The sequence below is a fragment of the Spirosoma flavum genome, from assembly GCF_042686045.1.
In the GTDB taxonomy this organism is placed as follows: Bacteria; Bacteroidota; Bacteroidia; order Cytophagales; family Spirosomataceae; genus Spirosoma; species Spirosoma flavum.
This window is the reverse complement of sequence record NZ_JBHUOM010000004.1, coordinates 1-57,671: the sequence shown is the minus strand read 5'-3', so window position 1 is coordinate 57,671 and position 57,671 is coordinate 1. Positions and strand designations below refer to the sequence as shown.

Annotated in this window: 45 protein-coding genes (1 of these 45 running past the window's edge); 20 read left to right on the top strand and 25 right to left on the bottom strand. The window is 48.6% G+C overall.

Features of this window, described 5'->3' with window-relative positions:
* Positions 1-1,241, top strand: the end of a protein-coding gene (locus ACFS25_RS12915) for a sensor histidine kinase (RefSeq protein ID WP_381501173.1). Its footprint begins 2,497 nt before the window's first position; the window shows 1,241 of its 3,738 coding nt (coding positions 2,498-3,738); the start codon falls outside the window, past its left edge; its stop codon occupies positions 1,239-1,241.
* A 219-nt stretch (positions 1,242-1,460) separates the two neighbouring features.
* On the opposite strand, the gene ACFS25_RS12910 is transcribed toward ACFS25_RS12915, so the two are convergent.
* The 5 genes from ACFS25_RS12910 to ACFS25_RS12890 form a co-directional block, all read right to left on the bottom strand.
* Positions 1,461-2,297: a DUF4198 domain-containing protein gene (locus ACFS25_RS12910; RefSeq protein ID WP_381501170.1), complete on the bottom strand. Its 837-nt coding sequence runs from the start codon at positions 2,295-2,297 to the stop codon at positions 1,461-1,463.
* A gap of 1,001 nt (positions 2,298-3,298) precedes the next feature.
* Complete coding sequence (locus ACFS25_RS12905; protein ID WP_381501167.1) at positions 3,299-5,833, bottom strand: TonB-dependent receptor domain-containing protein; 2,535 nt, start codon at positions 5,831-5,833, stop codon at positions 3,299-3,301.
* A 190-nt stretch (positions 5,834-6,023) separates the two neighbouring features.
* Positions 6,024-6,482: a PepSY-like domain-containing protein gene (locus ACFS25_RS12900; protein ID WP_381501162.1), complete on the bottom strand. Its 459-nt coding sequence runs from the start codon at positions 6,480-6,482 to the stop codon at positions 6,024-6,026.
* Between the two features lie 80 nt (positions 6,483-6,562).
* Complete coding sequence (locus tag ACFS25_RS12895; protein WP_381501160.1) at positions 6,563-7,828, bottom strand: sensor histidine kinase; 1,266 nt, start codon at positions 7,826-7,828, stop codon at positions 6,563-6,565.
* Positions 7,825-8,505 carry a response regulator transcription factor gene (locus ACFS25_RS12890; protein WP_381501158.1) on the bottom strand — a complete coding sequence of 227 codons (681 nt, stop codon included), beginning with the start codon at positions 8,503-8,505 and terminating at the stop codon, positions 7,825-7,827. The genes ACFS25_RS12895 and ACFS25_RS12890 overlap by 4 nt, the downstream gene beginning before the upstream one ends.
* A gap of 237 nt (positions 8,506-8,742) precedes the next feature.
* Between ACFS25_RS12890 and ACFS25_RS12885 the strand changes: the two genes are divergently transcribed.
* The 6 genes from ACFS25_RS12885 to ACFS25_RS12860 are packed head-to-tail and all read left to right on the top strand — an operon-like array spanning position 8,743 to position 17,050.
* Positions 8,743-9,474, top strand: coding sequence for a phosphatase PAP2 family protein (locus tag ACFS25_RS12885; RefSeq protein WP_381501156.1), 732 nt, complete (start codon positions 8,743-8,745; stop codon positions 9,472-9,474).
* A gap of 45 nt (positions 9,475-9,519) precedes the next feature.
* On the top strand, positions 9,520-10,683 hold the full coding sequence (locus tag ACFS25_RS12880; protein ID WP_381501154.1) for a tetratricopeptide repeat protein: 1,164 nt from the start codon (positions 9,520-9,522) through the stop codon (positions 10,681-10,683).
* 9 nt (positions 10,684-10,692) lie between these two features.
* On the top strand, positions 10,693-11,952 hold the full coding sequence (locus tag ACFS25_RS12875) for a TolC family protein (RefSeq protein WP_381501152.1): 1,260 nt from the start codon (positions 10,693-10,695) through the stop codon (positions 11,950-11,952).
* Positions 11,953-11,980: 28 nt separating this feature from the next.
* Positions 11,981-12,937: an efflux RND transporter periplasmic adaptor subunit gene (locus ACFS25_RS12870; RefSeq protein WP_381501150.1), complete on the top strand. Its 957-nt coding sequence runs from the start codon at positions 11,981-11,983 to the stop codon at positions 12,935-12,937.
* Positions 12,927-16,022 (top strand): efflux RND transporter permease subunit, encoded by a 3,096-nt coding sequence (locus tag ACFS25_RS12865; RefSeq protein ID WP_381501146.1) that lies wholly within the window; start codon positions 12,927-12,929, stop codon positions 16,020-16,022. The genes ACFS25_RS12870 and ACFS25_RS12865 overlap by 11 nt, the downstream gene beginning before the upstream one ends.
* A gap of 11 nt (positions 16,023-16,033) precedes the next feature.
* Positions 16,034-17,050 carry a YncE family protein gene (locus ACFS25_RS12860; protein WP_381501145.1) on the top strand — a complete coding sequence of 339 codons (1,017 nt, stop codon included), beginning with the start codon at positions 16,034-16,036 and terminating at the stop codon, positions 17,048-17,050.
* 80 nt (positions 17,051-17,130) lie between these two features.
* Here the strand turns inward: ACFS25_RS12860 and ACFS25_RS12855 are convergent, their stop codons facing one another.
* The 7 genes from ACFS25_RS12855 to ACFS25_RS12825 form a co-directional block, all read right to left on the bottom strand.
* Positions 17,131-17,619: an RES family NAD+ phosphorylase gene (locus ACFS25_RS12855; RefSeq protein ID WP_381501143.1), complete on the bottom strand. Its 489-nt coding sequence runs from the start codon at positions 17,617-17,619 to the stop codon at positions 17,131-17,133.
* On the bottom strand, positions 17,619-18,041 hold the full coding sequence (parS, locus tag ACFS25_RS12850; protein WP_381501139.1) for a type II RES/Xre toxin-antitoxin system antitoxin: 423 nt from the start codon (positions 18,039-18,041) through the stop codon (positions 17,619-17,621). The genes ACFS25_RS12855 and parS overlap by 1 nt, the downstream gene beginning before the upstream one ends.
* 158 nt (positions 18,042-18,199) lie before the next feature.
* A complete protein-coding gene (locus ACFS25_RS12845; RefSeq protein ID WP_381501136.1) occupies positions 18,200-19,645 on the bottom strand; it encodes a purple acid phosphatase family protein in 1,446 nt (481 codons plus the stop codon).
* Positions 19,646-19,742: 97 nt separating this feature from the next.
* Positions 19,743-21,164, bottom strand: coding sequence for a hypothetical protein (locus tag ACFS25_RS12840; RefSeq protein ID WP_381501133.1), 1,422 nt, complete (start codon positions 21,162-21,164; stop codon positions 19,743-19,745).
* A gap of 38 nt (positions 21,165-21,202) precedes the next feature.
* Positions 21,203-23,989, bottom strand: a complete 2,787-nt coding sequence (locus ACFS25_RS12835) for a TonB-dependent receptor (RefSeq protein WP_381501130.1) — start codon at positions 23,987-23,989, stop codon at positions 21,203-21,205.
* Between the two features lie 38 nt (positions 23,990-24,027).
* Positions 24,028-25,926 (bottom strand): metallophosphoesterase family protein, encoded by a 1,899-nt coding sequence (locus ACFS25_RS12830; RefSeq protein WP_381501127.1) that lies wholly within the window; start codon positions 25,924-25,926, stop codon positions 24,028-24,030.
* An 82-nt stretch (positions 25,927-26,008) separates the two neighbouring features.
* The gene (locus tag ACFS25_RS12825) at positions 26,009-27,034 is read right to left on the bottom strand and encodes a YncE family protein (RefSeq protein ID WP_381501125.1); all 1,026 of its coding nucleotides are present in this window, start codon (positions 27,032-27,034) and stop codon (positions 26,009-26,011) included.
* Positions 27,035-27,744: 710 nt separating this feature from the next.
* Between ACFS25_RS12825 and ACFS25_RS12820 the strand changes: the two genes are divergently transcribed.
* On the top strand, positions 27,745-28,056 hold the full coding sequence (locus tag ACFS25_RS12820) for a hypothetical protein (RefSeq protein WP_381501122.1): 312 nt from the start codon (positions 27,745-27,747) through the stop codon (positions 28,054-28,056).
* Positions 28,057-28,136: 80 nt separating this feature from the next.
* Here the strand turns inward: ACFS25_RS12820 and ACFS25_RS12815 are convergent, their stop codons facing one another.
* Genes ACFS25_RS12815 through ACFS25_RS12805 form a run of 3 tightly spaced genes read right to left on the bottom strand, consistent with a single transcriptional unit; the run spans position 28,137 to position 31,406 of the window.
* The gene (locus ACFS25_RS12815) at positions 28,137-28,904 is read right to left on the bottom strand and encodes an APC family permease (RefSeq protein WP_381501119.1); all 768 of its coding nucleotides are present in this window, start codon (positions 28,902-28,904) and stop codon (positions 28,137-28,139) included.
* Between the two features lie 3 nt (positions 28,905-28,907).
* Positions 28,908-30,638 carry a M28 family metallopeptidase gene (locus ACFS25_RS12810; RefSeq protein WP_381501117.1) on the bottom strand — a complete coding sequence of 577 codons (1,731 nt, stop codon included), beginning with the start codon at positions 30,636-30,638 and terminating at the stop codon, positions 28,908-28,910.
* A 21-nt stretch (positions 30,639-30,659) separates the two neighbouring features.
* A complete protein-coding gene (locus ACFS25_RS12805) occupies positions 30,660-31,406 on the bottom strand; it encodes a MetQ/NlpA family lipoprotein (RefSeq protein ID WP_381501114.1) in 747 nt (248 codons plus the stop codon).
* On the opposite strand from ACFS25_RS12805, the gene ACFS25_RS12800 reads away from it, so the two are divergent.
* Together ACFS25_RS12800 and ACFS25_RS12795 are read left to right on the top strand one after the other, a co-directional pair.
* Complete coding sequence (locus tag ACFS25_RS12800; protein ID WP_381501111.1) at positions 31,405-31,626, top strand: ATP-grasp domain-containing protein; 222 nt, start codon at positions 31,405-31,407, stop codon at positions 31,624-31,626. The genes ACFS25_RS12805 and ACFS25_RS12800 overlap by 2 nt on opposite strands.
* Positions 31,623-31,829: a hypothetical protein gene (locus ACFS25_RS12795; RefSeq protein ID WP_381501108.1), complete on the top strand. Its 207-nt coding sequence runs from the start codon at positions 31,623-31,625 to the stop codon at positions 31,827-31,829. Before ACFS25_RS12800 ends, ACFS25_RS12795 begins: the two co-directional genes overlap by 4 nt.
* Here ACFS25_RS12795 and ACFS25_RS12790 read toward each other — a convergent pair.
* On the bottom strand, positions 31,807-32,013 hold the full coding sequence (locus ACFS25_RS12790; protein ID WP_381501105.1) for a DUF1684 domain-containing protein: 207 nt from the start codon (positions 32,011-32,013) through the stop codon (positions 31,807-31,809). The genes ACFS25_RS12795 and ACFS25_RS12790 overlap by 23 nt on opposite strands.
* 247 nt (positions 32,014-32,260) lie before the next feature.
* Between ACFS25_RS12790 and ACFS25_RS12785 the strand changes: the two genes are divergently transcribed.
* Positions 32,261-34,822 (top strand): TonB-dependent receptor, encoded by a 2,562-nt coding sequence (locus ACFS25_RS12785; RefSeq protein ID WP_381501102.1) that lies wholly within the window; start codon positions 32,261-32,263, stop codon positions 34,820-34,822.
* Positions 34,823-34,875: 53 nt separating this feature from the next.
* Here the strand turns inward: ACFS25_RS12785 and ACFS25_RS12780 are convergent, their stop codons facing one another.
* A complete protein-coding gene (locus ACFS25_RS12780) occupies positions 34,876-36,270 on the bottom strand; it encodes a metallophosphoesterase family protein (protein WP_381501098.1) in 1,395 nt (464 codons plus the stop codon).
* Positions 36,271-36,539: 269 nt separating this feature from the next.
* Between ACFS25_RS12780 and ACFS25_RS12775 the strand changes: the two genes are divergently transcribed.
* Positions 36,540-37,754 (top strand): PQQ-dependent sugar dehydrogenase, encoded by a 1,215-nt coding sequence (locus tag ACFS25_RS12775; RefSeq protein WP_381501096.1) that lies wholly within the window; start codon positions 36,540-36,542, stop codon positions 37,752-37,754.
* A 274-nt stretch (positions 37,755-38,028) separates the two neighbouring features.
* Here ACFS25_RS12775 and ACFS25_RS12770 read toward each other — a convergent pair whose 3' ends face one another.
* Together ACFS25_RS12770 and ACFS25_RS12765 are read right to left on the bottom strand one after the other, a co-directional pair.
* Positions 38,029-39,021, bottom strand: a complete 993-nt coding sequence (locus ACFS25_RS12770) for an aldo/keto reductase (protein WP_381501094.1) — start codon at positions 39,019-39,021, stop codon at positions 38,029-38,031.
* Between the two features lie 63 nt (positions 39,022-39,084).
* Entirely contained in the window at positions 39,085-39,942 is an 858-nt protein-coding gene (locus ACFS25_RS12765; RefSeq protein ID WP_381501091.1) for a helix-turn-helix domain-containing protein, read from the bottom strand.
* A gap of 248 nt (positions 39,943-40,190) precedes the next feature.
* Between ACFS25_RS12765 and ACFS25_RS12760 the strand changes: the two genes are divergently transcribed.
* From ACFS25_RS12760 to ACFS25_RS12745, 4 genes are all read left to right on the top strand, one after another.
* Positions 40,191-41,384, top strand: coding sequence for an MFS transporter (locus tag ACFS25_RS12760; protein ID WP_381501087.1), 1,194 nt, complete (start codon positions 40,191-40,193; stop codon positions 41,382-41,384).
* 167 nt (positions 41,385-41,551) lie between these two features.
* Positions 41,552-42,526 carry an aldo/keto reductase gene (locus tag ACFS25_RS12755; protein ID WP_381501084.1) on the top strand — a complete coding sequence of 325 codons (975 nt, stop codon included), beginning with the start codon at positions 41,552-41,554 and terminating at the stop codon, positions 42,524-42,526.
* A gap of 42 nt (positions 42,527-42,568) precedes the next feature.
* Complete coding sequence (locus tag ACFS25_RS12750) at positions 42,569-43,390, top strand: helix-turn-helix domain-containing protein (RefSeq protein ID WP_381501081.1); 822 nt, start codon at positions 42,569-42,571, stop codon at positions 43,388-43,390.
* Between the two features lie 422 nt (positions 43,391-43,812).
* On the top strand, positions 43,813-45,093 hold the full coding sequence (locus ACFS25_RS12745) for a sensor histidine kinase (RefSeq protein WP_381501078.1): 1,281 nt from the start codon (positions 43,813-43,815) through the stop codon (positions 45,091-45,093).
* Positions 45,094-45,613: 520 nt separating this feature from the next.
* On the opposite strand, the gene ACFS25_RS12740 is transcribed toward ACFS25_RS12745, so the two are convergent.
* Positions 45,614-46,210 carry an FMN-dependent NADH-azoreductase gene (locus tag ACFS25_RS12740; protein ID WP_381501075.1) on the bottom strand — a complete coding sequence of 199 codons (597 nt, stop codon included), beginning with the start codon at positions 46,208-46,210 and terminating at the stop codon, positions 45,614-45,616.
* 147 nt (positions 46,211-46,357) lie between these two features.
* On the opposite strand from ACFS25_RS12740, the gene ACFS25_RS12735 reads away from it, so the two are divergent.
* Both ACFS25_RS12735 and ACFS25_RS12730 read left to right on the top strand, forming a co-directional pair.
* On the top strand, positions 46,358-46,726 hold the full coding sequence (locus tag ACFS25_RS12735; protein ID WP_381501072.1) for a winged helix-turn-helix transcriptional regulator: 369 nt from the start codon (positions 46,358-46,360) through the stop codon (positions 46,724-46,726).
* 145 nt (positions 46,727-46,871) lie between these two features.
* Entirely contained in the window at positions 46,872-47,558 is a 687-nt protein-coding gene (locus ACFS25_RS12730) for a hypothetical protein (protein ID WP_381501069.1), read from the top strand.
* Between the two features lie 924 nt (positions 47,559-48,482).
* On the opposite strand, the gene ACFS25_RS12725 is transcribed toward ACFS25_RS12730, so the two are convergent.
* The gene (locus ACFS25_RS12725) at positions 48,483-49,403 is read right to left on the bottom strand and encodes a hydroxypyruvate isomerase family protein (RefSeq protein WP_381501065.1); all 921 of its coding nucleotides are present in this window, start codon (positions 49,401-49,403) and stop codon (positions 48,483-48,485) included.
* 7 nt (positions 49,404-49,410) lie between these two features.
* On the bottom strand, positions 49,411-52,446 hold the full coding sequence (locus ACFS25_RS12720) for a PVC-type heme-binding CxxCH protein (RefSeq protein ID WP_381501061.1): 3,036 nt from the start codon (positions 52,444-52,446) through the stop codon (positions 49,411-49,413).
* A 543-nt stretch (positions 52,447-52,989) separates the two neighbouring features.
* Between ACFS25_RS12720 and ACFS25_RS12715 the strand changes: the two genes are divergently transcribed.
* Complete coding sequence (locus ACFS25_RS12715; protein WP_381501058.1) at positions 52,990-53,751, top strand: NUDIX hydrolase; 762 nt, start codon at positions 52,990-52,992, stop codon at positions 53,749-53,751.
* Here ACFS25_RS12715 and ACFS25_RS12710 read toward each other — a convergent pair.
* The 3 genes from ACFS25_RS12710 to ACFS25_RS12700 form a co-directional block, all read right to left on the bottom strand.
* A complete protein-coding gene (locus ACFS25_RS12710; protein ID WP_381501055.1) occupies positions 53,748-53,987 on the bottom strand; it encodes a hypothetical protein in 240 nt (79 codons plus the stop codon). The two genes, ACFS25_RS12715 and ACFS25_RS12710, sit on opposite strands and share 4 nt — an antisense overlap.
* 242 nt (positions 53,988-54,229) lie before the next feature.
* Entirely contained in the window at positions 54,230-55,165 is a 936-nt protein-coding gene (locus ACFS25_RS12705) for an aldo/keto reductase (protein ID WP_381501052.1), read from the bottom strand.
* 148 nt (positions 55,166-55,313) lie between these two features.
* Positions 55,314-56,186 carry a helix-turn-helix domain-containing protein gene (locus ACFS25_RS12700; protein WP_381501049.1) on the bottom strand — a complete coding sequence of 291 codons (873 nt, stop codon included), beginning with the start codon at positions 56,184-56,186 and terminating at the stop codon, positions 55,314-55,316.
* An 830-nt stretch (positions 56,187-57,016) separates the two neighbouring features.
* Here ACFS25_RS12700 and ACFS25_RS12695 point away from each other — a divergent pair.
* On the top strand, positions 57,017-57,671 hold a 655-nt coding region (locus ACFS25_RS12695), incomplete at its 3' end, for a hypothetical protein (protein ID WP_381501046.1).

Genomic DNA, 57,671 nt, shown 5'->3' with positions numbered 1-57,671 from the left:
TAATTTTGCGAAATCAAGTGCTGGCTCGCACCAGTGAGGTCCTGCAACAGAAACAGGAACTACAGGAGCAAGCGCTCTATGTGCAGTTACTACAGGCTAAAGTGGCGCAGCAGGCAGCCCAGCAGCAACTTCAGGAGAGCGAACAGCGGTTTCGGGAAATTGCCGACAATGTCGATGAGGTCTTCTGGATTCATTCCGCCCAACCCTTTCAATTACTGTATGTCAATCCCGCCTTTGAGCGGGTTTGGAACACCACATTTCAACAAGTACAGGAGGAGCCGTTTTCGTTTATGAAGAGCGTTATGCGCGAAGACCGACCCGCCGTTTTAGCCTTTGTCAAGCAGTATAAAGCCGGTATAGAAGGCCAATTATACTACCGAATACAATCGAAAGACGAGCCGATACGCTGGTTAATGATTCGCACCTTTATGGTCCACAGTGAAGATGGAATGATACTCCGCCATATAGGCATTGCCAATGACGTTACCAATCAGAAAGAAAAAGAATTCGTCCTTCAGCAAGCGCTCAAGCGGGAGCAGGAACTGAACCAACTCAAGTCACAATTTGTCTCTACGGCCTCGCACGAATTCCGTACCCCGTTGACTACGATTCAATCCAGTACTGATTTAATAAAGCTGTATCTGAATTCACCCGTGGTGGGAGCCCGTGTGGCTATTGATAAACATATAGGCGTTATCCAACGGCAAGTCGGTCATTTCAGTAGTCTGCTGACCGATATCTTAACGATCGGAAAAATTGAGGCCGGGAAAGTACAATTTACTCCCCAATGGACTGATCTTGTTTCGATTTGCGAAGAGGCTATAGCCACTCATTTTAGCCAGCGGAGCGACAACCGAAGCGTTCAACTTACGATAGATGGGGCTCCCTGCTCGGTTTATCTGGATGCTAAACTAATTAATCATGTGCTGATAAATTTGTTGTCAAATGCCTTTAAGTTTTCCACGAAGTCGCCGGGTCTGCACCTTACGTTTACTACTGAAAGTTGTATCCTACAAATTACCGACGAAGGGATAGGCATACCGGCGGGGGAGTTATCTAACTTATTCCAGCCCTTCTTTAGGGCTAGCAACACCAATGAAGCTCCCGGAACAGGCTTAGGGTTGGTGATTGCCCGACAATTTGTCGAACTCCATGATGGCCAACTCGATTTGGCTAGTGAGGAAAAAAAGGGGACAATCTGTACTGTCACGCTACCAATTAGCAAAAGCGTATGCCTTTAGGTTTTTGCCATACTATTAGTGCAAGGCGGGGGCTGACTTTCCTATTTTAACTCCCTTCGATCACTTACAAATGTGAGTTACCCCACTGCTAGGCGAGAGGTTGCTAAAAATGGTCCTTTTTGCGTCCAATAAATCCGTTCAGTTTAATCGTTCAGCGTTTTTGCCCTGGTCCATGCTTTTACTGAACAATTTGTACTCCTTTATCAAAAGGATGGTCACCTACCGACAACCAAAGGTTAAGCTGCCCCAATAGCTCTGCCAGTCGGCCTCTTTGGTATTGGTCGTCGGAACCATTTGTACCAGACTAACCATATTTTGACCAGCTCGCAGTTGGAAGCGAACGCGTCCCTGGGCATCGCTGCGCTGTTGTTCCTCGATCAGTCCTTTGGGCTTCACATCGGGAAGTTCTTTCCGGGTACTAATGGGTCGGGTCCAGTAACGAACTAACGCATTAGCTAGGGGTTTATGATCGAAAATGACGCTAAACTCAAGCCAGCCACCCGGCTTTATACTGTAAGGGTTTTGGACAGGTATAATTTCTAGCGGCATCCCAGTATCCAGCGAAAACGTCTTGTCAGTGACTATTACGGGACCAGCCTGAATTAACGTTTTTACGCATCGCTGATAAAATTCCCGACTTCGGGTTTGAGTTTCATGTCGCTCCTGACGCAAATCAACAATCTGATTTAAGCCGTCTTCCCGCAGATAAAGCAGGAAGCTATCGGCCCGCATGGATAAATACTTACTAGTATTGGCAAACCCCACCAGATGGGTACCGGGCTTATTAATCTTAAGCGGTACTACACCGTAATGGTCTTCGGTCAATGAAGGGGATAGATCTTCTTTTACACCTACTGCCCAATGGGCATATTGCACCAGCCGATTTTTTTTACCTTCTGATCGCTCTCCATTGAAGTGTTCACCCACCAAGACTTCGATTGGAATGACTTGTCCCATTTCAGCAAAAAAGACGCCAGGTTGAAGCCAAAACTCATGAGCTTGAGCTAGCAGAACAATAAGGATTAGGGGAAGTGTAATCGGATATATTCTCTTCATGCTACAAACATAGTGGTTAGAAACCGTTGTAGACGCTTAGTTGTACCAGCCATTGAGATTTCAGATAGTCGGTTTTTTTGAGTCCCGATTTGTCGTATAGACCCTATGTCTTGGAGTTGTAATAGGTGTTTTGTTATTTTCCACGAAATCCAGACCGATCACATTATGTTGGGAGACTTTCTTATAATCACGTATTTTACAGCAAATCATAACCTGAGTTGAGCACTATATCATACTCGTCAACCCATCCGGCAAGACGGTAAAACAAACTTACCTACCCTGAAGGTTAAGCAGGCCCACTATGTGTTTGTTACCTCTAATAAAAGCAGCTACAACATTGGCAAGGCTACCGATACAGTCACGTTACCGGCCGTTTTAGCCACATTTTATAAACTTGATTAAGATGCAGTTGGAAGATTCCGGGTCGTCACCGCTGATTGTCAAAAACGGGTCAGTCTTAAGTTTTTAACTAGCCAACAGTAGCGGTTTTCGAATCAGTAAGGGGCCAATTCAGTCTGTAATTTTATACCTGTTCCAATCCAGAATTGTAATGGGTCAATCAACGGGTCTATAATCAGCCGGCAATGGAACAAATTAACGTATATGTGTTAATTAAACGCCTGCCAGCCGGCCGAAGCCGCCAAAGAAATAGTAAAAACGTTATTTTCCTCATTGCAATAGCACCGGCCACTCGGCATCATCGGCTTCACCGTTCGATTGGTTTTATAATAATAACTCAGCAAAAAGCAGGAAGAAGCAGAGCTAGTTTGTGACACAACCTTTTCAGAAAATCGGTCTAGCTAAAAGGGTCTAAGACAAAACCGGATGTTTACGGCTTTTCCCTAAAGGCATTGAAATACAGCTATGCTTTTTGAAGTGGAAAAGAAGAAATGGCCTACGTTGTTTAGATTTCTCTAGAAGGAAAAAATCTTGAAAAGGAGAAAGAGAAAAAACCAGCCTTATCGGGCTGGTTTTTTGATCCGTTGAGGTTAGCGACCTAATTAGTTTTCTTCGTCACCACCTGCTGACTTACCTTTTTTCACTTTGGCTCCGTTCAGGTTGCCAATTTTATAGCTGAATGTGAGTCTAATACTGGAGTTATAGATATACTGCCGGAAATCCTGATTGAACTGGGCCGAGTTCAACACGGAGGTGAAGCCCATGCCGTTGGTGAGAAAATTCTCAGCGGCTAATCCCAGACTACCTCGTTTATTGGTGAATGATTTACGAGCGCCCAACGAGTATTGGGCAAATCCAATCCGATACCCTTGCAAGGCAATATCCTTACCTCTATAGCCAAGGTTGGCCTGAATGGCCCAACCCTTGTTGAATTGCACCTGTGTATCGAACCGACCGCCCCAGCGAACACCCGTGTTACTGAGTGGGATGGATAGCCCCGACACATCTAGTGACACCCCACTGATGTAGCGATACATAATATCAAGATTTGTGTTGACGCTCCAGCGGGGCGTAATGTTCACCGTGGCAAACAGGTTGGTGCCATAATTATATTCCTTCCCGATGTTTGACCGTCGACTTACCACCGCACCAATCAGCGTGTCGGAACGCTGGCTAATTGACTGAATATCATCCCTATTAAGTCGGGTGTAAAGCGTCAGATTCAGGTATGTTTTTTTGACGTAGGTACTATACCCAAACTCGATCCGGTCAGCTATTTCCGGTTTTAAATACGGATTACCAATAGAGACATTGTAGGGATTGGCCGCGTTGAAATTGGGGTTCAGATCCTGAACGTTCGGGCGCTGAATCCGGCGATTGTAGGCCAATTTAATCGTGGTTGTCTCATTAAGCTTCTTCGAGAGGTTAATACTGGGAACCAGTTTTCCGTAGTTCGGAATCGAAATGGGCCCCTGGTTTCCAGCTGATGCTTGTATACTCGTGTACTCATAGCGCATGCCCGCTTTGAGGGATATCTTACTGCGCGTCGTGAGGGTATATGACAGATAAGCCGCGCCAATGTTCTGATCATACAGCAGGGAGCCATCTGGGCGCTGACTGTCAACCACGTAATCAGAAGTAGGCCCCGCCAATAAGTATTGATACTGGCTGTTAACTCGCCGATAGGTTTCTTTAGCCCCAAATTCAAGCTGCTGGGTCTGACTGATGGGTGTCTGGTAATCCACTTGCAGAATGAACTCCTGACTGGTATTGAAATTCAGGTTCCGTTGCCGACTGGTCAGGATGTTCGTCGTATCCAGATTATTAGCGTCAAAGTTATTGGTCAAATGGTTCTGGCTGTACTGGGTGGAAAGGCTCAATTCCCGTTGAGGGCCGTCGCCCGTGCCCGGATAGGTATGCAGGTAATCGACGTTCATATCGACCGAATTTGACAAATCCTGGCTATTTACATCCCGTCTCGAGGGTGCTCTCACAATATTCCCATTCAATAAACTAGTGGCCAGATGCTGGTCCCGGCTTAAGTTGCGCACCCCAAATCGAAGACCAGCTGTCAGGGATTGATTTTTCGCGATATCATAGTCCAGTCCCAGCGCATATTGTCCAAACAGGCCTTTATCGAAGCCGTCCGAATGCTGACTCGTCCGTACAGGGGCAATGGATTCGCCCAGAAAGGTCGTCTGGTTCAAATCAGAAGCTGATTTATTGTAAACGCCCCGTCCATTACCATTCAAGTTTACCCCCAGTTTACCCTTTCGAAAACTACCATTCACACCCAGGGTTGAGGCCCGATTCCCGACACCGCCATCCACATCAAGGTGTAGTCCCTGCAAGGTGTTTTTCTTGGTGATGATGTTGATAATACCGCCCGAACCTTCGGCATCATATTTTGCCGAAGGGCTCGTGATAACCTCCACCGTTTTAATTAAATCAGCCGGAATCTGCCGCAGGGCATCGGCCAGGTTACCCGCCAGAATGGACGAGGGTTTATTATTGATCAACACCCGCACGTTGGAGCTGCCTTGTAAGGACACATTACCCGCCAAATCCACCGATAACATCGGTACTTTTTTAAGAATATCCGTCGCATCACCGCCCTTAGCCGCCAAATCGACATCGGCGTTATAAACCAGTCGATCAACCTTATCTTCCACCAAGGCTTTCGTTCCGGCTACGGTTACTTCATTAAGTGTGCGCGTGCTGGCACTGAGTCGAATTACGCCCATATCCTTGGTCTGGCCTTTAACAAGCACGACGTTGTTAATCGGTTTGGCGTTGTAGCCCAGAAAGGAAACCAGGATTTTGTAGGTACCGGGCGCTAATTTGGTGAGCGTAAATTTACCTTTGTCGTCGGCTACAGTGCCATCAACAAGTTTATCGGTAGCTATATTATAGACGGCGATGTTGGCATACTCAACCGCTTTGGTCAGCGTGGAGTCAACGACATAGCCCGAAATTTTTGCGTTGCCCTTTGGAGACGTTTCCCCAATGCCTATGGTAGTGGAAGGCGGTTGGTCGGACTGAGTAGGAGCCGGTTGCGCAGGAACTCCGGCGGGTGTTTGTGCCAATGAGATACCCGTAGTCAATAAAAAAAGAAATCCCGTAGTTTTAAGCCACATAACGTGAATTTGAAAAATTGAATGTTGCCCGATAGTACAAACGTGCTACTGGCCCTTGGTTAATAGAAAACAAACGTGCCTAATGCCTTTTATCATTGGGTGAATGACTATAATGGCTGGCTGAATACAAAGTCATAGCCCGCTTATTTTGCGCTGATAAGCAGGCCACGACTCTGGTCAATAACTTGATTTACTTAATAAATTGGCCTTTCTCGTCGAAAATCAGGTCTTTACCGCCGACTTCCGCTTCGTAGGTTTTCTTGCCTTTCGCATCGACGATTTCGCCGGCTTCCTTAATTTTTTTACCCGTATGGTATTTAGTCACATAGTCCCGAACGGATACCGGCAGCGCCGATACCATAATGGTGGTTTCCGTTTCGAGTACGTTGCCTTTGGCATCAATCACCAGCGACACCTCTTTCCCCTTGTGGGTCAGTCCCGCTTCATAATTCCCGTCTTCCTTTTCCCATTTCACCGCCTTCACACTCGGATATAACCGGGCTACGGTAGCTTTGGTGGCCGCTGGTACGTCAATACTGGACAGCATTATGGTCGTATTGATAGTAGCTAGGGTAGTGGCAAAAGCACTAGGTGCCGTATTGGTTAAAGCCACCAACGCCAGGGCACTCACGAACAAGGCATTTTTCATTGTAGTAAGGTGATTTAGTTTTTCGATTCAAAACTACCGGTAGATTCTAAAGGAATGTTGAAGTTTGGACCGACGTTGGCTTAGAAATCAATCTGAAATATGTGCCGACGCATGGAAGAAGCGTAGTTGTAGTTCACGGTCATTCCATACTGCTCAGCAATCTCTTTCACCAAGGCTAATCCCAAACCAGTAGATTGCGGGAGGGCCTGGTTGCGTACGAATCGTCCAAAAAGCTGCTCCTCTGGAAAAGGTAATGGGTCTCCTTCATTGGTAATAATAAAATTATTCATCCCCACCTGTACTAGAATAGACCGATTCGAATCGCCATGGCGAATTGCATTTTTAATCAGGTTCGAAAAAAATACCTCGGCTAATTGTCGGTTTAAAGGTCTGGATGACCCTTCTTTTATCAGTCGGTTAATCGTGATGCCTCTGTGGACTACATAATCCGAATAGTTATCCAAAAGCTGATTGACCAACTCACCAATATTAACCGCATCGTTGTGGGCAAATTGGTGATTATCAATCTTAGCTAATAACAGCAGGGATTGATTCATAGCAGACAGCCGCTTAATTTCCTGTTGCGACCGCTGAATACGAGTTAGATCTGTTTCGTCTAGCCGTTCCGACTGTTGCAAGAGATCTAATTCGACCGACAGCACACTCAAGGGCGTCTGCATCTCGTGCGAAGCGTTGTCAGTAAACTGCTTCTGTTGAGCATATTGATGACGGGTTCGGCGACTCATCGCATCGAGCGACTGGCTGAGCAACCTAAACTCAACGATATCACTAGCTGGAAAGTCAACCTCATCGGGGCCGTCGACCCGGTACTGTTGCAACTGATGAATGATGCCATAAAAAGGTTGCCAGATACGCCGGGTAACCAGTACGTCGGCCCCAACCAGCAGCATCACGACAACTAAAAAACAAATGATGACCCCCACCGACAAGGCATGGGCGATTTCGTCAAATTCCAGATACGATTGCTGAAGGGTAACGACATAATTTCGGCTGCCGATGGCACAGGTCGATCTGAGCATCCGGACGGGGGCCTGTTCTTTTTCCCGAGGGCTAAAGGCAACTGTATCGGTATAGATTGGGGCTGTTTGACGCGACGAGGTAGCCAGCGTAATCCGTATGTTTGGGTCCCAACCCGGAAGGTCAGCGGCATTGGGTGGGTGCTGACGAAGTTGCTCCTTAACCTGAAGGAGTTCCGTAAGCAGTAACTCGTCGATTTCATGTGAAATATCCCGATGAATATACTCATTGAGTAGAAAAACACCCCCCAGCGCGATAGGGAAAGCTGCCAGTAACAGATAGAGAGCCGTTTTATGAAGTAGTTTCATTCTTCTGCCGTAAATATATACCCGGCCCCATAGCGAGTGGTAATGTAATCCGGACTACCAGCCTCTAATAGTTTCCGGCGCAGATTTCGAACGTGGGTGTACAAAAAATCGTGGGAGTCGATACCGTCCATGTAATCACCCCAAACGTGTTCGACAATGACCGATTTTGATAAGAGTCGATTCTTGTTGGTTACCAGAAATAAGAGCAGTTCATATTCTTTAATCGTCAGTTCTGCGGGTTGATTACTAACCAGTACCTGTTTCCGGCTAGGCACGATGGTAATAGCGCCAAAAACGAGTTGTGTCTCGCCTTCATGCTGTCGCCGGCGCATCAATGACCGAATGCGGGCGTTTAATTCGGGCAGATGGAAGGGCTTGGTCAGGTAGTCATCAGCTCCTAACTCTAACCCCGTGAGCTTATCATCCAGGGAGTTTTTTGCCGACACGATGATGATACCGGCTTGCGAATGAGCCTCCTTCAATTCTTTAACAATCGACAGCCCGTTACCATCGGGCAGGGTAATGTCCACCACGATGCAATCGTAGTCGTAATCATGCACTTTCACGGAGGCTGTACGGAAATTGTTCGCCGTTGATACGTTGTACTTTTCATTTTCTAAATAGTGCCGCATGGCCACTAACAGCGATGGTTCGTCTTCAATCAGCAAAATTTTCATAGTCACGGCGTTAGCTTATTTCCCCAAAGTACCGTAGCAATACTGAATACATTTTGAAGTTGGTCACTATGCTTGCTTGACTGGCTTTCCCTGACCAACTACAGATTCTCTTTAGGTTTCCTCCATTATTTTACGCTGCCCGTCCAAACTTGTCTTGTGAGAAGTTACCGTATCTAACCCACTCTTATTATCCATACGCGTACTGGGTCGATAAGAGACGCTATGAATTATTAACTTATGAAACAAAACAGGCGCTTCGGCTCCTGGGTGCTTAGCTCCTGGTTTTTTCTGCTTCCAGTAGTCGCATCCTTTGGACAACCGCTAAACACCGTTGCCCTTCGCGCATCCTGGGACAGTATTCCAACTCGTCCCACTACGTTCCGATGGGTTGCGCCGACGGTGGTGATACCCGTTGGATTAGCCTTATCACCTGATTATTCAACTAGTCATTTCGACCGATTTTATGTCCGAAGTGAACTTCAGAATAAAATTCACTTTCGCACCCATGCCGATAATTACCTGCAATACGGCCCCGCTGTAGCTTGGGCCGGGTTGAGTCTGGCGGGCGTAAAAGGCCGGTCGCAACCTTTCGACCGGGCTGGTATTGCGCTGGTGGCTCACGGCATCATGACAGTCGTGGTGCTGAGCTTGAAACAAGTTACCCACGAACTTCGCCCCGATGGGTCCGACTCCTATTCATTTCCATCGGGACACACGGCCCTGGCGTTTACAGGAGCGGGTTTGCTAAATCGGGAGTTTGGCGAAGTTAGTCCCTGGATTCCCATTGGTGGCTACGCAATGGCCACCTCGACCGGAATCTTACGGTTAACCAATGATAAACACTGGATATCGGACGTACTGGTTGGAGCCGGTATTGGCTTGTTGTCCACCGAAGTTGCGTACCATGTTTATCCGTGGCTGAAACAGAAATTGGTACGGCATAAAGTCGCCCCTCATCAGGTTAAGTAGGTAGGAGGCTAGAGATATTGCTTGATAAATAGAAAACTGACTAACATGAAAAAGGCTCAATTTCTTTCAAAATGGTTTTTTGCCGTTGTTGGTCTGCTTCTCTTATTATCCAGTCATACGCTGGCGCAGTACCCGATGATCAATAGTAACCCTACCGCTCGGGCTTTGGTGACGGCGGGGCTGGACCAAGTCTATGATTCTCAATTTACTGCCGCTGAAGCTACATTCACTCAACTAGCGAAATTAGCTCCCAACCATCCTTCCCTAGATTTGCTCCGGGGTGTTGGGTTATATTATCAGTGGTTCCCGGCCCGCACCGATATAAACCTGTTGCAACGCTGTAGGAAACAGTTAGAACTGGCCGCCCGAAAAGCCGACGACTGGCAGAAGGCGCAAAAGAAAACGGATGGTGAAGACCGCAGTACGACTACCCCCAGTGCGACTGCCCGGCCCGAAGCAATGTTTTTATACTTCACCGCCGAGGCTATGCTGGCGAAGATCGGCCATTACGAACACGAACCCTTCGTAGCTATTCGGCACGCCAAGAATGCCTATCCATTTATTCAGAAAGGGAAGGCTTTCCAGCAGCAATACCCCGACTTTTACCTCTCCACCGGTCTCTACAATTTCTATCGCGAGGTCTACCCGGAAATTCACCCATTCTACAAAACCGTTGCCTGGGTGATGACTTCCGGGGATAAAAAACTGGGCATGAATCAACTCCAGATCGCCACCCAAAAAGCCCTCCTTGTACGAACAGAAGCTATTCTCTACCTGACACATTTACTAACAGACTATGAAAATAAACCGGGCACAGCCCTCCCCTATCTGTCCCAATTGACGGTGCGCTACCCAGACAATCCCTTCTGGCGCTATAAATATGCCGAAGCCTTGTTGAGCGCTCATCAAACCGATTCCGTACCCGCCCTGATTGCACTACTGATGGCGGCTAAAGAGCCCGTTTATCAGCAGATGGGCACGCTTCTAAAAGCTCGCTATGCGCTGGAAATCGGCCAGTATGCGAATGCCAAATCGTTTGCGGGGGAAGTTGCGCGGAGTTCGGTAAAAGACGAGACGGTGCGAGCCTATGCCTATCAGGTACTGGCGAGGGTGGCCCGACAGGAAGGACAGGAAAAAATAGTCCGCCAATACTATAAACTAATGCTTGAATTTGCCGAATACCCGGTATTACGTAATGAGGCTCCCTAAATAAGCAGTATGCGAATAGATAAACGACTAGCATGGGTGAGTATTTGGGTGCTGCTTCAAGCAATTCCCGGCTATGGACAGGATTCCCTGGTTCACCGGAATCTAGCTTATTACCTCGACGCAGGACTTACCAACAGCCCCCTGCTGAAGGATAATATCAACTCCATTACACTGAACCGGCTCGACAGCCTGATTAATATTGCCATTAACAAACCCTATGTTCAGGCCATCGGTCAGTATCTCTATGCACCAGCCGGAACCAACTGGGGTTACGACCAGAACACAACCAACGGGGGCGCCTACACGGGGTTGATTCAGGCAAACAGAAATCTGCTGTACCGCCGGAACCTACGGATTCAGAACAACTTGAATTCAGCCCTGCGCGATTCATTGGTCAATACGGTTCACATCAATCAGAACGATCTACAGAAAGCCATTGTCGACCTCTATTTAACGGCCTATCAGGATTATCAGCAGATGGTCATTTTCGGCGATTTGTACCAGATTTTCTCCCGCCAGAACGAGGTACTGAAAGAACTACTTCGGAAAGCCTTGTTTAATCAGTCGGATTATCTGGCATTTCGGGTCGACTGGCAACAGAGCGAAGTGAATTACGAAGGGGCGAAAGTGCAGTTTTTACAGGATTTGCTGACGCTCAATACGCTCTGCAACATTGTCGAAACGAGCCTAGTACGATTAGAAAAGCCCAACCTTTCACCCCAGGCCCGCTTTACGATCGACGACAATCCATATTTCCTCCGCTACCGCTACGACAGCGTCATTGTGGAACGGAACCGCCGGGTTGTCGATATTTTTTATCGACCATCGCTGGACATCGTGGCCAATGCCGGCACCAACGCGATTAGCTCCGACCTGATTTCCCGGCGTTTTGGCTACAGCCTCGGGTTGAATTTTATCATGCCCATTTATAATGGGAACCAGCGTCGGCTGCAATATCAAAAACTCAACGTTGCGCAGCTGACCATCCGAAATTACCGCAATCAGTACCTAAACCGCTTCAACCTACAACTGCGAACTGTAAACGAGCAATTACGCGTGAATCAAAACTTGATTAGCATCACCGAACGGCAAAATACGGACGTTGAAAACCTATTGACTATCAGTCAGACCCGGCTGTATCGGGGCGATATATCGGCTATTGATTACCTGCTCATCGTGCAACGATATCTAACTAGCAAGCTGTCGCTGAACCAATTAACCATTCAGCGGCAACGATTCATCAACACCTTCAACTACCGTAACTTTTAACGTATTGACTTCATCCAAGCCTCAGCGTATGAGTAGACAGCTTTATTTCTTTGGGCTTATCGGGTTGCTCTTGCTGACGGGCTGCGGCTCGTCGTCAACCACCGGCACGGCGGGTACGCAGACAGCCACGGCCGACGCCCCCCGGCCCAAAACGCCGGTGGAGGTGACGACCATAAAAGATGACTCGTTTCGGGAAGAAAAAACGTTTCGGGGCCTGACGTATTACCTCACCAGTGGCGACATCAAATCGCCAATTGCGGGCTACGTCACCAAAGTGTATGTCAAAATTGGCGATCAACTTCGGAAAGGTGCGCCCCTGTTCGGTCTGGAAACCAAGGAAGCCTATGCGCTGGGTGGCAAAAATTACCTTAACGATCCGACGCTTAAAAACATCGGTCAGTTGATCATCCGCGCCCCTGACACGGGCCTAATTACATTGGTACAGGCCGAAGAAAACGAGTACGTGCAGGATGGTACGGTGCTGGCCTCATTCTCGGCACCCGACATGTTTGTTTTTCTGATCGAGGTACCCGTCGAGCAGGATTCGTCAGTGCACGTGGGCAGCGTTTGCCGCATTCAGTTACCGAATGGTCGACGCATTGCCGGACGAATTTCCCGAACGCTGGCCATGGCCGACTCGCTCTCGCAAACCGAGCGATTCGTAGTCAAGCCGGACCGCCCGATGGTATTGCCTGCCCGGCTACAACTTAACATTACGTTTACCAACCAGCAACATAACAACGCCCAGTCGTTGCCTAAGGAGGCCGTTCTAGCCAATGAACTCCAGACCGATTTCTGGGTCATGAAGCTCGTCAATGATACCACGGCGATAAAAGTGCCGGTCAAAATTGGCCTTCAGCGCGAGACCCGTATCGAGATTCTCAGCCCTCGGTTTGCACCTAAAGACCGCTTCGTCAGTAAGGGCGGCTACGGATTGGCCGATACCTCATCGATCACCATAAACCGACCCGCCAATGCCCACTGAGCAATCTGCCGCGCGACCCGGTTTTTTCCGCTTTCGCAAGCCGATTCTAGGTCTGCTTCTCCTGCTATTGGTGGGCGGTATTTTCGCGTATCGAAGTATTCAGGTATCCTTATTTCCTGACCGAACGTTTCCCAAAATTAAAGTCATTGCCGACGCGGGCGAACAGCCCGTAGAGCTGATGATGGTGGCCATTACGCAACCGCTGGAAAATGCTGTCAATCAGGTGGAAGGCGTCGAAATGGTGCGCAGTACCACCAGCCGGGGCAGTTCTGAACTGTCGATTTACCTGAACTGGTCAGTGGATATGGACGTATCGTTGCAACGTGTCAATGCCCGGATCAACCAGATTCAGAATACCTTACTGCCCAATACCGTTCTATCGGTGGAGAAAATGTCGCCATCGATTCTGCCGGTGATGGATTTCGCGCTGAGTTCGAAGAGCCGCGATTTGATCGAACTGCGGAAGCTGGCGATTTATACGATACGCCCGTATCTGAGCCGGGTAACGGGCGTATCGAATGTGCAGGTGATGGGTGGCCGCACCAAAGAATATTGGATCATACTCCAACCCGATAAACTAGCCAGCCTGAACGTAACACCGGCGGCCATCACAACCGCTCTGGCGGCCACGAACTTCATCCAGGCCGACGGGCTGGTTTCGGATTACAACCGCCTTTACCTGACACTCACCGATGCGACGGTTCATTCCCGCCAGGATGTTGAAAACATCATCATTCGCAGTGATGGGCAAAGAGTGCTTCGTTTAGCTGATGTAGCAACCATAGAACTTCACGAGCAACAGGAGTACACCAAGATTGAAGCGAATGGCAAAGAAACGGTACTGGTCAACGTCGTCAAGCAACCGTCGGCCAATTTGATTAGCCTGAGCAACGGCATTACCCAGAAAGTGAAGGAGTTGAAGAACTTGCTCCCCGCCGACGTAACGCTGACACCCACCTATGTACAGGCCGACTTTGTGAGCGACGCCGTAAAAAGCGTGACCGATAGTATTTTTATTGGGCTGGTGCTGGCCATCATTGTTACCAGCTTATTCCTGCGGTCGCTGAAAGCCAGTTTCGTCATTCTTCTCACGATTCCCATTATTCTGGCGTCTTCAATTCTAGTCTTGTTCGTGATGGGCTACACGCTCGACATCATGACGCTGGGCGGTATTGCAGCCGCTATCGGACTGATTATCGATGATGCCGTCGTGATTGTGGAACAGATTCACCGGGTAGAGGAAGAGCCCGGCCGGCCCGCCGGTGCGGTGGATTCGCACGAAGGCAAGTCGGACGCCCAGATGATTCAGCAAGCCATTAGCTACCTCTTTCCGGCCATGGTTGGTTCGTCGCTCAGCACCATTGTCATTTTCATTCCATTCTCGCTGATGAGCGGAGTCGCGGGAGCGTTCTTCAAGGTGTTAGCCATGACGATGGTCGTTACGCTCACCTGCTCATTCCTTATTACGTGGCTGGGTTTGCCCGTGATTTACGGGTTGTTTGGTTCGGGTAAGAAAAAACAGAAAGATACCGCGACGCACCCCGCTATTGGCAAAATACTATCCGTTTTCATTCACCGACCCTGGATCGCACTTGGACTGGCCGGGGCGATGGCGCTCGCTGTCGGTCTGATTTATAACCAGTTGGAAACAGGTTTTCTACCTGACATGGACGAAGGGTCCATCGTGCTTGATTACCACTCCGAGCCAGGAACCTCGCTCGCAGCAACCAACGTCATGCTCACGGGGGTCGATCAGCAGCTAAAAACCGTTCCGGAAGTAGCCGCGTATTCACGACGGACAGGTGCGCAGATGGGCTTTTTTATTACCGAACCCAATGGAGGTGATTACCTGATTTCGCTCAAAAAAGACCGAACCCGCTCCACCAACGAAGTTATCGATGAATTGCGGGGTAAAATAGAAGCCACCCAACCGGGCCTCACCGTTGATTTTGGGCAGGTCATCGGTGATATGCTCGGCGATTTAATGAGTGAACCCAATCCTGTGGAAGTGAAAGTGTTTGGCAATCAGCCCGCCGAGCTTCGTCCATTGGCCGATCAGGTCAGCGGCATCGTAACCCGGGTTTCCGGCACAGCCGATGTTTTTAACGGCATTACCATCGCCGGACCGTCGGTCGTATTCACCCCAAAATCAAGCGCCTTGTTGCAATATGGGCTGACACCCCTTGACCTGCAAAACCAGTTGACGACCCGGTTGATGGGCAACGAGGTTGGCAATATTCTGGAAGGCAACCAATTCATCAAAATGCGGTTAAAGTACCCCGGCACGAGCAGTGATTTACAGCTTCTCAAGCAAAGCCCTGTTTTTACTGCCGATGGCCGCAGCCGTCTGCTATCCGACTTTGCCAACGTTCGGGTCGATTCGGGGAGTGCCGAAATTCAACGGGAAAACCTGCAACCGATGGTCGCCATTACAGCTAGTCTGGCTAATCGCGATCTGGGCAGTGTGATGGGCGAAATTCAGCAGAAAGTTGGCACTGGCGTAACCTTGGCATCCGGGCAGCACATCGAGTATGGTGGAGCCTACGCCCAGCAACAGCAATCCTTCCGGGAGTTGCTGCTCATTCTCGTATCAGCTTCACTGCTGGTATTCATTGTGTTGCTGTTCTTATTTCGGGATTTGAAAGCCGCCGGGCTGATTCTATTCATTTCGGTTTTGGGTGTATCAGGATCATTTATTGCCTTGTTTATTACCAAAACCCCACTGAACGTGGGTAGCTATACAGGCATAATTATGATTGTGGGCATCATTGCCGAGAACGCCATTTTTACGTTTCAGCAATTTGCCATTTACCACCAGACGGCCCCAGTCGCTGAATCCATCGAGTTTGCCATTTCGGCCCGGATTCGACCTAAACTCATGACCGCCACCAGTGCCATAATCGCGCTGATGCCGCTGGCCTTAGGCATTGGCACGGGGGCGCAACTCCATCAACCATTGGCCATTGCCGTGATTGGCGGATTCTGTGCCGCCCTGCCTTTATTACTCTTGATTTTTCCCGGCCTATTACGATTAGCGTACAAAGACAAACCAGTTAATCAACTGATTGTAAACCCAATAAACTAAATCAAATTCCTATGAAAGCGTTTTTAATCTCTGTTGCATGTCTGTGTTTAACGGGCTCTCTCTTCGCCCAATCGGCGAATTATCACCTCGTCAAGAAAACCATCATCGGGGGCGAAGGTGGCTGGGATTACCTGATGGCCGATGCGGATGGTGGCCGGCTATACATCTCGCACGGTACACAGGTGGACGTACTCGACCTGAAAAGCCACGAAAAACTTGGGGTTATCACCCCTACACCAGGTATTCACGGCATCGCCGTTGTTCCAGGTACATCTGTTGGCTACACCACCAACGGACGACCCAACACAGCCACGATGTTTGACACGAAGACCTTCAAAGCCACCAAAGAAATCCCGACGGGGAAAAAACCCGATGCTATTATGTATGACGCCTTCTCCAAACGCGTCTTCATCTTCAACAATGAAGGTAATAGTGCAACGGTACTAGACGCAACCACTGGCAACGTAGCCGGTACGGTTGAATTGGGTGGTGCGCCCGAAGCGGCCGTCAGCGATGACCACGGCCTGATTTTTGTCAATCTGGAGGACACCAATGAGTTAGCCGTTTTTGACGCCAAGTCACTGTCTGTCAAGCATCACTGGAAGTTAGGCAAGGGCGAAGAACCTACAGGACTGGCTTTTGACAAACCGCGTCACCGGCTGTTCAGCACCTGCAACAAGGTCATGGTTGTACTGGATTCGCAAACGGGCAAGGTGCTGGCGGAAGTACCGACAGGGAGCGGAACCGATGGAGCGGTGTTCGACACCTCGACCGGTTCGGCCATCAGCTCCAACGGCGAAGGTACGTTAACGGTCGTGAAGGAAGTAAAACCGGGACAATTTGAAGCGGTTCAAACGGTAACGACCCAGCGCGGTGCCCGCACCATCACCATTGACCCTAAAAGCCACCACATTTTTGTAACAACGGCTGAATTTGGTCCTGCGCCAGCTGCCACGACTGAAAACCCAAAGCCGCGTCCTGCGGTAAAACCAGGAACGTTCATGGTGCTGGAATACGCAGCCAAGTAACATAACCAGCTATCGACCTTGTAGGAGTTTTGTAAAAACGTGGCACAGCTTTTTGCAAAACTCCTATTTCTTTTCTAAAATCACAGCGTAGCCGTTGGCAACCTCGGATCAACTGGATACGGTTCAATCTGAATAACGCGACACTCCGCCCGTAACGGATGCAGTGGGTCCAGTAGCACATTGCGCGATGGCGATAGAGGAACCACTGCCGACAGCAAAGCAAGACACAACGTACGGTGCTGCCGAAACTGCGCGTCGGCAAATTGGGGTAAACCCATTGGCGTCACATATGGATTATTCCAGCCAACGGGTAATTCCTGAGCTTCCAGCCACGTAATGGCCTCATCAGGTATTTCGATTTCGCATAGAATCAGGGGAGGCAAATCGGCCAGGGGTGTTCCCTCCAAGTGAACCATATATTCCAGAAAACACAGTTCAGGCGTCGTGGCCATGTATACCATTGGTCGCCCGCGAAGGTTCCAGCGGCCACCACGCAATTGCGCACCAATGCCGTCCAAGATAGTGTCACGATGACTGTCTGTTTGAATTCGGTATAATGTCCTCAACATCAGCTAAAGACACCATATTCAATTCGTCCTACAATGTCTTCAACCAGCTGAACACCTGTCGAACTGTCCAGCAGGTCTAACGGTGAACGGTCATTCAAAAGTCGGAGCGGTCGGCGGAGCCAGCGTGTAAATTTGCCCTTATCCTGGAAAACGGTTGCCCCATACGTAGCCAGCCGAGTCAGTAACAGCAATCGCTCAGAGGTTGCCGCGTCGAGTTGCTGAACGTTGGCTTGCCGGTGAAATGTCGCCACCGATTGGTTCAGCAACCGGGCCATTTCCTTATCGGTAACGCCAAGCAGACCTGCTACATGCCCAGTTTCAGCACCCGCCAAACCCTGCCGCGAGCGGTCAATAAGTTGAAGTGCCGTGAGAGAAGCATACGAATACGTTCCTTGTCCTGAAATGAATGCTTGCGTTGCCATAATCGAAAGGATCATTTGATTGTAACATAACACGCATTTGCGACTAATCGTTCGTTGGACTCAGTTCTTACGACTACATTCTGGATAATCACAAGAGCGACGCTGTCAGCTAATAGACTCTTCCTTTACCCAGCCGACACAGTATCTGAAGGTTCCCACTACTTGGTTACTCTAAAGGAATCGAGTTCTTTGCCGTTCACATCAATCTGGCGGATAGTCAGTGTCTTGCCATCCACATCGGCTACTGTCAGGGAATGGACGTTAGAATAAAACTTATTCGTAAACTTCTGCCAAGAGTCTGGATCATTGTTCTGCTCCGGGTTATAAAGTGTTTGACCACCCGCACCCGTCACCAGATAAATGATTCCCTTTGGTGTAGTGTCGGTCTTGCCGTTAAATGATTTGTCGAGCGTCCATTGGCCGTTTACAACCCGACCACGGGCCGTTTTAGCCCCCATGCTGGCTACCAGCAGAACGCCCTTTTTGTCGGGAACAAACGTCAACGGGAACGAACGTTGGTAGTTATGCACGTGGCCTGTAAAGACCACATCGACCTTACCTTTTTCAAATAAAGGGGATAAAAGCCGGGTGTGCTGCTGCTCATAATGCTCCCGCGCCGAGTTGAAACCTGGATGGTGGAACATCACAAACCGCCACGTAGCATCTTTGGCGCTGGCTAAATCGGCGGCTATCCAGTCTTGCAACGCTTTGTCCGTAAAGTCGACGTAGGGGTTCGAATCAATCACCGTCCAATGAGCGTTCCCATAATCGAACGAGTAATTCGACATTTTCAAATAGGCCTCGCCAGCCGCGTCAGTAAACGCTTTGCGGTTGTCGGCTGATGCCGTCAGCGTTGGCACAAGTGGACCGCCCTCTGTACCAGTTAGTCCGTTTAATGGTTGATTCCAGTAGTAATAATAAGCCAGTGCATCGGGGTATTTGTCCAAGTCACGCGTATCGGTATCGTGGTTGCCGGGCGCTACGATCATCGGCACCGACCGCAGCAAAGGTGCCCCTGCCGTATCGACTTGGTTGGCGTTATAAATCGGCCAGAAGCGAGAACGATACTCGGAAATCAAGCCACGTTCATAAACAATATCACCGGGCACGACCACGAAATCGGGTTTAGCCAAATAAGCGCGGGAAGCCAGTTTTTTCTGAGCTGGGGTCTCTGCCCCAATATCGGCGAAAGCCACAAATCGGTATGGCTGGTCAGCCCGTTTCGATGCCTGCGCCTCGGCAGCAAATACGACCTTTCCCGCTTTCGATACCCGGTAGTTGAACTTGCGGCCCGGCGTCAGACCCGTAAAGGTAGCCTTGTAGACCAGATGCGGCTCAATACCAGCAACTGCCACCCGAACGGATGTAGGCGCGTCGGTTTTCTTCCAGAGATTACTGGATTTGGTTTGATAGTCAACCGTCCAATCGGTGCTGCCGTCTGGCGAATGCCAGAGCAGTTGAAGGGTTTCGGGGGAGGGTGTACGCCCGATCTGGAGATAAGGTCGGGCAATGAACGGCTCAACCGTTTTTTTATCCTGTGCTGAACAGGCCTGTGCCAGCGCAAACTGCCCTAACAGTAACAGGAGTATAAGTTTATTTTTCATCGAAATGGATCGATATTGATTTAGAAAACAGTAACGCCTATTGCGCTAAAAGCTTCGGGTAAGCGATCTTTTAGCGCAATAGGCGTTGGCTCTATTCTTAGTGAAGATTGCCTTTACCGTTGCTTGGGTATGCACCCATGTCAGTGCTGGGTGGTGTAATTTCCGTTGAACCGAAGTTAGGGCTCACGGGCACCACAGTCAGCGGACTGAAGCTGGTCGTTCCCTTGCCAATTGCGGGTGATGTTGACTGTAGCCGGAAGTTCCATGTTCCAACAAAGCTAGCATCGGCAATTTTCTTGGTCGCCACATAAGGCAGGGGGAAATTAACGAACTGTGGGTTGTTTTTCTGAACTACCGCCGAACCGTCGTAAGCCTGACCGGGCTTGTAGCCAGCGGGCAGGAAGGACGACGGAGCCGGAATATCGGTGGTCTGCGGCTTGGTCGTGAATAGAACCGGATAAATCTGGTTCGCCATCTTTAGCGAATCGACGTAGTTGTAATTATAGCCATATTTGATGTTAGCTGTATCGGCCACCACCAGCGCGTTGCCGCTATAGGACTGCGTCGCTCCTACGATGCGCGGACCATATTTGCTATCAACCATCAGGTTGTTGTAATACCCACCCTTTGAACCTTCTTCAAAGTTAATCGAGCCGCCCCGACCATCGGCAGACCGGCGGTAGCCATTTGCCACTAGTGTGTTGTTATAGAAAAGAACATTGGTTTGTGGCTGCCCGGGTTTCTGACCATTATTAGATGCCTTTGGTCCGTTAGTAGCCGCGCCAATCACCACATTGTAAGCAAAATTACCTACCGTACCGCCCTTAACGTTCCAGGCTTCTCCGCCCGTGAATCCACATTTTTCAAAGGTATTCCGCATCACGTTGTAGCGGCCACCAAAGGGGCGCATCGGGTCATCGACCGAGCCATAAATCCATGAATCCTCTACGACTACGATTCCGTCCGAGTTAGCCGACGAGACCACATAGGCTTTACCGCCATTAGCAATAAACGATACGGGTGAGGTTACCACCGTACCTCCACCAAACTCCAGGTGCGTCCATTTGATGATGATATTTTTGAACATCGTTTCGCCCAAAATACCACCCCACAAACCCGCATAAGCCGGATCTTTGGTTACGTCAGCGCCAAGAACGTCGGTTTTAGTAGCCGTAGGAACCGTAAAATAGATTGGTTTTTCCTGCGTTCCCAGAGACAGCAGGGAGCCTTTCACGATAAAACTCCACACGCCCTTGCCATCGAAATGTACTTTAGCACCTGGCTGAACGACCAGCGTATCGCCTTCATTGATAAATACATCGCCGGTAACCCGGTAGGTTGAGTCGGCCAGGAGTGTCCCCTTCACCACGCCAGACAACGGCGTTTTCGTGCTAATGGCAACCCCGGCTTTAAAAAATGGAGCCGACACCTGCACATCTTCTGATTTGCTGCAACCGGTAAGTCCGGCAATCAGTCCAACAGCAACAGCTGCCAAACCTAAACGATTCTGATAGTTCATAGTTGAAAAAAATAAAGAAGTATTAAGTACTGAAAACGTTAGTGTTTATAGCGGAACCCGATCAGGTAAGACTGACCAAACAGGTCTTTCTGCACCAGAATCCGGTCGGTACGAAGTTGATCGGGTAGATTAGTTAATGAGTTGGGCTTCAGAATCTCGGAGATGATCGGGTTGTTAAGCAGGTTAGTCAGCTTGGCAAAAACCGAGAAGCGGGAGGCCGAGCCCCGCTTGATCCCAAATCGTTTTTCCGCCGAGAAATCCACTTGCGATGTGCCGCGTTGCCAATAATCCAGACCCAGATAGGGCGAAACGACATTGATCCGTTTGCCCGTATAAACCCAAGCCAGTTGCGCATCGACGTTGACCCGTTGGTTCTTATAGACCAACGATAAGTTTGCGATATGATCCGACTGGCCCTGCAACGGACGGGTTTGCATCCCATCGGTTACAACGGTCGACCCTTGTGCGTCTCGGCCATAAATTCGCTTGCTGGTTGTGATGCTTGACTTGGTGAAGGTGTAGTTACCCGTTACGCCCCAGTCGCGCCAGAATTTGGCAAACACCAGTTCAGCCCCAAAGTTGGTAGCTGTTCCGAAATTGAGCGGCTGGTAAACTGTGTTGACATTACTGACGACATTAAACCCGTATTCAATGGGGTCTTTGATGTTCTTGTAAAAGCCCCCGATCAGCAATTGCTGGCTACCGCCCGGAAAGAATTCATAGCGCAGATCGATGTTATCAGCTACAGTGTGCTTAAGGTAGGGGTTACCCGATTCGGTGTAGTAGTCGCCGGGAAAGTTGGCCGGTACAAGATCAAAATAGCCCGGTCGGCTGATACCCCGAAAGTACGAAACCCGGATATTTTCCTGATTCGACAACTGGTATTTGAGGTGTAGACTCGGCAATACGTCTAGGTAGCTGATCTTTCCGGTCTTTCCCGTCGATGTGACCGGTAGTTGCGATATGTAAGACTGGTTCGTGTTTTCGAACCGCACACCCCCAACTAACTGCCAGCGTTCGGCCAGCGTAACTTTACCCTGCACATAACCAGCCGCAATTTGTTCTTTGGCGGTATAGTTGTTCCCATTCGCACTGTCCGACAAGGCCGTCGCAATGGGAAAGAACGATAAGGTCGCCTGGTTAATGGTGGTATATACCTGTCGGTCGCCACCGGGCAATACCGTCGATAAGCTGTAATCATTGTAATAGTTATTCCGGGCTTTGTCGCGGTACATGCCACCCACCGATAGTTCAGCGTTCGGGAGCGGGTTATACGTAAGGTTGACGTAACCCGTCAGATCGCGATCACTGTTACGGGTCCAGATGTAGCTCACCGGGTTGATAAACTGGGCTCCCCGAACAGGCTTACCATCCACATCCGGCTCTACCCGGTAGGTAACGCCGAAATTAGCCCAGCTTGGTGTTTGGCTCTTCGCTTGTGAATAAACAGCCGACCAGTTCAATTTGAGTCTTGGATTGGTTGACTTCCCCAGCAGCACATGGTCTCCCTGCAAGGTGGCGTTATAGATGTTCTGCCGCCGAAATACCGACCGCTCGCTGGTGCTGATATCGCCGAATGTAGTCAGTTGATCACCCAGAATGGTCCGGTGCTGCTTGTCGTCAAGTTGCATGTATAACCCATAGAGGCTCAGTCTGTGGCGACTCGAAAACGCGTAATCGAACTTGGCATTCAACCCCGTCCGGGCCTGTTCGTTGGAATTTACCCGGTTATCGACCGATGTAAAAATGGGTGTATTGGGTTGGGGATCAGGGCTTGGCTGACCATTAATAGTAAAAAACGTCGTGGTACCGCCCCGGTAGGTGTGTTGGTAGCTGCCACCCAGCAGAAAGCCTAACCGACGGTTGAAAATCCGGTTACCAATAGACAGACTGAACAACCCGTTTACCGGTAACGACACCTTGTTGTAATTGAGCGAGATGCGCGAAAACTGTGCTGGTTGCGCGTAGGCCGTGTTACTGCCCATTATTTCCGAAGGAGAACGGAAATTGATGTCTTTTGTGCTGAATCCCTGAAACGGCTGATTGCTGAAAATCTGACTGTACCCACCCGACGCGGTGGCCGTTAGAACCAGATAATCGGGAGCCGACTTCATAATCATGTTCATCGAGCCACCAATCGCATCACCTTCCATGTTGGGGGTGAGCGCCTTAACGACTTCCAGGCGTTCGAGTAGATCAGCCGGAAAAATATCCATCGGCACATAGCGATTTTTGTTGTCCGGACTGGGGATTTTGATCCCGTTGACCAGTGTATAGTTGTACCGCCGATCCATGCCCCGGATGATGGCAAATTGCCCGTCGCCGGTGCCGTTTCTCACCACCGATACGCCAGATACGCGCTGCAATACGTTGGCCACCGTAATATCGGGCAACAGAGAGATGGCCTTAGCTCCAATGATATTCAGGACATTATCGGCTTTCTGCTCCGTTCTCCGGGTATTATTTTCGTTTTCCCGGTCGCCGGATGCCATCACGACTACCTCAGCTAAATCGTGGCTGCTTTCCGCAAGCGTAAAATTGTGGACGACCATCGGTTCACTGGTAACCGTGATCGTTTTCTGGGCTTTCTGGTACGTAATGTATTGCACCAGGCACGTGTATGTTCCGGCGGGAACCCCTTTAATGAGGTAGTTGCCATCCAATCCGACCGTACCACCAAATTTGGTATTGGCCAGACTTACCGTAGCGCCGACCAATGGCTCACCGGTGCGGGCGTCCATAACGGAGCCTTTCAGTGTAGCCGCCTGGACCGTGAGCGATCCAAACACGAACAGCGTTAATAATGTGTAAAGCGTAGATTTCATAGACAAATTCGGTCTCATCGATGGTCAATGGATTTGGTTTAGCGCAGTTTTACGTCGCGACAAATCGTTCCAAACGTTTCGGCATTGAATGCTTTTAAACTGACCGTTGGTCCGTTCACGGAGATCAGGGCCAGTACGGGCGGCTCGGTGAAGTATTGAAACTGGTGCATCCAGGGCGTTGCCAGCATCGCGTAGGGAGCAGAACCCCCTCCCCCATTGTTGAGGTGATAGAATGGACGACTCAACTTCAGCTTCGGCAACGTATAGTTTTCCGGATACATCGGCGTATCGGGCGTTACGTGCAGGAAAGCGAAGTTGTGTTCATCACCAGATATGAAGGCCAGAAACTTTTTGCTCCTGTTAACACACAAATCCAGTAGTTGATCACGACGCTCAAGAATGCCCGTTTTTACCAGTGTTCCTGCCACCTTGGGTCGTTCGGCGTTAGTGCCTTCGTACCACATAGCGCCGTTCACGTGATCACCATTGGGAAATACAGCACTGTGCACATTGACGAAAATGTGGTCGATGGCCGGGTCCTTCTCCAGTTTCTGCATGGTTTCTGTCAGCCATTTGACCTGCGCATCCATGATGTAGCCTTCCGGCGATCCGTCAACGCCCGGATGGTGCGATTTCCAATATTCGGTATTCAGCACGATCATCCCGACATTGTCGTAGGTGTAGTAATACACGTTTTCCTGATACGAGGGGAAATCAACCTGCTTAGGATCAGGGTCGTAAGCCGTTCCATCTTCGCTGTCTGGACCATTGGTTGGGTGAACAAAGGCCCGGGCAAACGTGGCTTCCCCCGATTCGGTTTGATATGGAAACCGGTCAATCTTCGGATTTTTCTTGGTCTCTGGGTCTGGCGCGAACGTTAGGTAATTGACTTCATGATCGCCCATACCGGTATATACGGGAATCTTGTGCCAGAACGGTTCCAGAGCCCGTTTCCAATTGGCATACTCCATCAAGTGTCCATCTTCACTCGGATTACCACCAGTTGTCAGATCGCCCGTGGCCTGCATAAAAACGGCTCCATTTAGCAACGCAGCAGCCATGATCGCACGCGACGATTGGTAATTCGTCCCTCCGAAATCACGCTCTCCGCCACCCGTCGTTCCTCGATTCGAGCAGGCAAACGCGAACGTAAACGGCTTGCGACTACCCGAAGTCGGTGCCGTCCGAAACCGATGTTGGTCAGTTCGGGTAGCATACGTAATAGCATATACGTAATCGATTTCGGGCTGTAAACCAGTTAGTGTAAGTTCATGGTGGGTAGTTGCCTGCTGATCACTGAACGTCTGGTTGCCGACCGAAATCGTCGTTTTTACCGGCACCTGCGTTTCATACGAAATGACACAACCAGTAGAGCTTAATGTATTGATAAATGGCCCTTCAGTAACCGTAGGCAATACGGAGTAAGGCCCCTTACCACTGAATGCAACCCGCCCTTCATAGATGATTCGTCCGGCGCTGTCAAGGACCCGATAGCCGATAATGCCCTGACCTTTCTCGCTTAGATTAAAGAAATCGTTTGGTCCTTTAATTGCGCTTTTTATATCTAACAGGACTTTCCCGTCCTGAATCGAAACCGTACGGGGCAGAAACGCAACGGCTGGAAATTCGGCTTTTTCATTATAAGGACCGTAAGCCACTGTTCCAATAAAACCGGGTTTACTGAAGTCAAGAAGAATTCCCGTTTCATTACCGACCGGGCGGCCCAGCATCTGAGCAAGCGAATAGGCATCTTTTTTATCCAAATCGACTAGTTTCTGCCCGTTTCGGGTCAGCACAAGCTGCCCCGTTTCACTGTAGGTGAGGCCAGATAAAACACGGGGAATAATTGGCTGCGAGACCGATTGCGCCAGCGTAAGTAATGGGCATAGCGCGGCCAGGCAAGCCGTTTGTAAGGCTTTGTAGAAGAAAGACAACATGAGTAACGTAGTTGGGAGGACGTCGACAAACTGACGACCTGTTTTAAGGCTAAATAAAAATTGGTTTTAAGGCTTTTCCCAGTTACTGCTTTTGACTTGGACCGTAAACGTATACGCCGAATGTACCGGGCACTGGTGTTTTCCCATCGGCCTGATAATCAGCACCGCTTAGGTAAATACGGTGCGTTGTGCCCCGATGAACCATTGTTTTCTGGCCGGGTTTCGTTGTCAGCGTCTGAACAACAGAATAGGTATCGGGCGAATCCTGATGGATAATTGTGACATTACCTTCGCCGTTGGAGGTCATGATTAGTTTCAACTCTTTCTCATAAACGACCGCATCTACTCCACCCCCAATCGGCAGCGTCTGGACGATTTTTCCGGTCGAAGCGTCCATCACCACCAGCGTTTGAGGTTTACGACAGACCGAAAATAAGCGGTTCGTGCTCGCATCGAAAGCCAGTCCAGTCGGCACGCCACCGGGTGCTACAGGGTACTTGTTTTTTACTTTGAACGTCTTCGCGTCGAGTTCGAAAATTTCATTGGTATCTTCATTGTTGTTGAAGATGCTCCCTTTTTCGTTCGATACTGCAAACTCCGGCGCGCCCCCCATTTCTACCGTTCCAACGACTTTGTCTGTTGTCGCATCGATCACAACAGCATTGCCACTACCGTTGTTGAACACAAAAATCTGCTTCGTGCTCTTATCATACATGATCGCGTCCGGCTTCTTGCCCGTAATGGGTATCGTTTGCAACACCTTGAAGGTGTTGTAATCGAAAACAGTAATGGTGTTATCTGTCCCGTTCGTGATATAGCCTTTATTCAGATCTTTCGCCAGACCGATGCCATGAACTCCTTTCAGGCCTGTGATTTCACCGATGGCTTTGTTTGTGTTCAGATCAATAACGTGTACCCGGTCGAAGTGGGATACAAAGAGCCGTTCTCGTTCGCCATCCATTTTCAGGTAATCCCATTTGCCATCACCAGTAGGCAGGCCAATTTTCTCAATAAAGGAATACGTCGGCGTAGTTTGCGCTATAACTTGTACTTGGCTGGTTCCCAGCAGGAAGGAAGCAATAGCAATTTTTCTGATTAAAGAGAGCATAGTCGATAGTATGAAGAGGAAACTGTTTCGATCCTTTTCGCCAGCAAACTTATAGACTATTCCCAAAATACTTCACCCAATGAAAGAAAATTAACTATTTGATAATAAGCTGTTTATAATTTAATAACATTGAATATTTATATAAAAAGGCCATAACCATTCGACTGCGTTTAAAGGCAGGTCTATTGGTTATAGCTATGATATGGTGGAATTGGTTAATCGTTGAAGTCCATATGCAGACGTTCCATTTTACGTTGATTGCGTTTAGCTTTATCGCTGCCAAATGGCAACTGCACGGATAATTTATAGAACCGTACTTCCGGAAAATTACCGCAGCTCAATAAGTAGTGTTGAGCTGCGGCTGGAATAGAAGGCGGAAAGTTGGATTCATAATTAACGCAAAAGTGATAACCAATTTTGAAGCAAATCTGAAGTTGATGCAGATTTGATCAGCTTCTTTTAATAATTCGACTTACCCCTTTATTTGACCTCCCCCCAATAAACTGGCTCACCAAACGAAATAAAGACACTCCGAGTCTAAGAAAATCCTGGGGATCGGCTTTCACTCCAATCACTTAAACGCCGGTCCACCGTTGCGGTCGCAGAGTCTCAATCATTTCAATAGCTGATTTTTATCAGGTTAACTCGTCTGCTCTTTATTTACCTTGTAGGAGTAAGTTTCTTGTCGAACCTTATCCTCGCTCACTACAATGAATAATTTAGAAAAACAGGTGCAACAGCGTGTTAATCTTCTGGAATCTCATTATCGGGAATGGAATGAGATTTTAACTGTAGAAGCAGAAATGCGGTTTTTTTTAAAGGGTCAGCAGCGACAAAAAATTATACAGTTCACTAAGCTAGACTTATTGCAGCCTGTCAATATTGAATGGACAGACTTAATGAAACAACAGAGTCAGGAACGCGATAAGTTTGTCGAATTTAATGAAGTAAAGCGGCAACTCGTGCGTGATCGTCATAGAGCAGAAAAGATTAAGCTAACTAGTACAAATCCTACCTTTTAGAAGAGCACAGGAAAGCTTCAACAGGCACGGTGCATCTTCAAAATGTCGCATAAACTTTTGTTCATAATATCGTTGTAAGTTCATAAATCGGGTAGTGTACCGATGCAGACAAACTGTACAGAAATGAACAGCACCGCTACCGTTCCGATGGATACCAGCAACGACAACGGTACCGTTCGCTGGGGTTGTTGCACCTCCCCCGCCGGTATGGCCGCTACGTCGAAGCCCGAAAACGTAAAAATAATAAGCAATACAGCCTGCGAAAAGGAAGTGTAGTCCGGAAATTTGGGGAACGTAAAGGCAACAGTATCGACGAAAAATAAGCCCACTAGGGCGAATAGGCCAATCACCAATAATTTGCTAATAGTAAACACAGTATTCACCCGCGCCGACCGCTGCACACCCATGTAGTTTATAGCGGCTACACCAACAACCAACCCCGTCATTAAGCTGGCCCGCTCCCAGCCTGTCGCCAACTGGGGTCTGAACAGGGCCGCATAACTAACGAACAGGTTGCAAATGGAAGCAAACGCAGCCATGCGTGATAGCCAGAACAACCAGCCGACTTCAAAACCAATCAACGGCCCGAAGGCCACCCGAGCATACAGATACGGGCCGCCCGTGGCACTAAATCGGCTGCTCACTTCGGCAAAACACAGAATGATCAGCGTGACGACCGTCGCACTAACAACGTAGGCGAGTAAACTCCAGACGCCAATCAGCGCATACAGTTTCGCGTGTAACCCCAAGATACCTGCACCAATCGTGATGTTGATACTGAGCGCGATAAAATCGAACCGGCCAATACCCCGGAGTAATGGAGTCAATGAATCAGGTGTCTGTTTCACCCTTTATTTCGGTTTATTGGCCGTAGGCGAGCCAAACTTGGTTCCGAAAAAATCACCGGCATTCCATACAGGCCGCGTATCGGATTCGGCGGTGAGGTAACCGATCAGGAACTGCAACTGCACATGTCGGGCCGCGGCATTCCAATCGAATGGCTGATTCATGTCGTCCTGTGGGGTGTGGTAGATAGTTGCCCGCCAATCGAGGTTAAGTTTTGTGCCATTGCGGTCGTCGCCAGTTGTACTGCCACTTTTAATGTAGATAGCCGGAATTCCCTGTCGCACGAAACTAAAATGGTCGGAACGCATGAACACGGCCTGTTCCGGAATCGGGTCTTTGGCAATCTGCACGCCAACGAACTTCGCGGCTGATTCAACGGCCATTTTCATCGATGAATGCTCGGAGCCATACGGCACGATATCTAAAAGCGGATGAAAGAAAAACGGCATGTCAAGACACAGGTTTGCCACAATTTTATTTTTGGGGACAGTCGGATTACTGGCGAAATAATCGGAGCCGAGCAGGCCCATTTCTTCACCCGTTACGGCCACAAACAAAATGGACCGGCGGGGACTTTTGGGCAATGAGGCAAAAAGCCGGGCCGCTTCGAGGTTGATGGCAACACCCGACGCGTTGTCATGGGCTCCGTTATAAATCGAATCTCCCGGCGTTGATGCGCCCTTTATCGGTCGTCCGATGCCGAGGTGGTCCAGGTGCGACACATACACAACGTACTCATCCTTTAATTTGGGGTCGGAGCCCGGCAATAGGCTTACAATGTTTTCACCTACCAGCCCATCACTCAACTCAGTTTGCGTATGGGCACGAAGAGATACGTTCATCGGAAATGCCTGCGGCTTGTTCTGATTCGCATTTAAACGGGCTTGTTCAAAGGTCTTGGGCGCTTTTGTGAATAATATCCGGGTGGTTGAATCACCCATCGAGGCTATAACCCGTAGCTGCGGGAAGGTGCGTTGTGCCCGGCCTTGTAAATCGGTCCAGCGGTAAATAGCCTGGCGATTTCGCGGTGCATTAGCTTCCACACGAGCACTAACGTCGGTGGGTAAGCTGAAGGTAATCAGGCCAATCGCCCCGTGTGCAGCCGCGACCTCCTGCTTTGCCGAACTCGAATAAGCGCGTTGATTCGATGGAAAAGTAGATGGAGCCCCATTAAAACAAGCCACAATTTTACCCCGCACGTCAACACCCGAATAATCGTCGTACCCCAGTTCAGGTGCCGACACGCCAAACCCAACGAAGACAATTGGAGCTGAGACGTCGCTACTGGTCTGACCAAAGTTTGGACTCAGAATAAAGTTTTTGCCGTAGATAAGTGACTGCTCTTTTCCATCTTGAATCAGAGCAAGCGAACTGGCTTCTTCGCGGACCTGCGCCTTTCGCAAGGGCACAGCCTGCCGAAACGTACCGTTCTGCCCATGCGGTTTAAATCCGAGGGTTTTAAACTGTTTCTCAACGTATTGAGCCGCTAGTTCGTAGCCCTGCGAACCGGGTTTCCGACCGGCCAGTTTGTCATCAGCCAGGTAACGCATGTGTGCTTCAATGGCTTCTGGCCGAACACTCCGAGCCGCTTTCTGAGCATCGGCAGGGATAAGATTGGGCTGTGCTACACCTATTGAGCCCGCCAGCGAGAGCAGCAGCGTCAACAACTTAATTTTCAATGGAATCTGGACGAACTTGTTCAACGATTTAGTATAGCTTAAGCTTAATGTCTTCATATTCCAAAGTGATTGGCGCATCTACCAGCCTTTAATGGCAGCTCCTTTAAAGTCTTTTTTGGCGGCCTGTTCTACTTCAGCCGATTTGTAAGCCTGCACGAACTCCTTAACTTTTCGTTCATTTTTATTGTCTTCCCTAGCCCCGATTAAATTCACATACAGCGACTTTCGATCTTCAACGAATAAACCGTCACGACTGGGAATTAAATCGACCTGAGAAGCGAATGTATTGTTTATGATGGCAATGGTCACTTCCTTATCATCCAGTACCCTAGTTAGCTGGGGAGCCTCTAACTCCAGAATTTTAAGATTTTTCGGATTGGCCGTAATATCAGTGACTTTAGGCAGTAATCCGACATTATCCCTGAGTGTTAACAGACCATTTTTTTGCAATAATAGCAGGAAACGCCCTCCATTCGTTGGATCATTCGGAATAACAATGGTGCTGCCGGGTTGTAACTCGGTTAAGTTCTTGATTTTCCGGGAATAGGCCGCGATCGGATAAATAAACGTTTTGCCAACTATGGCCAGTTTGTAACCCCGCTGCTTGGACTGGAAGGCATTAACATCGAGATCACCCTGGTTCAGAGCTTCGTTGGGCACGACATAATCATTGAACGGCACCAGTTCGACCTCCAGACCATATTTCGCTTTGGCTACCTGTTGGGCAACCTGCGCTACAGAATATTCCAGACCAGATGATACGCCTACTTTAATATGTTTTTGGTCTTCCTTGTCTGTATTTCCTCCGCAATTCCATAAAAGCATGGTTGCCGAGGAACGCATTGCTAAAACTGCCCGGATCGACGTGGGTGGCGTTGAATATCTACTTGATAACCGCACAGGTGACGTTCTTTTCTACGATATCAATGCGTTATTCAATTTTGTAGCGGATGCGGTCAATAGAATTGGGTTTGATCCCTACGCGCGTTTTGTGGACTATTTGGAACAACAACTTCAGAAAACTCAACGTACTCAAGCCGTATGAAATTTGGTTATTGGATGCCCGTCTTTGGCGAGTGGCATCGTAACGTCGAGGACGAACAGATAACGGCCGACTGGTCGTACGTCAAAAAGCTGGCCCAACGGTCTGAAGAACTGGGCTATGACCTGACACTTATTGCCGAATTAAATCTAAATGATATAAAGGGCAAAGAGGCTCCCTCACTCAGCAGGTCGCGTAAGGCGTGAAAGCACAGGGTGGATTTGTAGCTTTATTGAAATCCAGATACGTATAGCCATCGGAATCAGGGCCCGACGCATCTAGGAACCGGCCACCGCCATAGGTTTCGTGCTTGTTGGTCTGATCGGCCAAAACGAAGTGCAACTGCCTAACACTTCCGGTGGTATCCAGGCTGTATTGCTTGCCATTCACTATAAATAACAATTTACCCGGAGAGTCCAATGATGTGTTTGAGAAACATATTTTATTCGATCTATTTGGGCGAAATGTATTTCGGGAGTAATAGGGCATCAAACCCTTCTGACTCATCTCGAACGTCTGTTGGCTGGCCTACCTAGTTCATTAAATAGATTTTACGCGGCTATCACCCACCTATCCAAGCGTTATTTCATCGTAAATATAACGGTTCGTTATATTTACGATGAAATAACGCTTCTTTATGAAATACATCTCTCTATTGTTGATTCTGTTCAGTACACCTTTGCAAGCAGCTATTCAACCTGACACCATCGTTACCCCAAGAGATTCGCTACGCAAAGTTCAACTAAATGAAGTGGTCATATCCGCTTCCCGAGTAGCGGAAAGCATCTTAAAATCCCCCGTTAGTATTGAAGTGCTGGATGCCCGGCGCATCCGGCTATCCGCCCAACCCTCGTATTTTGATGCGATCGAAAATATAAAAGGGGTGCAGCTTCTTACGTCTAGTCTTGGCTTCAAAGTTTATAACACGCGCGGCTTTGCCGCCACGACCAACGTTCGTTTTGTCCAACTCGTTGATGGCCGCGATAATCAGGCCCCTCATATTGGTGCACCTATTGCCAACGCGCTGGCCCCTTCCGACTTAGATATTCAACAGGTCGAGTTGGTGCCGGGTGTCGCTTCGGCACTTTACGGTATGAACGCCCTGAACGGATTGGTCAACATTTTAACACGAAATCCGTTCGATTCGCAAGGGCTGAGCGTCGCGCAAAAAACAGGTCTCAACCACGTTGGGGACGCGTCTGTACCGGCCAAGGTCTACTCTGAAACCAGTATCCGCTATGCCCACCGAATTGGCGATCGCTTTGCGGTCAAAGTGAATCTGGTTTATCAGCGAGGTTACGACTGGGTGGCTGGCAACCGCGATGACCTGAACCCCAACGGCAATGCGTCCCTGAGTTTGTTCGGAGCTGATAATCCGGCGTATGACCCGGTAAACGGCTACGGTAATGAAGCGGCCAACCGCCGAACCATTACACTGGGCGGCAAACGCTACAGCATTGGTCGAACGGGATACTATGAAGCTCAGGCCACAGACTACCGATTGAAAAACCTGCGGGGTGACATCTCACTGCATTATCGGTTCTCGCCAACAGTCGAATTGGCTTACACCTACCAGGGAGCCACGTTAGATAATGTGTATCAGCGCACCAACCGCTTTCGGCTCGACAACTACCGGCTCGACCAGCACAGTCTGACCTTAACCACACCTTCCATACAGATCCGGGCCTATCGAAGCCATGAAAACACGGGTGACTCCTATAACATCCGATCTATGGCCGAGAACATCGACAAGTCGTTTAAAAGCGATAACCAGTGGTTTTCCGATTTCACTAACCGGTTTAACGCTGATACACAGACCGGTTTGGCGGTGCCGGATGCCTTACGCGATGCCCGTTCTATCGCTGATCAGGGTCGTCCTGTTCCGGGTACGCCTGCATTTAACGACTTGATCGCTAAACTTCGCGACATCAACAACTGGGACATTGGCGCAGCTCTTCGGGTGCAATCCTGGATGTATCACGTAGAGGGTCAAGTCGAACCGACGCAGGTACTTTGGAAGCAGTTCCGTCAGCAGACTGGCATTACTATTCAGGCTGGGTTTGATTTTCGACGGTACGTCGTTTTCCCCGATGGAAATTATTTTATCAACCCTACGGAGCCGGGCAAAAATCTGGTTTATGGCAAAATGGGCGGGTTTGTCCAGTTAAGTCGCACCTTTCTGGATAATCGGCTCAAAGTGGCCGGATCGTTGCGACTTGACAAAAACACCTATTTCGACGCCCGCCTGAACCCCCGGCTGTCGATGGTCTATTCGCCTACGGACGCGCACAACTTTCGACTCTCGTTCCAGAATGGCTACCGGTTTCCCTCCCTGTTCGAGGGCTTTACGAATATCAACTCGGGTGGGGTAAAACGAGTTGGTGGTTTACCGATCATGTCGAAGGGGATCTACGAAAACGCGTACCTGGTCACCTCGATCAATGCCTTTCAGGCGGCCATTACCACTGATGTTAACACGAACAAACTCACTACGAATCAGGCCATACAAAAAAATAAAGGGCTTTTAAAAAAGAGCCCCTACACCTATCTGCAACCTGAACAGGTCAATAGTTTTGAACTAGGGTATAAAGGGTTGTTTTTCAGAAACCGGCTTTATGTAGACGCCGATGTTTACTACACAGCTTATAAAAATTTCATCGCGCAAGTGAATGCCAATATAGCGAAAGGCACAAATTCCGATTCGCTGGCGTATTACTTTTCGTCATCGACCACACAGGATCGCTACCGGCTGTGGACCAATTCACAAACAAAGGTTTATAATTACGGGGCCAGCTTGGGCCTTCGGTATAGCCTGACCCAAAACTGGTCGGTGGGCGGCAATGCCTCTTTTGCCAAACTCGACCGCGCCGATAATGGAGATGGTTTAGAGAGCTCGTTTAATACCCCGCGCTGGATTACAAACCTAAATATCTCGAATGGCAATCTATGGCGCGGCCTTGGCTTCTCGGTGAACTACAAGCATCAGGATGCGTTTTTGTGGCAATCGGAACTGGCTACGGGCAATGTATCGGCCATTAACACGCTGGATGCTCAGGTGAGTTACCGTCTCCAACCGTTGAATCTTTTGGTAAAAGTGGGCGGCACGAACCTAGCCAACAAGTATTATTATACCTTCATCGGTGGCCCGGCGGTCGGGGGGCTATATTACACAAATTTGGTCTGGGAGCCTAAGTTCTAGTTTGTCAGTTGGTAAGCCTAGCAAACAGTTAGGCTTACCAGCTAACAAACTAATTAAGCGCCTGAAGATGACCAGGCTAGAGAGCCATCCTGGTAGAACCACTGCTCCTGAACAGTATCCATTGCGAACGTTAGATGCGCAAACCCGTTTTTAATTCTCAAGGCATTACGAGGAGCCGTATCTCCAAGGGGTGAATTAGTATAAAAGCTTATGGCTGAATTGTTTGCAAACCAACTGGCCTGGCCAATTGGAATAGCTCCGTTGCCCACGCATCGGCAGCACACGCGCCCGGCTACAGAGGTTTCAGAATACACAATACCATTATGAACATGTCCCCAATACCAGTAATCCGGGTTCTTCCCCAAGTGAGATACCACGTCGGTCCACAACTCATTTTGAATCGTACCGATTTCGTTGATCGGATTATGATGGGTAAGAATCATGATCTTTTTCCCACTTGTTCCAGCTTGTTGCAATAGTTGTTGTTGCGCCGGATCAAGTATTGCACCAGTCATATACATAGTTTTCGCATCGGCATAATAAGCTGAGTCAAGCCCAAGGATCAACCAATTACCAAAGCTAATACTAAAGAAACTCGCGTTACCCTGCGCTTGGAACAAAGACGTAATCGACGAATTAAGGGCAACATTGAACAGACCATTCCCTCCGTCATACATTTCATGATTGGAGTTGAGCGTAAAATTGCCTAATGGTGCCTGGTAAGTCCACTGGGTTACCAGCTTAGTATATTCCTCCCCCGTTTTGGCCCCGAAAAGACCATAAGTGCCCGAATAGTAAACATCGCCCAAGTGAATTACCATATCGGGTGCCTGGCTTTTTATCTGCTGCATAACGAGCTGAGCGGGACTACCGGACAAATGACCATCCTGATAAGCGCCAGTGCCCCAATCGCTAAACAGAGCCACTTGTAACGTGCTTTTATTAGAGACCTGAATTTGCTGGCCGTTCGGATTAAAGGCTACCTTATTTATCCAGTTCAGCTGGACTAAAAAATAATCCAGCAGCGATAGAGCCCAACCAGGGTCCACCTGTGCATAAAGCGCGGTTGATACTAATGTGCCATCTCCAGTCAGCACACCTACCCCATTTAATTGGGCCAACCACGAGTTCCATTGAGTCGTCGTAATCTTAGTGGGGGGCATACCCAGTAGATGTAAAATGGGATGTAACCTAACCAGAATTAACTGGATCGCTAATGGCACATTGGGCATTTTTCCATTTAGGAAGAAAAGGCACCAACCTTGTTCAAGATTCCCAAGGGCGTCCGGCGGTGGTGGTGTACCACTCATCAACTGAATAAACAGGTTCTCGCTGTCTGTTAAGTGTACCCAGATAGCGGAATCCAGCATTCCGCTCTGAGGCTGCGCAAGCGTAAGTTTTTGTTGCCGCTCGTCAAGATCAGCGGCAAATTTTTCAGTAAATAACATTGGCTAAAAGAGTTTAGAAATTCAGCATAATTTATACTGACTATCACGTACTTGCAAGAGCCATGGTAGTCTATTAACAAGATTTAATCAAGTCTGAAATTTCTCAAACAGGATTAGTCAATTGGGTTTTTGATTTATTTATAAAGAGAAACTGGAGGAAGTCCTCCAACGAAATTGAGCCAAATTGGATTTTTTATACCCCCAGGCGCTGTTTGTTTGTCAAACACGTTTATCATTAAACCCGTATTCACGTTTACCAATCAATTAAAATGAGGAACAGAATTTTATTAGCCTTGGCCGGCACCTCCCTAACGCTATCATCCTTTGGCCAAACTACGTCTAGTAACACAAATGCCCTGGCTGCCGTTGAAACCAAAGAACCGAACTCAGCCTATAAACCGGCTTTCGCTGGCCAAACGCGAATTGATGGCGTAAAATCAGCCACCAACTACGAAGGCAAGGTATTGACCGAAGCGCTTAAATTTCCATGGGGTATTACGAGCTTGCCTGACGGACGAATGCTCGTTACGGAGAGAGAAGGAACGATGCGCATCGTCACGTCTGTCGGTAAGGTAGGGGAATCAATCACGGGCCTTCCAAAGGTTAATCCGTCGGGCCAGGGAGGACTTTTAGGTATTCGGGTTGATCCCGCTTTTGCAACTAACCGAATGGTATACTGGGTATTTTCAGAACCCAGTGCCGAGGGGAATGTGACGGCGGTTGCCAAGGGAAAATTATCCGCCGATGAAAAAAAGATCGAAGGAGCAACGGTCATTTACCGCGCTACCCCGGCCTATAAAGGGAATCTGCATTATGGCGGACGGATTCTAATCGATAAAGACGGGAATCTGATCATTAGCACGGGGGAGCGTTCGGATAAAGTAACCCGGCCACAGGCTCAGTCAATCAGTTCAGGTCTAGGAAAAGTTATTCGCATTACTAAAGAAGGCAAACCCGCTCCCGGCAATCCGTTTGAAGGCCAGGCGGGCGCCAGACCTGAACTGTATTCCTATGGGCACCGTAATGTACAGAGCCTTGCTTTTGATCCGGTAACAGGCGACCTGTGGGAAGGTGAATTCGGTCCAAGAGGGGGTGACGAACTCAACCACATTAAGCCGGGCAAGAATTACGGCTGGCCGACCATTACCTATGGCATCGAATACAGTGGTGAAAAAGTGGGCGATGGCATTCAGCAAAAAGAAGGACTTGAACAACCGGTGTATTATTGGGACCCGGTCGTTTCGCCCAGTGGCATGACATTCTACACGGGTGATCATATCCCGGAATGGACCAACAATCTCTTTATTGGCTCGCTAAGTGGGATGCACGTTTTGAGGCTGATTATCAAGAATGATAAAGTAGTGGGAGAAGAACGGTTGTTAGCGGATCAGTTTCAGCGCTTCCGGGATATCACACAAGGCAATGACGGAGCCTTATATGCCATTACAGACCAGGGCAGGTTGTACCGAATCGATAAAAAATAATGCCCGGCACTCCCGGATAGTCATTTAGCTGACTATTTCACCTTTGAGGGTGATCTGCTGTTCGACTAAAATGATCAGCATATCTCCGACTTTTAGGTTTTCCTATCTTAAAAAAGTCAATTCGGGTTGTGCTGCAGCCACGAGGATTTTACGAGACAAGATCATTACCAGCGATCAATACTAGTAGTAGCCGACCATAAGGCAAAAGAGCGTTGAGGTCAGCTACTACTATTGATTTTGATTAGGGGCGCATCCTGCACCAAGAAAGAATCGTTTACCCATTTAGGGCGTTCATAAATCGTTCTGGGTAGCGGGTGCCGGAAACAATTCCCGCGGGCATAATGGCTTCAATGCTTTGCAGGTCTTCACCAGTGAGTTTTACCTGTTCAGAAGCTATGTTTTCCTCAACATGTTTGATGCGTTTGGAGCCTGGAATGGTAATAATATCGTCTCCTTGGGCCAGTACCCAGGCAATCGCTAACTGAGCCGGAGTACAGCCTTTTTCAGTGGCCAGCGTCTTAATCTTTTCGACTAGCGACAGATTTTTGTAAAAATTCTCACCCTGATAACGGGGCATGTTGACACGACTGTCCTTTATATCTTCCGGCTTCTTAAATTCACCGCTTAAAAAGCCTCGACTTAACGGGGCATAGGCAACCAATCCGATACCCAATTCCCGGATAGTCGGAAGCACTTCGGCTTCAATGTCGCGGCTCCAGAGCGAGTACTCGATCTGTAAAGCGGTGATGGGATGTACGGTAGCCGCCTTACGAATCGACTCGGCCGATGCTTCCGAGAGGCCGATGTACCGAATGACCCCTTTTTGGACTAAGTCGGAAAGGGCTCCCATCGTCTCTTCGATTGGCACTTTGGGATCAACCCGGGCTTGGGTATAGAGATCTATATAATCCGTTTTGAGACGGCGGAGACTGTAAAAAACTGCGTTGTGAAGGTAATCGGGATGGCCGCTGACCGGACCAGGTCCCATAGCCCCGTTAGGTCCAGCCGTATATAACTGACCCGTTTTTACCGAAAGAAAAGCTTTGTCACGTTTATTGTTGATGGCATGGGAAATAAGCTCCTCGTTTTGGCCAACAGCATAGTAATCAGCCGTGTCTAAAAAGTTGTGCCCCAGTTCGAGGGCTCTTTCGATGGTGGCGATGGCTTCTTTTTCGTCGGATTGCCCGTAAGCACCCGACATGCCCATACAGCCTAACCCTATTGCTGATACTAGCGGGCCGTTTGTTCCTAGCTTTCTGTTCATCATCTTGATTTTTAGTATGAGAACAAAGGTCTACTAAACATCAGGGAATGAGCTGGACAAAACGTATTAGTTGCCGGACAAATCCTGAACGAAAGTGGCTATGGTTTGGCCCGTTACTTTTTTAAACAACCGGGAGAAGTAGTCAGGATCATTGAAACCCAGGTCGTAGGCTAGCTCCTTGATAGAACTTTCCGCATAGTAAAGACGACGTTTAGCTTCCAGAATGAGCCGGTTGGTGATGAACTCTTTGGGGGAAAGCCCGGAGTAGTGCTTAACGATAGCATATAAACTATTGGTGTTGAGGGCCAGCTTTTGGGCAATTTCCTGGATGGTTATATGATCGGTGAGGTTATCTTCGACAAAAAGTTTAAAACGGATGTATGACGAAAGTTTGTGGTCGGCGGGACTTTTGTCGGTGGCAAAATAAGCCATATTGATTTCGGTTAACAGGCTATTGAGGTGGGCCAGGATGAGCTCAGGTTCCGTGTCTACTGCACTTAATACGTTGAGCAGTATATCGAAGATGGATTTTAATCGAACAGCCGCCGATGCCGTAAACTGTATTTTTTGGTTGTTGAATGGGTTGATGAGAAAAGAATACTGTTTGGGCAAAAGGGAAAGACAGGTTTCATCAAAACCAAGCTTGACATAGTTGGTACCTTCTTTGGTATCAGGCAGCCGGTGAATTTGGTGAGGTAAAATAAAAAGGAGTTCGTTGGCCTGTATATCGAATTGCTGGAGATCAACGCCGTGCCGGGTGTGGCCTTCCAGCATAAAGAGAAAAAAGTAGTATGGTTTGCGATGCGTAAGACCATATTTCCGGGCAATTTCAGGCGGGAGATGACCGAACGTAGGCGAAATAATACGGATGGCGAGTTTGTTATTTTGTCCGTTGAGAGTAAGCAGAGATTCACTGTTTTGCATAAGATAAAAGTAACGAAAATAAGTAGGGATTGCGGTGCAGATAGGTACATTTCGGGAGTTGACGCCGGAGTCTGGTAAGCAAGTCCTGACGTACCGATAACACCCCCCCGAGTAATCACCAGCATACAGAGCCTTTTATAGTTTGGTGATTACGCCGAAAATCAGGTATGTTTACCAGAAAGCCCACCCGTTTCTGCACTGGTTGCCGGAATTGAATAGCCGCTTTTATATCCCTCACCTATTTTCGTATGGAATTGGCAATATCAGCAGCGCATGTGTCAAGCGCTCGCATGGCTACCCGATTGATTTTTCTGGTTTGTGGTTTAGGTATGTCGAGCTGGGCACCGATGATTCCCCTCGCAAAAGACCGTTTAGACCTCAATGACGCTAATCTGGGCTTATTACTACTGCTGCTTGGTGGTGGGTCCATGCTGATGATGCCAACGTCGGGTTGGCTGGTAGGCCGCTTTGGCAGCCGCATCGTCATGGCTTGTGCGGCTCTGGTAATGGCCTTTATCCTGCCGCTGCTGCTCGTTTTTTCTACCACCACTGCCCTGGCCGTTACGCTGTTTATATTCGGGTCAAGCATTAGTACCATTGACGTGGCTATGAATGCGCATGGTGTACAGGTGCAGAACCTCTACGGCAGACCCATTATGTCATCGTTACACGGCCTATTTAGTGTGGGTGGCCTATTTGGTTCTTTGGGCTTAGGTCTTTTGATGAGGCTTGGGCTTAATCCTGTTTATGCCATTGTCAGTATTGCCGCCCTGATGATCGTGATCACCCTAACCCAGTACAAGAACTTGTTCCCTTTAGCGATTGAACAACAGACGATTGCCAGATTCTCGGCTATAGATGAGAAGCCATCACAGGGCCATCAGCGGCTCATGTGGTTGCGCGGCAGTGTCTTATTTCTGGGCATGATGTGCTTTGCCATTTTTCTGGCCGAAGGCGCCATTCTTGACTGGAGCGCTATTTACCTGCGGGACATCAAAGGGATTACACCGGAGTTTGTGGGAGTGGGCTATGCCGCCTTTTCCATTGCTATGGCGACGATGCGGTTAACTGGTGATAAGATAGTGGCGCGGTTGACTAGTAAAACGGTCGTAATAGGTGGAAGTTTGATCGGTGCAGCCGGCTTGAGCATCGCCATCCTGAGTCCATGGGTATCGGGAGCCATAGCTGGCTTTGTTTTACTGGGTGTCGGTGCCGCCAATATTGTCCCGGTGTTTTTCAGTGAAGCGGGCAGGCTTCCCGGTATCTCACCAACAGTGAGTATTCCCGCCATTACGGCCATCGGGTATACAGGTCTTTTGACTGGCCCGGCTTTACTGGGTTTTATCGCCCAACATTTTTCCTTGAGCGTCGCTTTTGGTTTCTTAGTCTTACTGTTGTTGCTGGTCGCGCTGAGTTATGGCTTGAAAGGAAAGGTCAATTAGCCAGTCACTTTGGGTACAGCTCGCGAAAAAGCCCTTGTGATTGTGCCAACCAAACCAATCAGGCTCAATAGTGTTGAGCCATACAGGCAACTTATTTGAGCCGTAGACGAAATCGGCGATGAACAACAACCCTCATCTTTGTGTCATCATTTCATAACACAACAGCGATGACAACGATAACTAAAATAAGTCTAGGCAAAAATGGCCCACTCGTCTCTAAACTCGGGTTAGGGTGTATGCGCATGTCGCCCATTTGGGGAGGCCGCCTGACGAATGATGAAAGTGAAAGCATTGCGACCGTTCAATTGGCGTTGGACAGCGGCATCAATTTTTTGAATACCGGAGATTTTTACGGTAGCGGCCACAACGAGCTGTTGATAGGCAAAGCCATCAAAGGACGGCGGGACGACGCTTTTATCAGTGTCAAATTCGGAGCGATTTTTTACAACGGTCAACCGATTGGAATGGATCTCCGGCCAATAGCCATCAAGAACTTCATCAACTATTCTTTGGTACGCCTGGGAATTGATACCATTGATCTTTATCAACCCAGCAGACTCGATAACAGTGTTCCCATAGAAGATGTGATCGGAACTGTTGCTGACATGATCAAAGAAGGAAAGGTTCGTTATCTAGGCGTTTCTGAAATAACGGCGGATCAACTGCGCAAGGCGCATAGCGTTCACCCGGTAACGGCACTGGAAATAGGTTATTCATTGGCCGATCGCCAGATAGAAAGCGACCTGCTTCCTGCGGCCAACGAACTGGGCATAGGGGTTGTGGCATTTGCCAACACGGCCGAGGGGCTACTTACCGGTGAAATGAAATCACCTCTTCCAGCCGATAGCTACCAAAATCATTTTCCGCGTTTTCAAGGAGAGAATCTGATCAAGAATCTGGAGAAAGTCGAAGTGTTAACACAAATGGCAAAAGAGAAAGGATACACGCCGACACAACTGGCGATCGCCTGGGTAAATGCGCAGGGCGATCATATTATGCCATTGGTAAGCATGAGCCGCAGGTCGCGGTTACCGGAAAACATGCAGGCGATGGATATCCAGTTCACTGCCGACGAAATGACTACGCTTGATACGCAATTTTCTGTCGGTGCGATCCTTGGTGGTACATACTTACAGCGGTAGTAGGGCGGCCCGTAAAGCCCTACTTTTTACTATCTTCACCCAGTGACAAATCCAACTGTAATAATCCCAGGGGTCATTTTTTTCTCTTACCGCTCGGTCATAAGTAAGGAGAAAGTAGCCTTCCTGGAACATAATACGCTGGTATTGCAGGTTTCAGGCCGTTTCTCAATTGAAACTGCCAACGAAAAGATATCCATGGGTCGCGGCCAGATGCTGCTGATCCAGAAAAATCAACTGGCAGAACTTACCAAGACGCCCCTGGAAGGTGAGGATTATCAAACCATTGTTATAAGCCTGAAAGAAGACCTGCTCAGGAAGATTGTCCTGGAGGAGCAAATAGAGATAGGTCAAAAATATACTGGCCCTCCCAACATTCTTATTCCAGAAAACGAGTTTTTAAGTGCTTTTTTTCAGTCTGTAATTCCCTACGTTCGTCATCCGGACGAACGCATAACCAATGCACTGGGCATGTTAAAAGTAAAGGAGGCAGTACATCTCCTCCTTTACACCATGCCTGAACTGGAGGAGCTCTTATTCGACTTTTCGGAACCTTATAAGATGGATCTGGAAAAATTTATGCTCTCCAATTTTCATTACAATGTTCCCGTGGAAAAATTTGCACTGCTCACCGGGAGAAGCCTGGCGGGTTTCAAGCGTGATTTCCAAAAGATATTCGGCATGGCGCCCCGGCATTGGCTGCAAGAACGGAGGCTTACGGAGGCCCGGCATCTGATCGAAACCAAGCAAAAGAAACCATCTGCCATCTACCTCGACCTGGGTTTTGAAAGCCTCTCTCATTTCTCGCATTCGTTTAAGCAGAAATTCGGCAAGGCTCCCACCGAGTGGTCAAGTATTCATCATTGAAGATAATCCGGATCAACGGTCACTCATCCAGCTAGCTATTTGCAAAGCCTACGAAATCGGCATATCCTCCTACCTGGTGAAGCCACTGGATTTCGACCAATGGCTGACCTATTTCCGGAAGCTCCGTCAGTACAGGTGGGAAACGGTCACCTTACCATCTCAACAGTATAGCCTTTAATCCAGGTAGGGTCTAAAAAATACGACGTAACTGGCTTATTGACATTGGTAAAACTGGGCATTTTTTTGTAGCCTTGTTGCCCAAATAGCAAATGAAGGTGGCCCTTTTACGCAATAGGACAAGGCTATAAATAGGTTACCCAATCTCGATTGGTTAGCTTTGATCTCGCCTGGTTACCCAGTAGGGCTTAACCTCTCCGGTCGATTCCGTATGGACCGGATCTTGTTCGTTCTACTGTAATGCCTTGACAATCCCCACGCTTGATGCCGCCGGGCCAATGGCTCCGTTGGCGGCTTACCTGTCCAGTCGACGCGAAGCGATGCTGGCCATTTGGCGTACCACCTGTGAAAGCGATCCCAATCTAAATAGTGCCGCTGGCTTAACCCGCGAAGAGTTCAACAACAGAGTCCCCTTCATGCTCAATGAACTTGAACACCGTTTGGGGGGACGGGCGGGACGACCTGAAGAGGCCAAGGTAAGCCTGTTAGCCGCCGAACATGGGCTTCACCGCTGGCAGAAAGGCTATACCCTGCATGAACTGTCCGCCGAAATGCAACATCTCAATAACAGCCTGCTCGCAGAGTTACGGCTATATTGGGAGGTCTACTCGTCCATTGGTAGGGAGGTCATGACAACGGCTTATGAGTACATCGCCACTTTTAGTAATCAGATTAGTGTTGGAAGCGTTGAGCAGTACGCCATCCTCCAACGGACTGTCGCATCAAGTCGGGTAGACGTGCTGGAGCAAACACTGGCTCACTTGAATCAGGTGAGTCAGCAACGCAGTAATTTATTACATCAATCGTCTCACGATCTGCGGGGCAGCTTCGGCATCATTCAGGGGGCGGCCTCCCTGTTAGAGCTAACGAGCGACTCCGAAGAAGACCGGAAACGCTTTCTGGAAATGTTGCAACGCAACCTGGCTAATAGTCGCCACTTAGTGGCCCAACTCATTGATCTGGCTCGCCTTGATGCGGGCCAGGAACCACTGCACATCCAGACCTTTAATGCCGGTCAATTAGTAGCCAGCCTGGTGGCCGATTACCAACCACTGGCCCAAGAACAGGGACTCGTGCTAAAAGCCGATGGTCCGGACCCATTAAGTGTGGAGGGTGATCCGCTTCAACTTCAGCGTATTATCCAGAACCTGGTCCTCAACGCCCTCAAGCATACGGCCAACGGGTTCGTTTCGGTTTCCTGGAGCCGGGAGAACGACTACCGCTGGACCCTTAGTGTTCAGGATTCGGGACCGGGCCTGCCTACGGCGACTACGACCGGTTCATTACCTCAAGTGTTAAGCCCCAGCCCCGAATCAACAGCGGCCTTCGGCCTGCCCAATCCCGATGCCCGGGAGGCCATTATTATCCAAGCGACTGGCTCGACCTTTGCTAACAAAGGGGAAGGGATCGGCTTATCGATTGTGAAAGGATTGTGTGAACTGCTGCGTGCCAGTTTAGAGATTGAAAGTCGGCCAGGGATGGGCACCTTGTTTCGGATTCGCCTACCAATTCACTGGCACCCCTAATACATCCAGGCTTGACCTGCCATCCCATAAAGGTCGCTATGGAAGAGAATTGACGAGTCGCCTAATGAGTCATTTGACCTTGAACGCTTTCAGCCACCGGTGGTTTAGCCAGAGTTAGGGAGTAAATAAACAAGGTATAGGATAACAGATGAACCTGGATTCAGCAACTAATCAGTTGTTGGACGTCCACTATCGGACTAGTTTCTCCACATAACGTTGCTTATACAACTTGGTTAAGATATGATATTTACACTCTGATAACCAGCAATTTAACGGGTATATGAGCCGAAAATAGGTAGTTTTGAGGTGCGAACCAATCAAAAGCTACTTTTCCAAGCTCATATGTTGACTGAAATCTACGTCGCAGCAATGGTAGAACAAAGAGCTAGCAAACCTGCTATGCTCCCAGAATCCCGGCCTCGTTTAAGGATAGGTTCATTCACCGGCGAGGGTTACGCGCAAAGTGATAGGCGTACCTAATACTTCTCATTCCCAACCATAAACTAAGGACTAGAGTAACCTAAACGGCAACGCTAGCCAGTCCCTTCTCAACGGTGGAAACCTGCAAGTCGGGAATGGACGTACCTTCCGCGCGCACGACCGTTATATCAGTCATCCCTAGAAAACCCAGTACCGTTTTCAGATAAGGCACCACGAAATCATAGGAGCTCATAGGACCCTCAGAATAAATGCCTCCACTTGACATAGCCAGATAGACCTTCTTACCTCGTATTAATCCTTCAGGGCCATTGGCCGAGTAACTGAACGTAATACCCACCCGGGCAATGTGATCGATCCAGGTTTTTAGCGTCGATGGAATGCCAAAATTATAAAGCGGGGCACCAATAACTATCACATCGGCGGCCATCAGTTCAGCAATTGCCTCTTCGGAATGGCGAACGGCAGTCTGCTGAGCTGGCGTTCGATTTTCTGCGGGTGTGAAGAACGATTGCAAATGAACTTCTTCCAAGTGAGGAAAAGGGGTTTCGGTTAGATCATGAATCCGCACCGTACTATCAGGATGGGCCGCTACCAGTTTTTGAACCAGCGCGTTTCCTAATTGAATGCTGTAGGAAGCCCCTTTGCGAGGGCTAGAAATAAGATGCAAAATATTCATAAGGCGTTAACGAAAGCCAGCTTTAGAGCAGGCGTTGAAACGTGAACGGGGACTAAGTTGCCCTGTCGCGTTGCACAAATGTCACTAGATTTTATCATCTTTGTAACTGATTATCTATTTAATACCAGTTACAAAAAGGATACCGACATGAAAAATCTCACTTCTTCTGAGTGCACAGGGGCTCATCGGGCCGTACGGGATACATTGGACATTGTGGGCGGCAAATGGAAACTGGTGATTTTGACTACGTTAATCGATAAGGAAAGACGGTTCAAAGAGTTGGCTCGCGAGATTGGGATTTCTCCTCGAATCTTGTCGAAAGAGCTCCAGGACTTGGAAATCAATAAACTAGTGACACGCACCGTCTGCGATACCCGCCCTATCACGGTAGAATATTCCATCACCGAGCATGGTCAAACCTTAGAAAAAGTGACTACGGCTCTACGGGATTGGGGCCTGACTCACCGAAAAGAAATTATAGGTACTCAAGAGTCGCTCACGCCAGTTACGGGCTAGGCTTTTTTTGACTATCCATCATTGACAAGTAAGTGTATGATTCGGATTTGTTTACTGCTATATCTTCCCCTAAGACTGTATTGTATACAAGAGTGTTGCAACCGTTAGAGCAGAGACGGGGTCCGTTCTAATAAAATACACTCGTATGCATATGAAATTTATTGGCCTTTTGCTGGCAGCCACCCTCCTTTTGAGATGTCAACCAAGTTCCTCCGTCGACCCAATTACTACAGGACCCGAACCCGAACCTTATAGGATCGTCCGGGATAGTATCAAAACCGGGACGTATTTAGGCATCGCTATTGACGAGCAAGCCGCTAGCGTGTATCCAAAGATTCAAGCTCTTCAGGCAACCAAGGGGGTTTCGGCACTCAATGTAGTCAGTAACGTTTTCGCAGACCTCATTGCACTCAAAGAGCGCCTGCCGCTGTATCAATACATTCTCCTGGATCAGAAGTCAGGCACCGACTCCGGCGTACAGATTACCGTCGAAGGCAAAACGGTCAAGAGCATTTATCTCAATAGTGGTCAGCAACTTACTCAGTGGCCCGAAAAGCAGGCCGTCGACTCTTCGGTACGCGTGGGTGACGCCATCTCGACCTTGTATGACAAACTAGTCGCCATTAGAAATATAGACCGCTACACTAACAAGTTTGAGTATATTTCATTAATGACCAAAAACCTGTCAGCTGACTACGACGGGGGAATGAGTCAATCTCCGCAGTGGTATTTCGGCTTCTCGACCGGCCCGAATCAGATGGATCAGATACAGGTCCATTTTCGAGGGGGTAAGGTCAGTAAACTTTATATTGACCATTACTCTAAATACTGATTTCGGTTTCTATTCTGGGATTAGTTAAAGGATCCGTGATTAGGGTCTAAATATTGTAATATTCTCCTAATACAGCGTTTATTAAACAATAAATCTCCAAAAGTACAACTTATAAGAGGGCAAAAGAGAGGTGGTGACATCGTATGTCACCACCTCTCTTTTGCCCTCCTATGCCCTCCAATTACCCACTACGAAGAGCATCATTTCACAATCATTTGTTAGTAAAACTGACTCATATAGGATAGTTGGTACAACTCATCCATCATTAAATACCCCTCTCCTACTCCAAAACGTCTTGTTAACATCCGATTACGGCTGAAACATGTAGTAAAACCTGTCAAATATGCTCATCGCATACACCTCTAAAAGAAGGGAAGTCTGTAGTTATATCCCTAAGCTAAGAGGAACTACTTATCGATCACTTTTTGCTTGTAAAAATAGGTTTTAATCACATATTTCCAGGGCACTAACAGAATAGGTAGCAAAAGGGGTAAAAATACAGTTATCATCCCCTCAGCCCGTGAACCAATCAACTTATCGAACACCCATAAGGGGTAAGCAACGACCAATCACAGTGCGCTTTGGCTGCCATAAAATATCACTGAGCAAATCTAAAGCATACGAGGCCGTTATTGTCGTGAACCCCTATTCAGCCAATGAGCAACCGATAGAATGGGGCTATTTTGACTGCAACGGCAGATCGTGAAGAACTCGATAAACGGCGCTCGGTGACTGAACATGCCAATACTTGGCTTGACAGTTTCAATACCCTGCTGGTCCGCCATGACCGGGCCGCCGTAGCGGACGAATGTTGAGATTAGCGCTCTGCCAGTGAGTGGACTTTGTAGGGTTATTTTTGAGGAGAGTCAATCGAAAAAGAAACCATAAACAACTTCATTGTTTAATTCTTAAGATTGCCAACTTTCAATGTGGGTCGATGGATCGGTAGGCTACCAGCGCTTTTTGCTCTCCTTCCTTTCCGGGATTTTTGATACCGTGTTCCAGACCTACAAAACCTCGGTAACCTTTATCATAAACATGCTGCAGCACATTCACGAAATTGATTTCTCCCGTAGTTGGCTCATTGCGGCCCGGAGCATCGCCAACCTGTAGGTAAGCGATTTCGTCCCAGGCGTAATCCAGGGTATCCATTAAGTTTCCTTCCTGGATCTGGACGTGATAAACATCAAAAAGCAGTTTAAGGCTCGGGCTTCCCACGGCTTTGGCCATGGCATAAGCTTGAGGGATTGTATGCAGGAACATGCCAGGGTGGTTAACCCGGTGGTTCATGGTTTCCATAACCATAATAAGGCCGTGGGGTTCGTACAGGTCAGCGATCTGTTTGAGCAGTTCAATCGCATTGGCCATCTGAAAATCCCAGGGTAATTTTGGGTCCGACATGCCAAGTACATTATGTATGTATTTGGTATTCATTCGCTTGGCGATCTCAATGGATGCTTTCACGTCCTGGAGTACGTTGTCGCGAATTGCTTTGTTACGGCTTGCGAAGGTGGCATCTTTGAAGGTCAGCGTACCCACAAACTGGCCAAACTCCATACCCAGTTGCTGAATTGTTTTGCTGATGCGCTCCTGCTCGACAACCGGTCTTCGGGCCAGGAATGTATTTTCCCAGGCCCGAAATCCATTATCGTGTCCCCACTTGATCTGGTCAACAACATCCTTACCACCCAGTTCCTTGAAGATGTCAAATTCTGGCGAAAACTTCATACGAAAGGGAGGTCCATTCGTTTTGCCCGAAGATAAAGCGGAAGCTGATCGTTCCGTGCCCACCATCAGCGCAGCGCTGGCCAGCATGCTATTCCGAATGAAAGATTGTCTGTTCATCAGGCGATTATTCACTTTTACTGTTTTTCAAAAAGGCAATCAGGTCAGCCATTTTTTGCTGGTCAAGCTGGCTCGACAGCACCGGCATTACCGACATGTTCAGGACTTTCAGCGACTTGATATCTTGCCGGTTGATCGTTTTTTCCACGCCGGGCGACACCCTCAACTTGATAGCCGCTGAGGTTTCGCTCACGATCATGCCCTGCAACGGGTCGCCATCGTTTAGCAACACTTCCCAAAGATCAAATCCAGGGGCGATCGACAGGCTCGGATCCAGAATGTTGGCCACCAAATCCCGGGAAACCCAGTTATGCACGGTTCCCAAATCTGGCCCGTATGAAACCCCGATCTTACCACGAACCTGGTGACAAAGCGAACAATTCTCTATATAGACCAGCTTACCCTTGCCGACATCGCCGGTCATCGACAACGCTTCCTGATAATCCTTATTTACTTTCTGCCGTTCCTTCATGTTCAGCAAGGCCCTGGCTTTATCCCGTAGTGTTGCGTCTGATAGGCTCATCAATTGGACACTTCGACTCCAGCCTACCTGTTCGGGTTTCACTTGTTTAGCTTCTACCGCATTCAGTAATAAGGTAACTCGTTCTGGGTTGGCCAAAAAAGTATTTAAGGCGGCATCCCGGATTTCCGGCGTCAGGGCATCCCACTGTTTTAACACATAGTTGGCCACCGTCATGTCTGGGATCTGACTCAAAACCTTCAAGGCGGCAAGCTGCACGGCGGGCTGTTCCTGTGGCACAATCGACTTTTCCAGCAGTTGGGCATACGGAGCCGGGTCGCCAAGTGTCATAAAATTGATCGCTTCGGATCGTTTTTCGTCCGACAATTTTCGGTTTGTTGCAATGTCCGCGGCTTTCTGCATACCCGCTTTCAAGCTGGCAGGATCGTTTACCCCGATAACCTTTAACAGTTGAAGTGAAGCGTTTCGCACGTCTGTCGAAGGGTAGCTGAAAACACTGGTTATCAATTGTTTTTGCTCGGTGCCAAGCTGAGTAAAGTCAATCTTTTTGCGTTTTAATCCATTCGTCAGACCCGTCAATAATGGCGTTGCACCAGTAAACCGCTTGCCGGGTTCCATCGCAACGGCCTTCCCGATCAGCCCGCGGATCAGGTCAATGTCGGTGCCCGCTCCAACGATCCCCGCCAGCCTCTGTAACATGGTAGCATAAGCGGGGTTGTCGGCCTTGTACGAATTGATAAAGGTTTTTAACAGCGGAGCGGTTTGAGAGGCATTGGCCGACAAGGCCGCAATTTGCACCCAATCGTCGCCCAGGTCTCCGAACAGGATTTTTTGTCTGGTGGTACCGGCCTGGGGAGTATTCACAAATCCCAACGTACAAAGTAACTGGTACCTGACCTTCGGATCGGGGTCGTTCTGTAGGGATGGCAAATCGTTGGCAAGCTGGTCAAGTTGCATCTCTGCCAGCTTAATGCCATTCTCGCGAATTCCGGCCTCGGGGTCCTTCAACGCCTTTCTGATCAGCTCCGGCGATAAAGCTTTCATACCCTGCAACGTCCAAAGCGCGTGCAGCCGTCCCAGCGGTGCCTGGTTGCCACACATCTTGACGAGCGAAGGAATAACCGCCTTATTGTCATGGTCTACCAGCAGGCGCTGGGCATTGATTCGCCACCAAAGATTCGGGTTAGCCAGGTAGGCCACCAGTTCCTCATCCGTTGCATTGCCCAGCTTGAGGCCCTTTGTCCACTCGGCCGATTTTGCATTGGTTGGCGTGACCCGATAGATACGTCCCATATCGTATCCATTGTATAAATTCACTCCTTGTAGCGCTTCGTCAGACATCCATTCCGGGTGTTCGATAATTTGGCGATAATAATCCAGCACATACAAGGCACCATCGGGTCCAACGTACATATTGACCGGCCTGGACCAGGAATCAGTGGAAGCAAGAAACTCCCTATTGGCACGCAGGCGGCTTGCCACGAAGCTGGCGCCTTTGTCTTTGATCACATCCGCATGCACCAGATTACTCACAGATTCGGCCACAAACGTTACATTCCCGTCAAAAGGTGCAGGAAAAGCGCCACCCAGATAGGCAGTCATGCCGCTAGACGAGGTGGTCAGGCCGACGGGTGTAAAGAGCTGACGATCCGGATTTTTGGTGATCTGAAAGACCTCAGCGGCTCTTCCGTGATCCGAAATCATCTGGGTAGCATCTGAAATCAGCATGTCCGGATTGCGTTTCAGGTATTGGGCCGCTATTGCTTCTTCGTAAATGTGATTTGAATTAAAGGTCAAAAAATGATGCCCCCATCGGTCGAATGTATGTCCGAACTGCGACCGGCCGGATTCCATTTCCAACTGATTGCTTTCGGGACGAAAGCGGACGTTATGCCCGTCCGCATTTTTGGGCAGACGTGGCGAGTCCTGCTGGCCGGTAAAACGAATCTCGGTGCCCTCATCACCAAACTCCGTTCCATATTTTCTGGTCCCGATCGCGCCCACGTGCGCTAGATGGATCCAGTTATCAAGCCCATAAATCGGGTTATTGACATTCACGTGCGGGTTTGATAATGAAAATCCGGTCATTAGCGTATCCCGCACGTCGGCTTTGCCGTCTCCGTCGGTATCTTCCAGATAGAGCACATTGGGCGCGTCCGTAATTAAAACCCCTTTCTTCCAGCGCAAGATTCCATTAGGCAGTACCAATCCCTCTGCGAAGACGGTACTTTTATCCATTTTTCCATCCCCGTCCGAATCAGAAACCAGCTTGATCCGGCCTGTACCACTTTTATCCAGCGGATAGCCCGGCATTTCCACGACATACAATCGCCCGAATTCATCAATTTCCATATCTACCGGACTGGCCACCAAGGGTTCACTCACCAGCAATTCGATCTTGAAACCGGGTTCCAATTCAAAGGTAGCCAGGGCATCTTTCGGACTGACCGGTCCTTCGTCTGTGTTTTGGGGCATAATTCGGTATCCTGAATATAAAACCATCAGGAACAAAGACAAATAAACAGGTAGCAGACGCGGAAAACGGTTTATGAACTTTTTCATAGCTGATACTTTATGCGGCTTCATAGAATAAACGTACTAGCCGGGATTTTCAATAAGTTTGGGGTTGTTGCTGATCCGGATCTGATTAATGGGAAAGTAGTAGTCGGGCGCTTTAAAGACCTTAGTATAACCATCCTAATTCCGGATTTGATAAGCGAATTTCTTCTCATTGACCAGATTGTGAGAATAGGCGCCCTCGGAATAATTGAGCTACAGCTGACTTGATCAATCATTATGTCATTATGACACAATGATAGTATGATTATAGGAGAAACCAAAATTATTTTTTGTTTTTAATAGGAATGGGTTGGTACCTTCTTAGCACCCTAAAAAGGTAATCCTGCCAGCACCACCAAACGAAGCAGTAGCGTATGGAGCAGGCTAGTCTAAACCTGTGGTTTCATTGTGTAAATTCGTGTTAATGCCTACCTTGCCCGGAGAGAAAAATAATGATGGAGTGCTTAAAACCGAAGGTATTACCTTAGCTGCTCGATCTTTTTTGAATCCAGTTACCATCGATAGTACTTTAGTTGTTTTTAACGTATGCATATTGACATATCCACTGAAGAGTTTTTATTCAATGGTCAAGCCTATTTTCTACCTTCTCTTTCGATCGATAATGTCATTTTTGGCTTTCATAAAAATGAGCTAAAAGTGCTTTTGCTTCAGTTGCAAAACAATCCTAAATGGGAACTTCCGGGTGGATTTATCTATAAAGATGAAGAAATAGAAGATGCGGCAGCCCGAATTTTGACCGCTCGCACGGGCTTAGCTGATCTATTTCTTCAGCAGTTTTATGTATTCGGCAGCACCCAGCGAACCCGTAAAGAGCTTCTTGTAGAGGCCATGAACCAAATTACGGATCAAAGCTGGCTCATGAATCGGTTTGTCTCCATCGGCTATTATGCCCTGGTTGATTACGAAAAAGTAAACCTTCAACCGACTGAAACGGCCAATGTCTATGCCTGGCATGATTTAAACAAGATTCCTGAACTCTTTTTTGATCACCGCCAAATCATTGAAAAGGCCTTACAAACCATGCGTTTGCAATTAAATCATTTGCCCATTGGCTACAATTTACTGCCGGAGGAGTTCACCCTGAAGAGCTTGCAAACGATCTACGAAACCATTTTAGGCAGAAAGCTGGATCGAAGTAACTTCAGTCGAAAAATTCTGGGGTATGGTATCTTACAAAAGAAGGAAAAGCACTACAGTGGTAGTGCTCATAAAGCCCCGTTTCTGTATTCGTTCAACAAGGAAGCTTACTTTAAAGCTCTGGAAACTGGGTTAGATAAGGACTTTTAATTCGTTTGTAATGCACTGTATGCTACTGATTGAGCCGCGGTGGCTGGCCCCGGCACGGTCCCGCTCCGGCGTACCTGCCGTTGCGGGGAACCGCGCTTAACGGTGCGGGACCACTGGACAGATAGTAAAATCACCGCTCCGACCCTTAGATTTGAGGGCTGGTAAGCAACCAAAATTTGGCGGGGCCGCCCGTGTGGTAGCTTACCAGACAGACCACGAACGGTCTCCCCTAGCATACGCGTTAAGGCAGGCAACTCTGCAGGGCCTGCCGCCACAGCAGACCGTCGAAACGCTCACACTTGTGAGTCCTCGAAGGTAGCTAAAACAGGAAAGCCAACCTTGAAATGATAGTATGGCACAAACCTGAAGGCATACGCGTTCGTTACGAAAACAGTGTTATATTGATTCAAGTGAAGTTGTGAGAGTAGACCCCCAGCTTTTTTGATCTTGAAAGCTTCTTATCCATTCAAATTTTTCACTACGCTCGGATGGTTTTCAATTCGGCAAGATCTTCTGCCGAAAGCTTGATCGCTGTAGCGGCAATGTTTTCCTCCAAACGGTGCAATTTGGTAGTTCCGGGGATAGGTACAAAACCAGGATTTTGGTGCAACACCCAGGCCAAAGCCAGTTGAGCAGGTGAAATTTCCTTCTTTTGCGCAAATGCGTTGAACGAACTAATCATAGGCTGATTAGCCTCCCTGCTTTCTTTGGAAAACTCCGGAAATACATTTCTGATATCGTCAGGATTAAACTTCGTATTGGCGTCAATGTTGCCTGTCAGATAGCCGTGACCCAATGGCCCGTAAGCCACGAAGCCGATGCCCAATTCTTTCAAAGTTGGTAAAATCGATTCTTCAACCTCACGGTTCCAGAGGGAATATTGACTTTGTAAAGCCGCAACAGGCTGCACAGCGTGTGCTTTACGGATGTTCGCTGTATCTGCCTGCGACAGACCAAAGTATTTCACCTTACCCTCCTGAATCAGCTCCTTCACCGTTCCGGCAACATCTTCAATAGGCACAGCCGGGTCGACACGGTGCTGGTAAAGCAGATCGATATAATCGGTTTTCAGTCGTTTCAACATGGCTTCGCATACTTCGCGGATGTGGTTGGGCTGACTGTTAAAACCCTTATTTTCACGGGTCTGCGGATCAAATCCAAATCCAAACTTAGTAGCGATGATTACTTTGTCGCGCATGGGGGCTAAAGCATCGCCAACCAATTCTTCATTGGCAAAGGGGCCATACATTTCTGCAGTGTCAAAAAAATCTATCCCTCTTTCCACAGCCTGATGAATCAGCCTGATCATGTCCTGCCGGTCGACTACGTTTCCATACCCATGACTCATATTCATGCAACCCAGTCCGATGGCGGATACTTTGAGTCCGCTAGTCCCTAATCTACGTTTCTCCACAGTTTTACTGATTGGTAAATTTCCTCTGTTTTGTTTTAGATAGCTGTTGATAAAGTAGGTGATCAACTCATCACTCAGCGAAACAAAAGTAGATACGGGTTCACCTGAAACGATAGATTATTCAAACCAAAAAGTATAAATTTCAAACCTAATGAGCGCGGTAGAAGGTGGGTGTGTTCCCCGTTGTTTTTTTAATGAAATTGCTGAAATAGTTGGGGTATTCAAATCCCAGCGCGTAAGCAATATCGGCTACGCTCCAATCGGTATGTTGCAGTAAAGCGGTTGCTTCGGCCGTAATGCGTTCAGCAATCAAGGTGGTTGTCGATTTCCCGGTCATTTCCTTAACCGCACGGTTGAGGTAGTTGACGTGAATAAAAAGGCGGCTTGCATAATCCTGTGCGGCTTTAAGTTTTAGAGGAGCATTCAAGTTTTCTACCGGGAATTGTCGCTCAAGCAGCTCCAGAAACTGGGTGGTTACACGTAAGGAGGCACTATTGAACTGAATAAAATGATCGGCTGGCCGCATGCGCAGCGCTTCGTGAATAATCAGTTGGATATAAGTACGCATGAGATCATCCTTATACAAATAGTTTGTTGCCTCGTCTGCAATCATGTTTTCGAAAATCCCGGCAAGCCTGGCCTGCTGTTGCTCGTCAAGTTTGAAGGCCGATGTACTGCTTACGTTAAACAACGGAGAATTTTGTAAGCTATCCGAACGCTCAAGGGACTTGATAAAGTTTTCAGTAAAAACGCAGGAATAGCCGGTTTGCCTTTCAGACAGAATTTCAGCCGCGTAGGGAACGTGGGGATTAGCAAAGAACAGGTATACACCATCCATCTGGATAATGCGGTCGCCATAGTGTACGGTCACATTACCTACGCTGAACACGATCTTGTAGAAATGCCGACGACCGAACGTTGATGGTCCACTGTTAGGAACTTTACTCCGGTTCACTTTAAAACCTCTAAGTTTTAACACCGCGTTTAACGCCAGTCCGGGAAATTCAACAGGTGCTTTCATGAAAGCGTAAAAGTACAAAAATCAAAACAACTATATTGTGTAATGGAGGCTTGTACTGAAATCAGAAAGCCGCCCTCTTCTAAAGGATTTATATTTTCTCGATTGATTTTTAAAATCAATTCTACCAAACTGTTTCGGTCAAACCCTTATAAGTAATGTATCCGGCCATGCAGGCCCACCCTATCAGTCTATTAAATCGTCGTTTAAGCAGGCCAATCAGATAGGAAAAGCCGCACTAGCCGGATTGAGAGCAGGTATTCTTGGGCCAGTAAGTGACCCGGAACAAAACGACTCATTAAGTAGGCAACCTGAGTTCACGCGTCAAAGCCATTACAAAAACCACACATACTATTGCTCCCACAAGTAGAGGCTGCAAGACTACTTGCGAGCTAGTGCGTTTATAGCTATTCGTTCGAAATAGCAGAATTGCTCAAAATAAATACCACACTGATTTATACCCAAATATTGAGTTTCAGCAGCATGATTCATACTGTTAAGCCTGTACGGTGATTCAAACGTCGATATAAGCAATAGAATATAAGTTCTCGACTCAACCTCTGTCAGTTTGTTCCCAAGCGCACTTTTTGAGTGAAAAAAGTACCCCAACTGCCAGTTTCTTCAAGGTCGCCCTCAAGAAGAAACTGGCAGTTGGGGGGTACAAAATACTTAGTTAATTATTCCACAAACAAACAGATAATATTAAACTTATTGTTTACTATAAATAATATTTGTTAACTTAATCCATTATTTTGTTTGTATTTATTTATATTTGATAACAATTAGTAAACAATATTACATAACTATAAATGTAGTAGTTAACACAAATACTCATGACCTACCGTACTCTTCTCTTACTGTTTAGCCTGCTTTTAGCTGGCGCCGGCCGGCCCACCGCCCTGGCCCAACCCCGCATCTTCAACGCCCCCCCCGCCACCCTGCCCGGACAGGCCATCAGCCTGCAGGGCAACTTCTCGATCAAAGCTAAAGCCTTCCTGCTGGCCGGTGCCAGCACCACCCCCGTCCCCCTGCCCATCCTCACCCAGACCCTCAACCACCTCACCGCCCGCATCCCCACCACCCTCAGCCAGGACCTCTTCCAGGTCTGGATCGAGGATGCCGGCCAACGCAGCCCCCCCATCCTGATCAACCAGGCCACCGGCTTCCACCTGGACTCCCCCCAGGCACCCCCCGGCGGCACCCTGCGCGTCTTCGGCCGCAACCTGCTCCTGAGCGGGGCCACTCCTATGGTCCAACTCGTGCCCCAGGGGGGCGGGCCCACCCTGCAGGCCACTATCAACCTGCCCGCCAGCGATGCCTACCAGCTCAGCCTCACCCTGCCCCCCACCCTGCAGCCCGGCACCACCTACTCCCTGTGGCTGGCCAATGGACGTGGAGGGCCCGCCGGCCGGTCCCTCATGTCACCCACCCTGACGGCCCTGCCCCCCGGACCCGACGCCTTCGCCCTGGGCGTGGGCTGGGCCGCCA

Excerpts from the sequence above, each read along its gene's own strand:
- ACFS25_RS12805 (WP_381501114.1), bottom strand. The coding sequence starts at position 31,406 with ATGCTTTTATGGAATTGCGGAGGAAATACAGACAAGGAAGACCAAAAA.
- parS (WP_381501139.1), bottom strand. The coding sequence starts at position 18,041 with ATGGCAACGCAAGCATTCATTTCAGGACAAGGAACGTATTCGTATGCT.
- ACFS25_RS12895 (WP_381501160.1), bottom strand. The coding sequence starts at position 7,828 with ATGAAACTACTTCATAAAACGGCTCTCTATCTGTTACTGGCAGCTTTC.
- ACFS25_RS12830 (WP_381501127.1), bottom strand. The coding sequence starts at position 25,926 with ATGTTGTCTTTCTTCTACAAAGCCTTACAAACGGCTTGCCTGGCCGCG.
- ACFS25_RS12900 (WP_381501162.1), bottom strand. The coding sequence starts at position 6,482 with ATGAAAAATGCCTTGTTCGTGAGTGCCCTGGCGTTGGTGGCTTTAACC.
- ACFS25_RS12795 (WP_381501108.1), top strand. The coding sequence starts at position 31,623 with ATGAAATTTGGTTATTGGATGCCCGTCTTTGGCGAGTGGCATCGTAAC.
- ACFS25_RS12870 (WP_381501150.1), top strand. The coding sequence starts at position 11,981 with ATGAGTAGACAGCTTTATTTCTTTGGGCTTATCGGGTTGCTCTTGCTG.
- ACFS25_RS12715 (WP_381501058.1), top strand. The coding sequence starts at position 52,990 with ATGCATATTGACATATCCACTGAAGAGTTTTTATTCAATGGTCAAGCC.
- ACFS25_RS12840 (WP_381501133.1), bottom strand. The coding sequence starts at position 21,164 with ATGAACTATCAGAATCGTTTAGGTTTGGCAGCTGTTGCTGTTGGACTG.
- ACFS25_RS12730 (WP_381501069.1), top strand. The coding sequence starts at position 46,872 with ATGCATATGAAATTTATTGGCCTTTTGCTGGCAGCCACCCTCCTTTTG.
- ACFS25_RS12910 (WP_381501170.1), bottom strand. The coding sequence starts at position 2,297 with ATGAAGAGAATATATCCGATTACACTTCCCCTAATCCTTATTGTTCTG.
- ACFS25_RS12835 (WP_381501130.1), bottom strand. The coding sequence starts at position 23,989 with ATGAAATCTACGCTTTACACATTATTAACGCTGTTCGTGTTTGGATCG.
- ACFS25_RS12760 (WP_381501087.1), top strand. The coding sequence starts at position 40,191 with ATGGAATTGGCAATATCAGCAGCGCATGTGTCAAGCGCTCGCATGGCT.
- ACFS25_RS12755 (WP_381501084.1), top strand. The coding sequence starts at position 41,552 with ATGACAACGATAACTAAAATAAGTCTAGGCAAAAATGGCCCACTCGTC.
- ACFS25_RS12735 (WP_381501072.1), top strand. The coding sequence starts at position 46,358 with ATGAAAAATCTCACTTCTTCTGAGTGCACAGGGGCTCATCGGGCCGTA.
- ACFS25_RS12860 (WP_381501145.1), top strand. The coding sequence starts at position 16,034 with ATGAAAGCGTTTTTAATCTCTGTTGCATGTCTGTGTTTAACGGGCTCT.
- ACFS25_RS12885 (WP_381501156.1), top strand. The coding sequence starts at position 8,743 with ATGAAACAAAACAGGCGCTTCGGCTCCTGGGTGCTTAGCTCCTGGTTT.
- ACFS25_RS12780 (WP_381501098.1), bottom strand. The coding sequence starts at position 36,270 with ATGTTATTTACTGAAAAATTTGCCGCTGATCTTGACGAGCGGCAACAA.
- ACFS25_RS12855 (WP_381501143.1), bottom strand. The coding sequence starts at position 17,619 with ATGTTGAGGACATTATACCGAATTCAAACAGACAGTCATCGTGACACT.
- ACFS25_RS12905 (WP_381501167.1), bottom strand. The coding sequence starts at position 5,833 with ATGTGGCTTAAAACTACGGGATTTCTTTTTTTATTGACTACGGGTATC.
- ACFS25_RS12710 (WP_381501055.1), bottom strand. The coding sequence starts at position 53,987 with ATGCTAGGGGAGACCGTTCGTGGTCTGTCTGGTAAGCTACCACACGGG.
- ACFS25_RS12875 (WP_381501152.1), top strand. The coding sequence starts at position 10,693 with ATGCGAATAGATAAACGACTAGCATGGGTGAGTATTTGGGTGCTGCTT.
- ACFS25_RS12740 (WP_381501075.1), bottom strand. The coding sequence starts at position 46,210 with ATGAATATTTTGCATCTTATTTCTAGCCCTCGCAAAGGGGCTTCCTAC.
- ACFS25_RS12725 (WP_381501065.1), bottom strand. The coding sequence starts at position 49,403 with ATGAACAGACAATCTTTCATTCGGAATAGCATGCTGGCCAGCGCTGCG.
- ACFS25_RS12720 (WP_381501061.1), bottom strand. The coding sequence starts at position 52,446 with ATGAAAAAGTTCATAAACCGTTTTCCGCGTCTGCTACCTGTTTATTTG.
- ACFS25_RS12785 (WP_381501102.1), top strand. The coding sequence starts at position 32,261 with ATGAAATACATCTCTCTATTGTTGATTCTGTTCAGTACACCTTTGCAA.
- ACFS25_RS12810 (WP_381501117.1), bottom strand. The coding sequence starts at position 30,638 with ATGAAGACATTAAGCTTAAGCTATACTAAATCGTTGAACAAGTTCGTC.
- ACFS25_RS12770 (WP_381501094.1), bottom strand. The coding sequence starts at position 39,021 with ATGATGAACAGAAAGCTAGGAACAAACGGCCCGCTAGTATCAGCAATA.
- ACFS25_RS12700 (WP_381501049.1), bottom strand. The coding sequence starts at position 56,186 with ATGAAAGCACCTGTTGAATTTCCCGGACTGGCGTTAAACGCGGTGTTA.
- ACFS25_RS12845 (WP_381501136.1), bottom strand. The coding sequence starts at position 19,645 with ATGAAAAATAAACTTATACTCCTGTTACTGTTAGGGCAGTTTGCGCTG.
- ACFS25_RS12820 (WP_381501122.1), top strand. The coding sequence starts at position 27,745 with ATGAATAATTTAGAAAAACAGGTGCAACAGCGTGTTAATCTTCTGGAA.
- ACFS25_RS12765 (WP_381501091.1), bottom strand. The coding sequence starts at position 39,942 with ATGCAAAACAGTGAATCTCTGCTTACTCTCAACGGACAAAATAACAAA.
- ACFS25_RS12880 (WP_381501154.1), top strand. The coding sequence starts at position 9,520 with ATGAAAAAGGCTCAATTTCTTTCAAAATGGTTTTTTGCCGTTGTTGGT.
- ACFS25_RS12800 (WP_381501111.1), top strand. The coding sequence starts at position 31,405 with ATGGTTGCCGAGGAACGCATTGCTAAAACTGCCCGGATCGACGTGGGT.
- ACFS25_RS12865 (WP_381501146.1), top strand. The coding sequence starts at position 12,927 with ATGCCCACTGAGCAATCTGCCGCGCGACCCGGTTTTTTCCGCTTTCGC.
- ACFS25_RS12825 (WP_381501125.1), bottom strand. The coding sequence starts at position 27,034 with ATGCTCTCTTTAATCAGAAAAATTGCTATTGCTTCCTTCCTGCTGGGA.
- ACFS25_RS12775 (WP_381501096.1), top strand. The coding sequence starts at position 36,540 with ATGAGGAACAGAATTTTATTAGCCTTGGCCGGCACCTCCCTAACGCTA.
- ACFS25_RS12890 (WP_381501158.1), bottom strand. The coding sequence starts at position 8,505 with ATGAAAATTTTGCTGATTGAAGACGAACCATCGCTGTTAGTGGCCATG.